This window comes from Corynebacterium lactis RW2-5, from assembly GCF_001274895.1.
In the GTDB taxonomy this organism is placed as follows: Bacteria; Actinomycetota; Actinomycetes; order Mycobacteriales; family Mycobacteriaceae; genus Corynebacterium; species Corynebacterium lactis.
On record NZ_CP006841.1, the window covers coordinates 2,015,046 to 2,071,664 of the forward strand.

Genomic DNA, 56,619 nt, shown 5'->3' on the forward strand with positions numbered 1-56,619 from the left:
CCGCGGCGAGTTCCTCATCGGATTCGAGGCGAGCCGACATCTCCTTCATCACACCGGTGGTCTCCAGCCGGGATGCCTCCGCGGTCAGGCGCGGGTCGGTGAGGTAGAACAGCGTCGGGAAAGGCGTGCCGTCGTCCAGGCGAGGCTTGGTCTTCACCACTGCCGGCACACCGTCCGGGCTGCGGTAGGAGATGTCAACGACACCGCGTGGCTCACGCCCTAGCTGCTGGGCCACAACTTCCAAATCCGAAGCGTCAAGAGACATCCGAGCCTTTCCCCTTTCCTCGCCCGGCCGCGAAAAACGTCCAGGTACTTCACCGCGCGAGCTTTTCAACCTATTTCAGCACCGCGCCGACTTCTCGGACGCGGTCAAAGAATTTTTCAAAATCCAAATGGAATTAACGACTAAAGAATACTAGTCAATCCTACTGCTGACCCTCTTGCGGCGCTTCGGGATCGGGGACAGTCGGCAGACTCTCCGGCTTCGTTGCCTGTTCCCTGCCCGGATTGGACACCGTGGTCTCCGGCTGCGGTGGGACCGAGATAGAGTCCCACAGTGCGGCGTACCAGGCCTTATCATTTTTCCGCTGCACCTGCTGATCGCTGTTTTCGTGCTGCTGCCCCAACGTCGGGTCCAAAATCCGGAACGGAGTCTCGCCGGGCTTAATCAGCCCGAGGCGAAGACGCGCCTGCTCCCGGATATATGCGGGATTGGAGTAGAGCTCCTTTTCCTTCTCCAGCTGCGCAATGCGCGCCTCCATGCGTGCGATGTTATCCCTGGTTTCGGCAAGGTCCGCCCTCTGCTGAGCGTAAGTGCGCAGTGGCATGGTCAAGGTCAGGACAAGAAACAGCAGCAGAAAACCAATCAGAATGGTCTGGCCGGTGCTGAGCGAACGCACCCCAGAGACTAACCCAGCCGACGACGGACGCCCCATGCGGAGTCTGCCGTTCGGGCGTTGTGTACCTGATGCGCTCATGGTGCACACATTACCCGACCCGGCCCCATACATAGCGAAACCCGCCCGAGCCCTTTTCGGCTCGAGCGGGGATATGCTATTGCTTCACGACGAATCGTGCGGCGCCTATTACTTCAGGCGCGGGAAGGCGCTACGGCCTGCGTAGACAGCGGCGTCGCCCAGGTACTCCTCGATGCGGAGCAGCTGGTTGTACTTGGCAACACGCTCGGAGCGAGCCGGCGCGCCGGTCTTGATCTGGCCACAGTTGAGGGCGACTGCCAGGTCGGCAATCGTGGTGTCCTCGGTCTCACCGGAGCGGTGCGACATCATGGACTTGTAGCCAGCGTTGTGTGCCATGGCAACGGCCTCGAAAGTCTCAGACAGGGAGCCAATCTGGTTGACCTTCACCAGCAGGGCGTTGGCGGCCTTCTTTTCGATGCCCTCAGCCAGGCGAGCCGGGTTGGTGACGAAGAAGTCATCGCCGACGATCTGGACCTTGTCACCAATCTGAGCGGTGAGCTTGGTATAGCCCTCCCAGTCGTCTTCCTGCAGCGGATCCTCGATGGAGACAATTGCGTAGTTGTCGACGAGATCAGCGTAGACAGCTGCCATCTCCTCAGCGGTGTGCTCGCCGCCCTCGAAGTGGTACTTTCCGTCCTTGTAGAATTCGGAGGATGCGACGTCCAGAGCCAGTGCGACTTCCTCGCCCAGCTTGTAGCCGGCTGCCTCGATTGCCTCGACGATGAGGTCCAGGGCTGCCTTGGTGGAATCGACCGACGGAGCGAAGCCGCCCTCGTCGCCGAGACCGGTCGACAGGCCCTTGTCCTTGATGACCTTCTTCAGGGCGTGGTAAACCTCAGCGCCGATGCGCAGCGCCTCCTTGAAGGTCGGGGCACCAATCGGGGCAATCATGAACTCCTGGACGTCAACGCCGGAATCAGCGTGAGCGCCACCGTTGAGGATGTTCATCATCGGAACCGGCAAGACGTGGCCGTTCGGGCCACCGACGTAGCGGAACAGGTCCAGGCCTGCGGACTCCGCAGCAGCCTTAGCGACGGCCATGGAAACACCCAGGATTGCGTTAGCGCCCAAGCGGGACTTGTTCTCGGTGCCGTCGAGCTCAATCATGGTCTTGTCGACGATACGCTGGTCCTCGGCCTCCAGGCCGATGATTGCGTCCTCAATCTCCTCGAGAACTCCGCGGACGGCCTTCTCAACGCCTTTGCCCAGGTAGCGCTCCCCGCCATCGCGAAGCTCATGAGCCTCGTGAACGCCGGTCGACGCTCCCGACGGAACCGCAGCGCGGCCGACGGAGCCATCCTCCAGCAAAACCTCAACCTCGACGGTCGGGTTACCGCGGGAGTCCAGAATCTCGCGTGCGTTCAACTCGATGATTGCAGCCATAGGTCACCTTTCCGCCGGAACCATTCCGGCACTCGTCTCCAATTGTGGCACGGTTTGGCGACCTTCGCCGTAAACGGCCTTTTCCCCTACGCCGGCTGATTCAGCGCGTAGTTAGCGGCAGCATCGCGAACGTCGCGAAGATACTGCTCAGACTGGTTGTATGAGCGCACTGCAGACGCCCACCCTTCAGGGGTGGACAGGTCGCGGCCGCCGCTGCACATCATGCGGGCGGTCGTCGCGGCCGCATCGTCGATGTTGTTGGGGTCTGCAACCCCATCCCCTGATGCGTCCGTCGCAAAGCGGGCCCACGTCTCTGGAATGAACTGCATCGGGCCGACAGCTCGGTCGTACTCACTATCCCCGTCGAGAGCCCCGCCATCGGTATCGCGCACTTCCGCAAAAGCGCCGGTCCCATTCAGAGAGGGGCCAATAATCGGTGGCCGAACGACGCCGTCCGGGTCAATCCTCGAGGGCTGCAGCCAGTTTCCGGAATAAGTACCATGCCTGGTCTCAATCTGACCGATGCCGGCCAGTGTGTTCCACTCGAGGTGACACTCCGGGTACGATTCCGCGGCGATGACGTAAGCATTGCCATATGCGCGCAACGCATCCTCCGAAACCTCAGTCTGCTGCGCGATGGGCTGCGCCCACTGATGAAGCTGATCGGAGGTCCGGCCCGGCGCGTGCACATCAATCATGGGTGGAGGCGCCGCTGCCGCCGGTGGTACGTGATCCGGAATCGGCTGCTTATTCAGCGAGGGCAGCACAGGCCCTGAAAACATGCTCAAAGCGCCGACAACGCCAATGATCACGATCACCGCAAGGGCGGTCACGCTGAGGCAACCGCAGCCGGTCGACTTGCGCTTTTTCCCACGCCGCAAAGCCCCGCGGGGAGCGGGGCGAGCGTATGGATCAAATGGCGCATTTGCAGGCATGGGGAAATACTCTACGGCCTCAACTTGTAAACCAAGGCGAGCTCGATTTAAGTGTTCGCTTAAAAATTATTCGCTTGCCGACGGCTGCCCCTGTTTCTCCAGGGCGTCGAGCTGAGCCAGGAAGGCGCGGGCCGCGACACGGGTGCGCTCCTCTGCTCCAGATGCGGTTTCCAAGCCCGGCGTGGGGACGAGAATCTCAACCGGAATCTCTGCGTCGCTCATGCCCAGGGCACGGGCACGAGCAATCGCCTTCTCTGCGAGAGCCAGGGCCGGCAGCTGCTCGGACGGCTGCGAGCGCGGGCGACCACGGCCGGAGTTCCACAACTTCTCCTGCTCCGCCTCGGAGACCATTTCGCCGGTCTTAACGGAGCCGTCGAACAGGTACGGCTGACGGGCGCGCATCTTCAGGATGAACCCGGCTGCGACACCGTCGAAGTCGAAGTCCTCCGCAATCTCTGCGTGAAAGAGAACCTGCAGGAGCAGGTCGGACAGCTCGCTGCGGATGTCACCGCCCTCGTTCACCGCATCTACGAACTCGTAGGTCTCCTCAATGAGGTACGGCAAAAGGCTCTCGTGTGTCTGCTTTGCCTCCCATTGGCCAGTGCGACGGGCCGCCGCCATGATATCGACAGCCTCCTCGACGTGCGGCAAGCGAGAGACCGTCTGCGCGACCGACGCCGGATCGGGCTCAGCGACCAGCTCGGGAATTGGCTCCGGGGACTCCTCGGCGGCAGCCGAGGCCGTGGCTGAGACCGCGGCGGCGGGGGCGGAGGCAGGCGGTGTCGGGGCGTCGTCAAGCCCGACCGAGTAGACCGTCTCACCGCGATCAAGGCGATCGAGGACCTCGTCGTTGTCCATGTCGGTGGTGACCAGAACCTCGGCAGAGGAGACCGAGTGCCCACCGGCGTCGGCGATTGCCCAGCGCACTCGGATGGGGACCTCTTCGGTGTAGCTGACTTCACCGGTCAGCAGGCTGGCTGCTTCCAGCGGAATTGCCGTTGGAAACCGGCCATCGAGCTTGATGACAGTCATACGTTCACTAGTCCTTTCCCGTGTGCGAGATATCCATACGCGGAATGCCCGCCATTGACGTCAAGAAATCTGCGACCCACTGCACCAGCGCGACGTCTCGCACTGGCTTAGCCCGAAGCCCCTTGCCCTCCTTCGGCATACCGACGGACACCGTGCGGGTGGCTGCCCTATACGTAGCCTGCGGGTAGAGGCGCTTCAGGCGTACTTGCTTGGAGTCAGCAAGTTCCATAGGGGCTATCTTAATGTGCGCACCCATCGCTTGAACCTCATGCACGCCGAATTCGCGGCAAATAATTCGAAGTCGCGATATTACAGCCAGTCGATCCACCTCAATGGGTGGGGTGCCGTAGCGATCGACGAGCTCTTCGACGACCACGTCGATTTCATCCAGCGCCTGGGCCGATGCGAACTTACGGTAGGCCTCCAGGCGCAGGCGTTCCGACGACACGTACTCGGCGGGAATATTTGCATCCACCGGCAGGTCAATCCGGACTTCCTTCGGTTCCTCCTCGGACGCGTCCGGCGTGGCACCGTCTGCCACGGCCTTGAGCGCGGCGACGGCTTCGCCGACGAGTCGGACGTACATGTCGAAGCCGACGCCCGCGATGTGACCGGACTGCTCGGCGCCGAGAACGTTGCCAGCACCGCGCATCTCCAGGTCCTTCATGGCCACGGCCATGCCCGCGCCGAGGTCGTTATTCTGCGCGATGGTCGCCAGACGGTCGTAGGAGGTTTCCGTCAGGGTCTGGTCGGACGGGTATAGGAAATAGGCGTAGGCCCTCTCGCGGGAGCGCCCGACGCGACCGCGCAGCTGGTGGAGCTGGGACAGGCCCATGTGGTGGGCATTTTCGACGATTAGGGTGTTCGCGTTGGCGATGTCCAGGCCAGTCTCCACGATGGTTGTGCAGACGAGTACGTCGTATTCGCGCTTCCAGAATCCGTCGACCGTGCGCTCCAGCTGCTCCTCCCCCATCTGCCCGTGGGCCACGACGACGCGCGCCTCCGGGACTAGGTTGCGCACATTCTGGGCGGCTTTGTCGATTGTTGCGACCTTATTGTGCAGGTAGAACACCTGGCCGTCGCGCAGCAACTCGCGTCGGATAGTGGCGGCAATCTGCTTGTCTGAGTGCGCGCCGACGTAGGTCAGCACCGGGTGGCGGTCCTGCGGTGGGGTGAGGATTTGGCTCATTTCGCGGATACCGGCGATCGACATCTCCAGTGTTCGCGGAATCGGGGTCGCGGACATGGTCAGCACGTCGACGTGGTGGCGCAGCGCCTTGATGTGCTCCTTGTGCTCGACGCCGAAGCGCTGCTCCTCGTCGACGATGACCAGGCCGAGTTCCTTCCACTGCACGCCGGTTTGCAGCAGACGGTGGGTGCCGATGACAATATCGACTTCGCCGGATTTGAGCCCCTCGAGGGTCTTCTTCGACTCCTTCGGGGAGGTAAAGCGCGACAGCCCGCGAATGGTGACCGGGAAGTCCTCCATGCGCTGGGTGAATGTCGCCAGGTGCTGCTGCGCCAGCAGCGTGGTCGGAACCAGCACGGCGACCTGTCGACCGTCCTGGACGGCCTTGAACGCGGCTCGAAGTGCGACTTCGGTCTTGCCGTAGCCAACGTCGCCAATAAGCACGCGGTCCATCGGCACTGGCTTTTCCATATCCGACTTAATCTCGTCGATTGCTTGGAGCTGGTCTTCGGTCTCGGTGAAGGGGAAGTTGTCCTCCATCTCGGACTGCCAGGGCGAGTCCGGCGCGAACGCGTGGCCTGGTGAGGCCTGACGCTCCGCATAGAGCTTGACCAGCTCTTCGGCGATTTCTCGCACCGCACCGCGCGCCTTGCGCTTGGTGGACTTCCAGTCCGAGCCGCCCATCTTGGACAGGTGCGGTTTTTCGCCGCCGACGTAGCGCGACAGCAGGTCCAGGCTCTCCATGGGCACGAAGAGCTGGTCCGCCGGGCCTCCCCTCTTGGAGGGCGCATACTCCAGCACCACGTACTCGCGGCGCGCCTGGTCCTCGCCCGCGCCTATCGTGCGTTCGGTCAGCTTCACAAACCGCCCGATGCCGTGGGTGTCGTGGACCACAAAATCGCCGGCCTTCAGCGCCAGAGGGTCGACGCGGCCTCGCCTCTTCGCCGGCTTGCGACGTCCGCCGAGCGCTCCCTCGGCCACGCGGTTGCCGGTGAGGTCTTCCTCCGTCACCAGCGTCAGCGCGCCGCCCGGGATGCGCGGAAACACGAGTCCGCCGTGCAGCACTCCCTGGTAGACAGTCACCCTCCCCGGCTCGGGCTGTTCCGGCCCTGTAGCGGTCCGGGTTGCGATTCCGGCCTCGCGGAACTTCTCCGCTTGCCGACGCGCCCCAGCAGGCGTCGCCGCAACGTAGGCCGCGCGCTCACCGCCGACGGTGGCCTCACGCAGGTGCTTCATCATCGCGCCAATTTCCTTCAGGTCACCGCGCGGAGCGGGCCCCGGCTCGAAGGTCAGCGGCAGCACATCGCCCTCGTCAACCCCGGCCTCCAGCATGCCGGGAGGCGAAATACTCCAGGACGGAGACATATTGATGCTGCCCAGGCTGCGGTATGCGCTTGGTTCCAGCCCATCTGTCGCAATCGGGGCTGACCCGCCCATTGCAGCGGTTTCCCAGGCCGCAGCCATGAATTCTTCTCCGGCACTGATGAGGTCGGCGGCCCTGGACCGAATGCGCTCCGGGCTGCACACGAGGGTGTGCGTGCCCTCCGGCATCAGCTCGGTCAGCATCTTCATCGGATGCTTCGAGATCAGGGGAATCAGCGCTTCCATGCCCTCGACCCACTGCCCGTCGGAGATGCGGGTGAGCATCTCCTGGACCTGCCCGGTGCGCGTCGCTGCCAATTCTTCCGCGGCGGCGCGGACATTGTCGTCGATAAGCAGAGCTCGGCAGGGGTAGATCTCGAGGGCCTCAATCTCGACCTCGGCGATGGTGCGCTGGTCTCCAACGGAGAATGCACGCACGTCGGTGACTTCGTCTCCCCAGAGCTCAATGCGCACGGGTAGCTCGCCGTTGGCCGGAAACACGTCAACAATGCCGCCGCGCACGGCGAACTGTCCACGCCTGCCCACCATGTCTACGTGCGAATAGCCGTGATGGACAAGGCGCTCGACGAGATTCTCGCAGTCGTGGTCGGCGCGGATCTCGATGGGAGCCGCGGCGGGGTCTGCGCTGTCGTCGACGATCGGCTGCACCAGCGAGCGCACCGCTGCGATCAGCACCCGAACCGAGCCGTCGCGCACTCCTTGTAGAGCCCTGCGGCGCCGGGACACGGTGTCCACTGCGGGAGAGAGCTTCTCGTGCGGCAAAGTTTCCCAGGAGGGGAACATGGCGACGCGATCGCCAATCATGGAGGAAACCTCGGCCGTGAGGTCCTCCGCCTCACGGCCGGTTGCGGTGACCACCAGAACCGGAACCTTCGACGACAGCGCATGAATCAGGTGCGAGCGCACCGCGTCGACGCCTGACAGGGCGAGTCCGTCCTCCCCTACTCTGCCGAGCACTCCGACGAACTGAGGATCCGTCGCAATCAGCCCCGCAAGTCCCGAAAGCGGATGGACTAACTGGGCGGACTGCGAAGGAGAGGTTGGCATAGCATCAATATAGCTAAGCGAAATTTAGCTACGCGCCTCGAAGCGGGTCCGCCTCGGCGCCTGCTCCGAAAGTGGCACCCTGCTCGGCAGTCTCGGCCTCGGCGACTTCGGCCTTACTGCGCAGACTCGGCGCGGATTCCATGCCGGCCAGGCCGTTCCAGCAGAGGTTGACGATGTGCGCGGCGACGGTCTCCTTATCCGGGCTGCGCTTCTCCAGCCACCAACGGGCCGTCTGCGATACCATCCCGACCAGGCAGTTTCCGTAGAGGACCGCCATGGACGGGTCGAATCCGGCGCGTACGAAGGCGTCGGCAAGAATCGGGGTGACCGACTCCGTGGCATTGTTCAGCAGAGTCTCGTACCCGCCGGCGATGCCGGGATCCCTAGAGATAATGGAAAAGCCCTCGGGATTTTCCTCCACATAGGTAAGCAGCGCGAGCACCGCCTGCTCGATGCGGTAGCGAGAACGCCCCAGCGACAGCGCCTGGCGAATCGTGCTGTCGAGAACTTCCATCTCATGCTGGACGACGGTCTCGTACAGGCGCTCCTTGGTGCCGAAATGCTCGTAGACAACAGGCTTTGAAACTCCGGCTGCGGCGGCGATTTCCTCCATCGATGCAGCGTCGGGCCCCTTCGTTGCGAAAATGCCGCGGCTGACCTCAATCAGCTGCGCTCTGCGCTGTGGCCCGGTCATGCGTCGTCTCGGAGAATTGGCTGCCATGCTTTTTAGATTAGTGGCTAAAGACTTGCTATCGTGTACCCAGGCGGACGGAACGCATATTCCGGCTCATCCCGCCAATCTCCTATGGTGTAATGGCAACACTCCGGTTTTTGGTACCGGCATTCTAGGTTCGAGTCCTGGTGGGAGAGCCAACGGGGGGCCTATCCCCGATTTTCGCCCCGCCGTGACCGTGACGCACCCGATCGAGGAGTAGCAAGTACATGTCAAACGGTTCGGCCACCGCTGTGGTCATTTTGGCCGCAGGCCAGGGCACCCGCATGAAGTCAGATACGCCGAAAATGCTTCACGCAATCGGCGGCCGCACCATGTTGGAGCACGCCCTCTACGCGGCCAAGGGCATCAATCCGGACCAAATCGCAGTAGTCGTGGGGCACCAGCGCGACAAAGTCATCCAGGCTATCGGAGCCTGGCAGAAAGCTACTGACTTCGGCTCGGTCGCTATCGCTCACCAAGAAGAGCAAAAGGGAACCGGACACGCCGTGCAGTGCGCACTCGATGACTCTGCTCTGAAGGACTTCGAGGGGACCGTCCTGGTCACCACCTCCGACGTGCCCCTTCTGGATTCGGTCGCGCTGGCCGCTCTCCTCGAGGAGCACAATCGCAAGCCCCGCGCCGCGGTCACGGTACTGACCTCCACCGCAGACAACCCGCACGGCTACGGCCGCATCGTCCGCAACGCCGACGGCGAGGTCTTGCGCATCGTCGAGGAAAAGGACGCCAGCGCCGCTGAACGCGCGATCACCGAGGTCAACTCCGGCGTGTACGCTTTCGACGCCCAGACTCTGGCCAGCGCGCTGTCGCAGCTGGACACAAATAACGCGCAGGGCGAGCTCTACCTCACCGATGTCATCGGCATCGCCCGCGAGGCCGACCGCTCGGTGCGCGGACACCGGCTTACCGATGCCACGGTCGTCGCCGGTGTCAACGACCGCGTGCAGCTTGCCACACTCGGCCGCGAAATGAACCGTCGCAACTGCGAGGCTGCGATGCGGGGCGGTGCAACAATCGTCGACCCGGCCACCACTTGGATCGACGTCGATGTCCAGATCGGTCGCGACGTCACCATTCTGCCGGGCACCCAGCTCCACGGAAAGACAATTATTGGCGACGGCGCCACTGTCGGACCGGATACGACGCTGACCAATATGACCGTCGGCAAGCGTGCAAACGTCGTGCGCACCCACGGTTCCGATTCGGAGATTGGCGAGGAGGCCAACGTCGGCCCCTTCACCTACATCCGACCGGGCACGAAGCTGGGCGTCGGCGCGAAGCTGGGCGGATTCGTTGAGGCGAAGAACGCGCAGATCGGCAACGGCTCCAAGGTCCCGCACCTGACCTACGTCGGCGACGCGGAGATTGGTGAGCACTCCAATATCGGAGCGTCGAGCGTATTCGTCAACTACGACGGGGTTAACAAGCACCGCACTGTCATCGGCAGCCATGTGCGCACCGGATCCGACACTATGTTCATCGCCCCGGTGACCGTGGGTGATGGGGCGTACTCGGGAGCGGGTACTGTTATTAAGGATGACGTTCCCCCGGGAGCACTGGCAGTCAGTGGTGGCCGCCAGCGCAACATCGACGGTTGGGTCGCGCGCAAGCGCCCCGGCACTGCAGCTGCCGAGGCCGCCCAAGCTGCAGAGGCTGCGGGAAACGCCAGCAAAATCAAGGAAGACCAGGAAGGCTAGACGGCAGATGACCGGCCAGTGGATCGATAACCAAAAGAACCTCATGCTCTTCTCCGGAAGGGCTCACCCGGAGCTGGGTGAGGCGGTCGCCAAGGAGTTGGGCATTGAGCTCACCCCGATGACCGCGCGCGACTTCGCAAACGGCGAGATCTTCGTTCGCTACGAGGAGTCCGTCCGCGGCTCCGACGCCTTCGTCCTGCAGGCGCACCCGGCACCGCTGAACAAGTGGCTTGTCGAGCAGCTCATCATGATCGACGCCCTCAAGCGTGGCTCCGCGAAGCGAATCACCGCTATCCTGCCGTTCTTCCCGTACGCACGCCAGGATAAGAAGCACCGCGGCCGCGAGCCGATTTCCGCTCGCCTCGTCGCTGACCTGCTCAAGACCGCGGGCGCTGACCGCATCGTCTCCGTCGACTTGCACACGGATCAGATTCAGGGATTCTTCGACGGACCGGTCGACCACATGCACGCAATGCCGATTCTGGCCGACTACATCAAGGAAAACTACTCCCTGGACAACCTGTGCGTGGTCTCCCCTGATGCCGGCCGCGTGAAGGTCTCCGAGAAGTGGGCCAACACCCTGGGCGATGCTCCGATGGCCTTCATCCACAAGACCCGCTCGGTCGATGTCGCCAACCAGGTCGTCGCCAACCGCGTCGTCGGCGAGGTTTCCGGCAAGACCTGCCTGCTGATCGACGACATGATTGACACCGGCGGAACCATCGCCGGCGCTGTGAACGTCCTGCGCCAGGCCGGAGCTACTGACGTCATCATCGCGACTACCCACGGCGTCTTCTCCGATCCGGCACGCGAGCGTCTGTCCAAGTGCGGCGCACGCGAGGTCATCACCACCGACACCCTGCCACAGTCCACCGAGGGCTGGGACAACCTCACCGTTCTCCCGATTGCCCCGCTGCTGGCCAAGACCATCCACGAGATCTTCGAAAACGGCTCCGTGACCACCCTCTTCGAGGGCCAGGCCTAAGCCGCTTTCGGCGCTTGACGACGTCTCCCCGCCCCTCTTGAAGCTCCCCGCGGGCTCGAGGGGGCGGGGTTTGTCTTTTCTCGCTGCTCTGAACTACAATTCCCCGAGTAAGTCTCGGCGAGGGTGGCCCTTAAATTTTCAGCGGCTGCCGTTATCGACGCGACGCTCGCGATTATTCACAGCACCTGTAGGTCTGAACGCGGCACGTGCTCGACTCGACGACTCATCACAAGAATCGTTTAGGAGTCCATTTCCATGGCAAAGCCCAGTATCACCAAGATTGAAGCTCGCAACCGCACCGAGTTCGGCAAGGGTGCCGCTCGTCGTGCTCGCGTTGCAGGCGACATCCCGGTTGTCATCTACGGTGCAGACCTCGAGTCCCCGAAGCACATCCTGGTTGATTCCCTGGAGTTCCACGCCGTCGTCCGTAACCACGGCATCAACGCTGTTCTGGATGTCGACATCGAGGGCGAGTCCCAGCTGTCCATGATCAAGGCTGTTGACCAGAACCCGCTGACCTTCAACATCGACCACGCTGACCTGCTCGCCATCCACCGCGGCGAGAAGGTCGAGGTCGAGGTTCCGGTTGTCGCCACCGGCGAGGTCGCACCGGGCGCCCTGCTCATGCAGGATGCGGAGACCATCCTGGTCGTCGCACCGGTTCTGTCCATTCCGGAAGAGATCGAGGTCTCTGTCGAGGGCGCCGAGGTCGGCACCCAGGTCCACGCTGGTGCAGTCGAGCTTCCGGAGGGCCTCGAGCTCGCCGACGACGCCGAGCTGCTCATCTTCAACATCGTTGAGCCGGAGGAGGATCCGGCCGGTGACGTTGACGCCGACATCGAGGGCATGGGCGAGGCTGAGACCCCGGATGCTCCGGCTGAGGAAGATGAGTCTGCTGAGTAATTTACTGCTCGCAGCTCTAGCTCATGGCTAAAAAGAAGGGGACGGATTTTTCCGTCCCCTTCTTTTTTATGCCCGTGCTGCTCAGCCGTGCCTCTTATTCAACACCATAAGCAATGGGCAGGTTTCGACCCGTCTTAGGATCTTCCACCATGAGAGTCGAGATTCCGAATGCGCGTCGAATCAGCTCCGAATCCAAAGTCTCCTGCGTCGGCCCCTGTTCGACGATGCGCCCATCGCGCAGCACAACCACATGGTCGGAATACTTCGCCGCGTGAGCCATGTCATGCACGACCATCACGATCGTCCGCCCCTTGCGGTTTAGCTCCTGCACCAAGTCCAGAATCGCCAGCTGATGAGCGGGGTCGAGGAAGGTCGTCGGCTCGTCGAGAAGCATAATGTCGGTGTCTTGAGCCAAGGTCATGGCAATCCACATCCGCTGCCGCTGCCCGCCGGACAGCGCCATAGCATCCACGTCGAGGAATTCCTCGACGCCGGTCTGCCGGGCCGCCTGCGCGATTGCCGCGTGGTCTTTTTCGCTTAACGACGCAAACGCGCCCGCGTATGGGTAACGGCCAAAAGCGATGAGCTCGCGGACCGTCATCCCCTCCGGAACCACAGGCTGCTGTGGCAGAAAGGACAGGCGCCGAGCGAATTGTCGGGCCCCAAAGTCGGAGATTCGGCGCCCGTCCAGATCTATCCCGCCGCTAACGGGGGTCAACTGCCTGCCAAGAACCTTCAGCAGTGTCGACTTTCCACTGCCGTTAGGGCCGATGAGAGCGGTAATCTTCCCGTCTGGGATTTCCAGCGTGACGTCTTTGACGATCAGCTCTGCGCCGTAGCCCGCCGACACTTCAGTGCAGGTAAGGGAGTTAGTCATGTGCTTTTACTTCCTCTTCACGCTTGTTACTCGATGGACCAGGTAGATGAAATAGGGCGCGCCTGCAATCGCGATTAGCGCACCGACGGGAATCTCCGTCGGGGCAAACGCCCAACGCCCCACGGCATCAGCCGCGACCACCAGGGCGGCGCCGGCCACGGCACCCACGGGAATCTGACGCGCAAGATTCTGGCCCACCAGTAGCTTCGCCGCGTGCGGGATAATCAGCCCGACGAAACCCAAAACGCCGGCTGCCGCCACCGCCGCCGAGCCACAGGCCACGGCGATGATCAACGCCAGGATTCGCAGCACGTTAGAACGCACCCCGATGCTGGCCATTGTTGAATCGTCCAGCACCAGGGTGTTGAAGTGGCGGGCTACCGCCATTGCCACAACGGCCCCGGCGACTACGACCGGTGCAACAGTTAGGGCATCCGACATGGTGCGCGCGTACAAAGATCCCTTCAGCCAGGTCATCGCTGCACCGGCCTCGGGCGCCACGCGTACGAGCAACAGCTGTGTTACCGCAGCGAGCCCTACGGACACGGCCACGCCAGTCAGCGCCAAACGCGCAGGATCGGCCACCGCCCGACCGGCTGTCGCGAAGACCGCCAACGCCCCCAGGAGGGAACCAACGAACGCGATTGGGGTCAGCGCCAGTGGCGGCAGCGATCCGAAACCGAGGAGCGCAACGACCGCAGCCAGGCCTCCTCCTGCCGTAATCCCCAGAGTGTCTGGGGCCGCCAGCGGGTTACGCAACGCAGTTTGCAGCAGGCTTCCCGCCACGGCCATCCCTACGCCCGCCAGTACGCCGACGACTATGCGCGGCATCCTGTAGCGCCAATAGAGGTTTTCCCCGGCTAGCAGCCCGGAGATGACGTCGGGAAGCGACTTCTGAACCGCTCCAATCCCCATTCCGAGGAGGCAGGCCAGCACCAGAAAAGCAGTACTCACGACAAGCACTAGGGCAAAGCGACTCTTAGTGACCACGCCTGTGACCTCCCTTCCGAGCAGCCCCCATCGAACGGATTCCCCATAGCAGCAGCGGAACGCCCGCGATACCGGTGAGAATGCCCACCGGGGTCTCCGCGGGCGCCCAAAGCCACTGCCCTAGACTGTCCGCCACAAGCAGCGTGGCCGCGCCCGTGGCAGCAGCCGCCACCAGGCTGTACCTGTGCGTGCGGCCAGCGATTCGCTGCGCGACGACGGCCGCAAGCAGCCCCAGGAAGCCAATCGGCCCGGCGGCCGCTACACATGTCGCGGTCAGCACGACGGCAGCAATGATTGCACTGACACGCACTCGCGCGGGATTCGCCCCGATCGCCCGGCTGACGGCGTCGCCAGTACCGAGGGCATCAAGGGCACGACCGCCCGCGGCGAGGACAGGAAAGATGAGCGCCAAAGCGATCATCGCCGGAACTAGGTCAGGCAGGCGAACTCCGGCGAGACGACCATTGAGCCAGGCCAGCACGGTGGTCAGCTGCGCTTCGTCCAAGACTAAGAAGATCGATGTCAGCGCGCTGAATACGGCCGATACAGCAATTCCCAGAAGGACCATCTTTTGCACCGCATTCGCGCAACCCGACTCTGGGCTGGACCCACGCATGCTCAGGGAAATGGTGAAGGCCGCGGCCGCACCACCGCCGATTAGAGCTCCGGGCAGGAGCAGCGCGCCGTTCGCAGATCCGGTGACGAACGACGCGGCAACGGCGCCGAATGCAGCGCCGGCATTGACACCGGTGATGTGCGGGTCGGCCAGCGGATTGGCAGTTGCGGTGCGCAGCACAACGCCGCCGACGCCGAGGCAGGCGCCGACGACCACAGCTGCTAGAAGTCGATCACGGGTGAGGCTGCGTAACTCCTGGTAGAGCTGCGGGGCATCGGCAGGCGCCGACACCCCGGATAGTCGGTAGAGGCTGATTGCCGCGACAGCTACTACGCAGATGATTACGCATGCCCAAAAGGCACGGAACTTCATTAGGAATTGATGATCTGATCCAGCATCGCCTCTGCGGCCAGCGGACCGCGGGAGCGCGACCAGGTGTCCTGCTCGACGTCGACAATGTTGCTAACAACATCTGCGTACGGGCTAGAGCGGAATCCCTCAGTATCGTTGTAGAGGTACATCACGTCGAGCTTCATGCCCGGGAGCTTGTCTCCGGTCAGCTCGGCGACATCGGTCTTGGACTCGATGGCGGACTTTTCTCCGTCATAGCCGTACTCGTAGCCTGCGGCGGTCAGCAGAGAGCCTGCGAAGGAATCCTTGACCCAGGTGTAGAGGGTGTTCTTGGACCAGCCGATAAGCGCTGCTCGTGTGCCCGGCTCGACCTTTTCCTTGGCCTTTGCAACCTTGTCCTCGATACGGGCGCGGACTTCCTTAGCCTTGTCCTCGGCACCAACCTTGGTCGCAATGTCGTCCATCGCATCGAGCACCTCAGTGTAGGAGGTGTCGCCGTAGGCCTCGGTCGGGGCGATCTCCTTCAGCTGGTCCATGATGGATGCCTGTCGGGTGGGACTCGCCAGAATCAGGTCCGGCTCGAGCGACTGGATAACCTCCAGGTTCGGCTGCTTCGCCTGCCCCACCGACGTAATGCCGTCGAGCTTGCCCTCGAGGGTCTTGGGAGCGGCGGACTTGCCAATCTCGACAATACCGACCGGCTTAACACCGAGCGCGTGGAGAATTTCTTCGTAACGCCAGTCGAGGGCGACAACACGGACGGAGGAAGGATCTTTCTTCTCCCCCTCCGCGGAGCCTCCTTCAGCCCCCTGCCCACTGGCGCATCCGGCTAGGACTAGCGCCAGGGCGAGGGTCATTGCAATAATGGCGGCGAGAGCTGGAGCGCGGCGAGAATCGGCCACGTCCACTCGGTTTAGGTAATTTTGCATAACCTAATATTGCAATTACCACCTAACCTGGCGCAACTATTTGATTCTGCTCTTAATCCGACGAGCCCCTCGCCCCTGCCCCGCAGTTGCCCGTTCTCCCCAATCCGGACACTGTGCCAATATTGAGGCTATGAATCCACTCCTGGTCGTCGGCCTCGGCAACCCTGGCCCAAATTATGAACTCACCCGCCACAATGTGGGCCAGCTGGTCCTCGATGAACTGGCATCCCGCACGTCGCCGATGCCCTCGTCGTTTAGCGCTCATAAGAAGTCCAACGCCATGATTGTGCAGACCAGGTGGAATACTGCCGACGGCGGCGAGCGCCAGGTCATCCTCGCCAAGCCTCGCAGCTACATGAACCTCTCCGGCGGACCTATCGCCGCGCTGGCGAAGTTCTTCAATGTTGCGCCTACTGATGTCGTCGTGGTCCACGACGAGCTCGACCTCGGCCCGGGGGTTATCCGACTAAAGCGCGGAGGCGGGGAAAACGGACATAACGGCCTTCGTTCCACCTCGAAGTCCCTGGGCACTAAAGATTATGTGCGGGTACGCGTAGGCATTGGCCGCCCGCCGGGGCGCCAGGATCCGGCTGACTTCGTGCTGCGTAACTTCAGCGCGAGGGAGCGCGAGGAGCTCGCGTTTACCGTTGCCACGGCAGCCGATGCCGTGGAGCTCATCGCAAGCCACGGCCTTGAGATCGCACAGAATCAGGTGCACGCGCGATGATTAACAAGTCGCACAAACCTCTCCGCGAGCGCCTCCAAGAGGACATCCCCTACCCCGTAATCGTCGCCGCAGCCTGGTCCGTGTGCCTTGTCTTTATCGCTGCTGGCCTGCTAGTCGTCGGCAAAATTGTGGGTCGAATCTCTATGGTTCTCATTCCGCTGGCCATCGCCTTGCTTATCTGCGCCATGCTGGATCCGCTAAATCGCGTACTTCACCGCCGCGCCCGCCTCAGCCGCGGGATGGCAGCACTGGTGGCAGAAGTATTTTTCTTCACCATCGTCACCGCTGCTTTTACTCTCGCGATCGAGCGACTGACTTCCGGATTCCGCGATCTTTTCCACGGCGCGCAAAAGGGCATCAACCAGATAATCGACTGGCTCGAAAATGGGCCCCTACATATTCGCGTGCCGCAGAACTCCCAGCTGGTCGCGCGCCTGGACTCGTTGACCTCAGGCGGCACGGAATCGCCGTTGTTTTCCGGGGCCGTGAAGGTCGGCACAACCACAGCCGACTTTGTCGCCGGGCTGCTCATCTGCCTGATTGCGACGTTCTTCTTCCTCTACCAGGGCGAGCGGATTTGGCGCTTCCTCCTGAACTTCCTCCCCTCCCACTCCCGCTTGCCGACGCACGAGGCGGCCCGGCGCGGCTGGGTCAGCCTGGGTTCCTATGCACGTGCACAGCTGGCGGTAGCGGGTATCAACGCTGTTGGAATCGGCCTCGGAGCCTGGGCGCTGGGGCTGCCGCTGGTCATCCCGATCACCGTCATCGTCTACCTAATGTCCTTCATCCCCATTGTTGGGGCGTTCCTATCCGGTTTCGTAGCCGTCCTGATTGCCTTCGTAGATAAGGGATTCTGGATGGCCATGGCGATGCTGGCGGTCGTACTAATCGTCCACTTCATCGAGGCCAATGTGCTGCACCCGTTCCTGATGGGCCACGCGGTCAGCGTGCACCCGCTGGCCGTAATTGTCGCGGTTGCCGCGGGCACGTATCTCTTCGGGCTGCCGGGCGCTCTGTTCGCCGTCCCGCTCGTCGCTACGCTGAATAGCTCGGTGCGCTACTTGGTAGGCAAAGACCCCTTCCCGGAGCTTTCGCGGGACCGGGAAGGGGCCGAGGTTCGGGAGGGCTGCAAGGCCTAGCCCTTACAGTTCGTCCAGGTGCTTGCGCTTCGGGTAGACGCGCGGGCGAGCGCCGAGAATTTCCTCAGCGATGCGGATGACCTGGTTGGAGTAACCGAACTCGTTGTCGTACCAGACGTAGAGGACCAGGTGCTTGCCCTTGGCGATGGTCGCCAGACCATCGACAACGCCGGCGTGAGTGGAGCCGACAAAGTCGGTGGAGACAACCTCCGGGGAATGAATGTAGTCAATCTGCTGGCGCAGGACCGACTTCAGGGAGACCTCGCGGAGGTAGTTGTTGACCTCGTCGCGCTCGACCTCGTTCTCCAGGGTCAGGTTCAGCACTGCCATGGAGACATCAGGGGTGGGGACGCGAATGGCGTTGCCGGTCAGCTTGCCCTCGAACTCGGGCAGGGCCTTCGAAACTGCCTTGGCGGCGCCGGTCTCGGTGAGAACCATGTTCAGGGTGGCGGCGCGGCCACGACGGGAGCCCTTGTGGAAGTTGTCGATTAGGTTCTGGTCATTGGTGAAGGAGTGGACGGTCTCAACGTGGCCGTGCTCGACGCCCCACTTGTCGTTGACTACCTTCAGCACCGGGGTGATTCCGTTGGTGGTGCAGGACGCTGCCGACAGAATCTGATCAGACTCTTCAATGTCGGTGTGGTTGATGCCGTAGACGATGTTCTTCAGATCACCCTTACCCGGGGCGGTCAGCAGAACTTTGGCAACGCCCTTGGACTTCAGGTGCTGGGACAGGCCCTCGCGATCGCGCCAGCGACCGGTGTTGTCAATGACCAGGGCGTTGTCGATACCGTACTCGGTGTAGTCGACGGTAGCCGGGTCATTCGAGTAGATGACCTGAATCGGGGTGCCATTAGCCCAGATGGTGTTGTTCTCGCGGTCGACGGAAATGGTGCCGTCAAACGCACCGTGAACGGAGTCACGGCGCAGCAGGGACGCACGCTTGACGATGTCATCCTCACCATTCTGGCGAACGACGATGGCACGCAGACGTGGGCCGTTGAACAGGGCTTCGCGGGAGAGCAGAATACGGGCCAGCAGGCGACCGATGCGACCGAAGCCGTAGAGGACAATGTCAGTCTTCGGGGTATTCGAGCCGGTACCGATGACATCAGCCAACTCGCGGTCCAGGAATGCACGCAGGTCACCGCCCTCTTCTTCGAACTGGGTAGCGAGGGCACCAAGATCAATGGAGGCGGTGCCGAGGTCCATCTTGACCAGTTCCTGCAGAATCGGCAGGGTCTGGTCCAACGGCAGCTCCTGGGAAGTGATGCGGCGGGCGTAGCGGTGCGACTTAATAATGTCGGTTTCGGTCGCATTCTCCAGGCGGCGGCCGAAAATCGAGGTCACAACGTTATTGTTACGGCGCAGCTGGCCCAGGAGGGGAATCATCTGCTCGGCGATGCCAATACGCTCGTTCCATTCATTGCTCTTAATTGGGGCCGATTCCGGCATGAATCCTCCTGGGCTGAAAAATATGAGAGAAAACTCTGAGTGAGAAATATGAGTTCACCCTCAAAATACCCGGATTTACCAGCAACGGTCAGGAGGGAACCTCGCCGTGCCGTTTTTGTGGCACGGCCATCACCTTAATGGGGGTAATAGCATTCACGGCGTCGGCGAGAAAAAGCACGGTTACAATTAAACCCATGCTGGAAAACGCCTCGCCGAGCTCGAACTCTACGCCTCAATCACAGAATCCCTACCGCCTCGTCGTCACCGATATGGACGGCACGCTGCTGAATGAGGACAAAGAGGTTCCCGATTCGTTCTGGCCGGTCGTCAATCAACTCCTGGAGCGCGGCATCCACTTCGCCCCGGCGTCGGGCCGACAGTACGCGACCCTGGCCCACCAGTTCTCCCCCATTGCGAATCACATCCCCATCATTGCCGAGAACGGAAACTACGTCGCATGTTCCGGCGAGACCGTTTCGGTGACCAGCATCGACCACGGCGTCGTAAAGCAGCTGGTCCACGAGATCCGCAGATTCAACGAGTCCCAAGTCGAGCAGGAGCGGACCCCACTTTCCGTCATCATCTGCGGCGCGACCAGCGCCTACGTCGAGTTCTTCCCCCCTCACTTCGGAATCGCCGAGAGCGTGCAGCGCAGCCAATTCGAAGAGGCCAGCAAGTACTACCTGAAGTTGCAGAAGGTAAATGATGTGATTGATGCGGCAGCGGAAGATGACATCGTCAAGGTCGCCATCTTCGACCCCTACGATGTCGAAGACGAAACGGCGCCTCGTCTGCGCGCAGTCAGCGACGAGCTACGCGCCGTCGTGTCCGGCGCCCACTGGCTGGACCTCATCGACTCCAGCACCAACAAGGGCACGGCACTCGGCGAGCTGCAGAAGGCGCTAGGAGTGGCCAAGGAGGAGACGCTGTGTTTCGTCGATTATCTCAACGATCTCGAGTTGATCGACTACTCCGGCCGCTCCTTCGCGATGGAAAACGGGCACCCCGAGATCAAACGCCGCGCCACCGATATCGCGCCGACGAACGCCGAAGAGGGCGTGATTGTGACGTTGAAGGCGCTGTTCGACCTGGATTAGTGCCACACGGTATTCTCGAAAGGTTGAAAGGTTGAACGCCGACTCGACCGAAAATCTCGACTGACTCAGGAAGCGAAATACCCCAGTGACCTCCCTCGCCGAAGAAGCAGCACGCCGCCGGACATTCGCCGTTATCGCGCACCCGGATGCCGGTAAGTCCACGCTGACCGAGGCCCTGGCCCTGCACGCACACGTCATCTCCGAGGCTGGTGCCGTCCACGGCAAGGCCGGCCGCAAGGCGACCGTGTCCGACTGGATGGAGATGGAAAAAGACCGAGGCATCTCGATCGCCTCGTCCGCGCTGCAGTTCGAGTACCAGCCGGAGGGCCACGACGGCGAGCCCTACATGATTAACCTCGTGGACACCCCCGGCCACGCGGACTTCTCCGAGGACACCTACCGCGTGCTCACCGCGGTCGATGCCGCAGTCATGCTTGTCGACGGTGCCAAGGGCCTCGAGCCGCAGACGCTGAAGCTGTTCCGTGTCTGCAAGACCAACGGAATCCCGATTGTCACCGTTATTAATAAGTGGGACCGACCGGGCAAGGCCCCTCTGGAACTGATGGATGAGATTGTCGCCGAAATCGGCTTGCAGCCTACCCCGCTGTACTGGCCGGTCGGCGAGGCCGGCGACTTCCGTGGCCTGCTCGAGCGCGGCGAAGACGGCGAAGCCAAACAGTTCATCGGCTTCGAACGCACGGCGGGTGGTGCGACGATTGCTAGCGAGCGTCACCTCTCCCCCGAGTCGGCCGCAGCCGAGCAGGGAGACGCCTGGGAGACCGCAGCCGAGGAGTCCGAGCTGCTCTCCGCAGACGGTGCTGACCACGATCAGGAGATGTACCTGGCCGGCGATACCTCCCCGGTTATCTTCGCCTCCGCCATGCTGAACTGGGGTGTCCACCAGATTTTGGACACCCTGTGTGAGCTGGCTCCTGCTCCCGCCGCACGCGAATCGGACCCGGCTGCGGTGGAGGCAGCGTCGGCAAGCGGGCAGGCGGCGATTGCCGAAAAGCGCGAGCCGACCGACGAGTTCTCCGGCGTGGTGTTCAAAGTGCAGGCCGGAATGGATGCGCACCACCGCGACAAGCTGGCGTTCATGCGCGTCGTCTCCGGCGAGTTCGACCGAGGCATGCAGGTCACGCACGCGCAGTCGGGGCGTTCCTTTTCCACGAAGTACGCGCTGACCGTGTTCGGTCGTACCCGCTCGACGGTGGAGACCGCTTTCCCTGGCGATATCGTCGGCCTGGTCAACGCGGGTTCACTAGCCCCCGGCGACACCATCTACTCGGGCCACAAGGTGCAGTTCAAGCCGATGCCGCAATTCGCGCCGGAGCACTTCCGCACGCTGCGCGCGAAGAGCCTGGGCAAGTACAAGCAGTTCCGCAAGGCCATCGACCAGCTCGATGCCGAGGGCGTGGTGCAGATTCTGCGCAATGACGCCCGCGGCGATGCGGCTCCGGTCATGGCGGCCGTCGGCCCGATGCAGTTCGAGGTCATGATGGCGCGGATGGAAAACGAGTACAACGTCGAAACCGTCGCCGAGCCAATCCCCTACTCCGTCGCGCGCCGCACCGACGAGGAGACCGCGCCGGAGCTAGCGAAGCAGCGTGGCGTGGAGATTTTCACGCGCTCCGACGGCGCGCTGATCGCCCTGTTCGGCGACAAGTGGAAGCTCTCCTTCATTGAAAAGGAGCACCCGGAGTTCACCCTGGAGACGCTGGTCGCCGACTAGTCCTCCGGCAGCGGCGGCTCTTTGCGCAGATCCCGGGCGGTAGCACGGCGCACCTCGCGCGGCGCGTCATCGTCGCGACCCCGGCCTTTGAACAGCCCCGTCAGATCCTTCAGCGGCGACGACAGCGGTGGCAGCTTCTCGAGCGCCTCGCGGCCGGCATCAATCGCATCGGCCGCAATATTCTCCGCTTTCCGACGCAGCTTACGCACCTTTTCCTCGCGCTGCCTGCGCTGCTCGGCGGCGTCATTCTGGCGGGCGCGTTCGCGCTCGAATGCGGCGGCGTCGCGGGCCTCGGCCTCGGACAGGCGCCGGGATGCTGCGGCTGCGGCGTCCCAGGACTCCTCCAGCGACTCGGCGAGGTGGAGCATCGCGTCGATGCGCTTTTCTACCTCGCGGAGCTTTTCGCGGTAGCCGGACTGGATGTCCCAGCGGCGCATGATGCGGCGGGCTCGGGTCGCTTCCTCGCGCCAGCTGGAAATCGCACCTTCGCTGATTGACTCGTCGACGATGAAGCGCATCGCCCACGGGTCGACCTCTGCGCTGGCCATGTTGTTTTGAACGCGCTCTTCGCGGTCGAGGACATCCTGGACGAGACGGCGTGCGCGCTCCTCTGCTTGGTGCGCGCGGGCGGATCGGGAATTATCTGGACGGAAGCTCACCTGGCCCATCCTAGCGAACGGCAGCGAACTCCGGTTCCGAGACTTCCTCGTCGGCCTTGTACCCCAGGCGCACCCAAGAGATGAATCCCCAGGTCACGAAGGCGCCGTAGAAGAGGTACAAAGCTGCGGACGGATAGTATCCGCCCTTGAGCAGCAGCGGGACGCCAACCGCGTCGACCGCGATCCAGATGAGCCAGAACTCATTCCAGCCTCGCGCCATTCCCCAGGTCGCGAGCATCGAGCCGACGAAAATCCAGGCATCCGCCCACGGGCCCCACGAACCGAGCGCCGAGAAAATGCTGGCGCAGGCGACCGTACCAAGGATGGCGACTGCAATGAGCGTGATTCGCTCGCCTGCGGTGGCCCAACGCGGCTCGATTGCCGCATCGCCTTCGGCGCTGTGGCGGGTGCGCAGCCAATGTCCCCAGCCGTAGAGGCTCACGACGATGAACATAACCTGCCGTCCGGCCTGCCCGTAAAGGTCGAGATTTTGCGGCGTATGGAAGACCCCGCCCAGAAAGACGGTGAACAGCAGCGCATTTCCGATGATTCCGACGGGCCAGGCCCAGACGTTTCGCTTCATGCCGAGAAAGGCGCAGGCTAGGCCGAAAAGATTTCCGACGATTTCCCGCACGAGAATCGGTACGCCGGCAATGGTGAGCTGAGCGGTGAGGAAGCCGGTCAGCGCGTCAGACAAATATTCCACGTTTTATTCAACTCCTTCTCTCCCTTCCGGACTATGACCGTCGGTTTCGGATTCCAACCGAATCTGCTGACCCTCGCGCGCCACCTCGCATGAGGCGCGCACAAAGCGCTCGCGGACTTGTCTGCTTTCGGCCTAGGCCACTGACCTAGTTCGTGCAGCTTCACCACCGGTGGGGAATTTCACCCCGCCCTGAGAATGCGATTTCCACGTTAGCACCATCACAAAATACTTTGTGCCGTTTTTATAAATACGCATTTAAAATGCGTATTATGAGCCAGAAGCGCAGCTCCGCCCGGAAGCAGTCACGCCGTTTACGCCACCGCCGCTCCGCCGGCTGGTTCCCCGACCAGCACGGCGCCTGGTTCATGGTGACAGTCCCACCTGCCACCGGCTTGCTGGCCAACCCAACCTGTACCGGAGTACTCCTCACCGCCACCTGGCTTTTCGGTTACTTCGCGTTCTTCGCGACCACCGTGTGGCTCCGCGCGCGCCGCCAGCGCCGCCACCTCGCGCCAGTCGTCGTTTACTGCTCGCTCACCGCCACCTTCGGCTTGCTCACCCTGCTTTACGACGTCTCTCTGGTGAAATGGGTACCGACGATTGCTCCCCTGGCAGCCATTGCTATCTGGGAGACCTACCGCCGCAGGCCACGATCTCTGCTATCCGGCGTCGCCACGGTGCTCGCGGCGAGCTTGATGGTCCCAGTCGTGGCGGGACCGTCCCCCAAGGCATGGGCCACCGCGGCAATCTACGCGGGTTTTTTCGTCGGGACCGTACCGTATGTGAAAACGCTCATTCGCGAGCGTGGTAGCCGCCTATGGTTTATGGTCTCGGCTATTTACCACACGGTCCTGCTCTGCGCTGCGATTAGCGCGTGGCTAGTACTTGACGACGAGCTCATCAGCGTCGGCGTGCCAATCGTGGGCGCAGCGCTCCTCGTTAGGGCCGTAGCGATGCCAATCACTGGCGCCCGCCGCGCCAGGCCCTGGACCCCAAAACAGGTCGGAATGCTGGATGCGACCCTTACCGTCGCCGTTGTGCTAGCCGCCCTCTAGGACACGGCTTAAGAGACGCTCTAAGTCAAAAGTGCCTACGACAGCGTCGCGCGAATCGCCTCGACGTCGACGTCTTCCGTCCGCTCGGGGACGAACTTCGCGTTGCGGTCCTTATCGATTAGGACGGCCCGGACTCCCTCCGCGAAGTTGGGGCGATGACGCAGGTATTTACCCAGAGAGAGCTCATTGTCCAGCGCCTTTCGAAGGTCCACGTCAGCGCCCGCATTCGCCGCATACAGCTCCACTGCCGCCACCAGGCTCTCTGGGGACGCAGCCGCAATGAGCCCCCGGAACTTCTCGATTACCTCATCTGCACACGTCCCCGACGAGGCTGCCTCATCCAGCGCCCGCGCAATTTCCTCCCACGTGTCGGCGCCGAAGCACGCCGTAATGCAGTCATTCCATTCCGCCAGCTGCGAGCGCCCAATAAGCTCCCGCGCCTGCGCGGAATCGGCATCCAGGCTGTAGCGCTCCAACGCCGATTCGAGCCCTTCCCTATCCGCCACCTCAAGGAAGTCCGGCAGGCTTTCCGATGGCACGAAGTCGGTAGCCCACCCTGCCCACAGCATGTCCGATGCTGTGAGTCGGTAGCCAGTAAGCCCGGCGAAACGTGCAATTGCTACAGACGGGCCGCCCAAGGCGGTAGACACGTGCTGGGAGAAATGCGTGATTCCGACATCCGGGACAAAGCCAATGGCCATTTCCGGCATAGAGGCGCTCGCACGCTCGGTGACAATGCGATGCGAGCCATGCAGAGAAACTCCGAGCCCGCCGCCCATAGCAATGCCGTCAATAACCGCTACATACGGCTTAGCCTCGGCGAATTTCGCGATGAGTGCGTTCATGACGTACTCGTCTTCGAAGAAACGCTCACCGTCCGAGGAGTCCCCGCTGAGCACCGAGTCACGGACCGAGCGAACGTCTCCGCCGGCACAGAAGGCCTTCGGGTGGTCCGAAGTTATCAGGACGTGGTCAACCGATTCGTCGGCAAGCCATGCGTTGAGCGCGTTGGTGATCTCGACAACCATTTCATGGTCGAGCGAATTCAGGGCCTTCGGACGATTAAGCCGAAGGTGCCCGGACCGCCCTGTGAGAGAGCGCAGCACCTTCGGCTCATTGTTAGCGGCGTTAGCAGTCATGCCAACAAGTGTGACACAGATTACTTCACAATGTGAAGCGCTTTCGCCAAATGACTCTTACTTCTTCGACTTCTTGGTGCCCTTAGCGGACTTGGAGGACTTGGAGGACTTGGAGGATTTAGTAGCCTTGGATTTCTTTTCTTCAAGCTTCGCAGCAACATCCGGGACGTAGCGGAACTCGGTGCGCGGCGGACGCTCGTAGGTGCCCTCGGACTCTGGACGAGCCGGAATCTCCGGAACCTCACGCTCGATGCGCTCGTAGGGAATGGTGGTCAGCAAGTGGTTGATGACGTTGATACGAGAACGCTTCTTGTCCTCAGACTCGACCGTGAACCACGGAGCCGACGGAATGTCGGTGTGGATGAACATCTCATCCTTTGCACGGGAGTAGTCCTCCCAGCGGGTAATGGATTCGAGATCCATCGGCGAGAGCTTCCAGCGACGTAGCGGATCTTCACGGCGAGAGGTGAAGCGCGCCACCTGCTCCTCATCCGAGACGGAGAACCAGTACTTGCGCAGGATAATGCCGTCTTCGACCAGGAGGCGCTCGAAAATTGGGGCCTGGTGCAGGAATCGGCGGTACTCCTGTGAGGTGCAGAAGCCCATTACGCGCTCAACACCGGCACGGTTGTACCAAGAGCGATCGAAAATGACGATTTCGCCAGCGGTGGGAAGCTTCTCGACGTAGCGCTGGAAGTACCACTGCCCCTTCTCACGGCTGGTCGGCGCCGGCAGCGCCTCGACGCGGCAGGTGCGTGGGTTCAGGTACTGTGTAATGCGCTTAATGGCCGATCCCTTACCGGCCGCATCGCGCCCCTCCATGATGATGACAACGCGGGCGCCAGTCTCAACAACCCACTGCTGCATCTCGACGAGTTCTGCCTGGAGTTTCTTCAACTCCTTTTCGTAGGCCTTCTTGTTGAGTTTCGGTGGGCGCTGGACATCATCATTCTTCATGCTTTCAATCCTAACTTTTTGGTCCACCCAGTTCGAAACACAAAACCTGTGACTTACCCCTTCCCCGGGCCACGTTAGTTCTTGGAGTAGAACCGAAGAGTAATTTGTGCGACCAATCCGGCGAAGACCATGCCAATTAGAATCACAATTGGTGCTACGACCGCAATGTCGCCACTGGTCACCGGAGCAATCAGCTGAGCCTTGTACAGCCCCTCGAGCGCAGGGTCGACGACCGTCGCCTTGCCTGCGAACAGCGCGCCTACCGCCAGCAGTCCGCCGACCAGGGACGCGATGACAGCCTCAAGTACGAAAGGCGCCTGGGTAAACCAGCGACTAGCGCCGACCATACGCATAATCTCGACTTCTTTGCGCCTAGAAAATGCCGCGATCTGCACCATATTCGCGATCAGGAATACCGCGGCGAGAGCCTGGACCGCCGCGATCAGGAAAGTGGCGTTTCGCACCGCGTCCAGGTTGCGCGCGGTGTTTCCGACGTCTTCCTTCTGATCAGTGACATGGTCAACCTGCGGAAGGTCCCGAACCACATCGAGCGGACTAACATCCGTCGGGTCGCTCAGGCGCACCATCACGACGGCCGGCAGCGACTCCGGCGTGGCGTTCTGCACTAGCGCCGGGTCAGTGTCCTTGAACATCGCGACGAAGTGATCGAAGTTTTGCTGTCGGTTTCGGTAAGTGACCGACTCCACTCCACTTTCCTGCTCCAACTTGTCGACAATTTCTGCACAACCCGGAGAAGTACAAGCCGCATCACTCGCGGAAATTTCTTCACTAAGTTCAATCTGCACCTCAACCCGGTCGAGATACATGTCCTTTGTACGATTGGTCAGTTCTGTGACCAAAATTCCGGAAGCTAGTAGTGCCAGAGAAATCGCGGTGGTGATAATCATCGCGATTGTCATAGTCACGTTTCGCCCCAAAGAGGAAAACGCCTCACCAACCACAAAGCGAGTCTTCATTTTCTACAGTGCCTTTCGCAAAGTCTCAATTGTTCTCGATTAGTCTTCGATGAGGATTCTTAACGGCCCAGGCCGTAGATGCCCGTCGCGTCATCTCGCACTAAGCGCCCCAGCTCCAGCACCAGGACTCGCCTGCGCATCGCGTCGACAGCATCATTGTCGTGCGTCGACATAACTACGGTCGTTCCCATTCGATTGATGCGGTCCAGCAGCAACATGATGTCGCTAGAGGTTTCCGGATCGAGATTGCCCGTGGGCTCGTCGGCAAGCAGAATCAGCGGGCGGTTGACGAAGGCACGTGCGATAGCGACACGCTGCTGCTCACCGCCCGAGAGCTCGTGCGGATAGCGATTCGCCTTACCCTCGAGCCCGACCATTTCCAGCGTCTCCGGCACGGCCTTATCGATTTTTGCCTTGCTCTTACCGATAACCTGCAGCGCGAAAGCGACATTCTCATAGACGGTCTTCTTCGGCAGTAGGCGGAAGTCCTGGAACACGTAGCCAATTTTCTGCCTGAGCTTCGGAATGCTCCGTTGCGGAATCTTCGTGAGGTCCTGTCCCGCAACGATCAGTTTTCCGGAGTCCGCCTTTTCCTCACGAACCATCAGCCGCAGGAATGTCGACTTACCTGAGCCCGAAGGTCCGATAAGGAACACGAACTCGCCCTTGTCGATTTGGACCGAGACGTCATTGAGCGCCGGGCGAGTAGATGTCGAATAAGACTTGGTTACACCGTCGAATGTGATCACAGTAAGACACTGTATCCACAGCCATCACTTAAGTCACACCGGTTTGCACTTCTCTCATATTTTATACAAAGCCCTACCAGCCCCTTGCTTTATCGAATATCCATTCCTCTTTGGCCGGCGCAAACCTCACCCCAACAACACTCCGGAGCACCAGATTTCCCAGTATTAACACACTAAAGCATGAAGCTACGCCCTGGAGAAAACCTCTCACCCCACCCCCTTGAATCGAATTTCTTTTCGACTATAATAAAAAGCGGAAGTCAGATCAACGAGAGATTTGGGAATTTTCGGACACCAAGGCCAACAGCCACCGGGGGGAGCCGATGAGGCACAAAACCATTACCTACGAGGACACGCTGGCGGACTCGGCGCCACGTTTTCATCACGAGCTATCGGAGGAAGCTCCAGCAAAACTAGGGATACAGCGCAATCGTGTCGAGCTTGAACTTGCACTAGCATGCGCTCCGTCCTCACCCACGGAAGATGTCGAGGATCATGTTTCCCATGTCTCTGCCGCGCTGGGAATGTCTCGGGCACGCGCGATGCAATACGTCGATATCGGCATCCAGTTGAACCGGATGCCGAAACTGTGCCAGCTGCTTACGCAACGTGCCCACCTCCCTTTCCTCCATATGAGGACTATCGCGGACGCGGTTTTACCACTTCAGAACGCGGATACTGTGGCGGAGATTGAGCAGCGGCTCCTCGAATTCGTATCTCCCAGAAGGAACAATGAGGTCCTTCGCGGCGTGCGCAGTCTGCACCATTTCTTGCAAAACGTTATCGAGGAGTTCGCCCCCTTGCTGCGCCCTCGCGATATCCCGGGCGACTCCGTACCGGCCATTACCACAGCCGCCACCGAAAAAATTGGCGAGCACATCGGTTTCAGCAGTGGAGATGCGCTAACGGAGGTCTACATGGAACTAGCGCCAGAGCGCGCTCACGAGTTCGAGCTCATCCTCGACGAAATCGCGGCTGACCAGGATTGCACCAAAGTTGAAGCGCTGACCCATCTGATGCACGGCACTGTGGAGGTCACTGCCACGTTAAATCTCTACTGCCCTCTCACAGAAGAGAAGCCGCAGAAAGCGTGGATCGGCGGTCTCGGATGGATCAACCGCATCGCAACAGCCTCATGGCTCGACAGGGTCTCCAGCGTGCGTCTGATGGCGGACGAGACCGTGGAAGGATACACGCCCTCCGAGCGGCAGCGGACCTTCGTGCAAGGTCGCGACGGGACGTGCAGGTTTCCTGGCTGCGAGGTTGAGGCCACAAAATGCGACCTCGACCATATCGAACCCTACAACCACGAAGACCCCGAAAGTGGCGGCGCTTCCAGCACCCACAACCTTCACTGTTTATGCAGGAAGCACCACAACCTGAAAACTTCGGGACTCTGGAATGTCGCTCGCGAGATAGACGGCACGGAGTACTGGACATCGACAAAATCCGGAACCACCCTGGTAAGTCAGGAAAGCGGACCAATGGCCGGACACGGAAGATATTCCTACGAGATACGCAGAGTTAGAAAGGGGCAGACCCTCCGCGAATACAACCAACGCCGTCATGAACTACTACATGAGTCCAGAGTTCTAGTAGAACAGGCGAGAGCAGAATGCGGTTTCTAGCTCTCAGCCTGCTGCTCTGCCATTCGCCAACGAATGCCCGCTTCGAGGAAGCCGTCAATGTCGCCGTCCAAAACCGCTTGCGGGTTGTTGACCTCGAACTCGGTGCGAAGATCCTTGACCATCTGGTAGGGGTGCAGCACGTAGGAACGCATCTGGTTACCCCACGAAGCATTACCTCCGGCGCCCAGCGCATCGAGCTCGGCGCGCTCTTCCTGGCGCTTGCGCTCCAACAGCTTCGCCTGCAACACCCGCATGGCCGAAGCCTTGTTCTGATGCTGCGACTTCTCATTCTGACAGGTCACCACAATTCCCGTCGGGATATGCGTCAGGCGCACGGCGGAGTCCGTGGTGTTCACAGACTGTCCGCCAGGCCCCGAGGAACGGTACACATCGACGCGGATGTCCGTCTCCGGGATATCGATATGGTCGGTCTCCTCGACCACCGGCAGCACCTCAACCTCAGCAAACGACGTCTGGCGGCGACCCTGGTTGTCGAAGGGACTGATACGGACAAGCCTATGGGCTCCCTGCTCGACGGAGAGCGTGCCGTACATATATTCGCCATGCACGACGAAGGTCGCCGACTTAATACCAGCTTCCTCAGCGTAGGAAGTGTCGTAGACCTCGACCTTATTGCCGTTCTTATCGGCCCAGCGGAGGTACATGCGCATCAGCATCTCGGCCCAGTCAGCTGCATCCACACCACCAGCGCCGGAACGGATGTTAATCACTGCTTCACGCTCGTCGTAAGGCCCCGAAAGCATGGTCGTGACCTCGAGGGATTCGATGTCCCCGCGCAGTTCGGAACGTTCTGCATCCGCCAGCTCAACGGCGTCTGGGTCCTGTTCCTCCTCGGCGAGTTCGTACATGACCGCGACGTCGTCAAGCCGAGCGCGAATCGAAGCAATCTTCTTCATCTTTGCCTGCGCCTGCGACAGCGCGCTGGTTACCTGCTGAGCATGGTCGGGATCATCCCACAAAGAGGGGTCTGCCGCCTGTGCTTCGAGTTCCCTGGTACGGTCCGAGAGCTCCTCAACGTCGACCACCTTCTCAATGGTAGTCAGAGTTGCGTCGAGTTCTTTGAGGTCAGCAGTCACTTCCGGATTCACGGATACCACCTTAGCTTCCATGCAAGCTTTAGAGCGAGAAACGGTGCACAATGGTACCTATGCCTGAACCGACCGCCGACGCCACCGCCGCATCCCACGAACTCGACGCCTTCATCGGACAGCTGTCCGAATCCATCGCGGCGTCCGATACCGCCATCGCCGTGGCGATTGTTAAGAGAGCTGCCTCGATCGCCTCCGAGATGCGGGCGGAGGGCCTGGTCAAGCAATTTAAAACCTCAATCTCTGATGTTGTCACGGCCGCTGACCGAGCGGCGGAGAAGTTCGTCGTCGACGCGCTGGCCCGACTCCGCCCGAACGATGGCATCCTCGGAGAGGAGGGCTCCGCCAAGGAGTCTCAGTCCGGGCGCACTTGGGTAATCGACCCGGTCGACGGCACCTACAACTTCACCTCTGGCTCGGACTATTGGTGCAGCGCGTTGGCCCTCGTAATCGGCGATGTCAACGACCCCGAGGACCTTATCCTCGGCGCGGTCCACCGCCCCGCCAGTGGAGAAACCTGGATCGGAGGACCCGAACTCCCGACCACCCGCATCAACCTCAACGGCACGGTCGACGACGTCCAGGTGGAGAACCTTCCGCTGGGCGAGGTCTGCGCTGCAACGTACCTGCACACCACCGTGGTCGGCTCCGCGGACGAGCAGGAAGCCACCGCCACTCGTTCCTGGCTCGACGCCGTTTCTCGCTGCGCGACCTGGCGCATGCTCGGCTCTGCATCCGTGGACATGGCGGGCGTTGTCGACGGCCGCCTGGGCGTGTGGTTCCAGCGGGACGTCGCTCCGTGGGACTGGCTGCCCGGTCGCGCGCTCATCGAGGGGGCGGGCGGCGACTGCGCAGCCGTCGGCCGCTGGAAGATTGTCGGCTCTCTGGGACAAGTCGCCGAGCTGCGCGAAGTGCTGAAGTAGGATTACCGCATGGCCTCCGACTCCACCGCGCCCACCGCATCCACCGACTCCACCGCATACTCCGCAGACCTCGAACTCGCCCTCCAGCTTGCCGACGCCGCCGACGCCCTGACCATGCAGCGCTTCGAGGCGGAAAACCTCGTCGTCGAATCTAAGCCGGACCTCACTCCGGTGTCCGACGCGGATATTGCGTGCGAGAAGCTACTGCGCGAGCGGCTCGACGAGGTTCGCCCGGATGACGAAGTCCTCGGCGAGGAATTCGGCGGTGAAGCGACCTTTGAGGGGCGCCAGTGGGTGATCGACCCCATCGATGGCACGAAGAACTTCGTCCGAAACGTACCGGTCTGGGCTACCCTAATTGCGCTCCTGGAAGATGGAAAGCCAGTGGTCGGCGTCGTCTCAGCGCCGGCGCTGGGCCGTCGCTGGTGGGCGGCGAAAGGCGCTGGTGCGCACAAGCGCGTGCAGGTCGGCACGCTCGACACCACCCGCCCCATCGAGGTCTCGAAGGTCGCAAACATCTCCGACTGCTCTATCTCCAACTCCTCGCTCACCGGTTGGGCTGAGCGCGGCCTGCGGGAAAACTTCATCGCACTGACCGACGATGCGTGGCGCCTGCGCAGCTTCGGTGATTTCTTTTCGTACTGCCTGGTCGCGGAGGGCGCTGTCGATGTCGCGGCGGAGCCGGAGGTCTCTCTGTGGGACCTCGCGGCGCTGGCGATTCTCGTCGAGGAGGCCGGCGGCCGCTTCACATCCCTGAACGGCGTCGACGGCCCGCACGGTGGCAACGCTGTCGCAACGAATGGGCTCCTCCACGACTCCGTCGTAAAGCGAATTGGCGCGGGGCAGGGATAAATAGCTACCAGCCGAGCTAACTGCCGGCCGAGCGCTTCAGCGCGTGCCCCATCGGCACCATCTCGATGTCGACAATGCCGCACTCCCCTAGGTCGTCGATGAAGGTAATCGCATCGGAGGCGCTGGGCAGAACTACATTCGCCACAATCTGATGTTGCCCACTGATGGCGGCGACGAAGCGGGTCTCCGGCATGTCGCGCAGGCGGCGCCCAAGTTCTTCGATATGGCCGGGCCGCACCCGCATCCAGATGTTCAGATCGCCGGACTCGCTCAGGGCATCTGGGTGGACATCAGCCTCGAAGTAGAGGATGCCGGAATCGACGAGTCTCCGGCGATGTCGCGACACCGTAGCGGGGTCGAGGCCGAGCGAGGCCGCAATCTTCGTCGCGCTTGCTCGGCCATCTTTCGCGTACGTCTCGAGGAGCAATTGGTCGATATCGTCGATGGTTTCGGCACCGGAGGTGACGCTGCCCGGCTGGCCCCACACTTGAAGGAGCTGATGGATCTGAATATCGCGGGCCGGGACGGAGGAATGAAGGCGGAAGAGCAGGTCGTCGTAGATTGACGGCACGGTAACGACACCGCAGATTAACTCGCCACAATCCCGGGACAACCGCACCCAGCGGGTTGTCTCCAACGTAGCCAACTCCGAGGCGATGGGACCGAGCCTGCCCGGCGCGCCGTGAATGCGGGCTAGCCAGGCGATGCGCCCGCCGAAACCCGGCAGCGTGCGGCCAAATACGCGAACGATGCCCTGCCTGCGCAGCTGCTCATAGCGCCGCCTGACAGTGCGCGCCGAAACCCCAACTTCCTCGGCCCACTTGGAGTAGGCAGCGTCGGGGTTGCGAATGATGGAGGCGAGCAGCGCGCGGTCAAGTCCGTCTAGAGCATCAAGTTTCGGATGCTCAACTTTTGCCGGTTCCCTGGCAGATTTTGGCACCTTTTCGCCTCATTTCACGCTTGTGTGCATAAATATTGCCGTTTTCTTGCATTCTACTATTCGCTCCCGGCTATGCGCCTTAGTGTTACCCGGCAGTGTTCCTCGGCGTAGTCGTACTCGCACGCCGAGGACTCAATGCTCAAGGACTGAAAAAAGACCAAGAGCCTAAAAGCAAAAGGGGTTCACATTGAAAGTTGCCGAGCAAACTAACCGCACCGAAGCCGCGCCGGGGACGAAAGCCGCGCAGGGAGCGCAGAAGCAGGCCGAAGACCAGAAGAGCGCCAACGCATCGAAGCTGATTGCCGTCGCCGCTTTTTCCTGCCTGGTAGTTACCCTGCTGCAGTCGCTGGTCGTTCCGGCCGTCCCAAAGTTCCCGGCAGCCCTTGGCGCTAGCGCGACCACCGTGTCCTGGCTGGTCACCTCCACGCTGCTGACCGGCGCAATCGCCACCCCAGTTATTGGCCGCCTGGGCGACCTGCTGCCGCGCCGCCGAATGATGATTATCACCATGGTGCTGGTTTTCGTCGGCTCGATTATTGCCCCGCTCGGCGGAATCGTCACCGTTATTATCGGCCGTGCACTGCAGGGCATGGGCACCGCGCTTATCCCGGTCGCCATGGCCGAGATGCGCTACAGCCTACCACCGCACCGCATCGGCGGCGCCCTGGCCCTGCTCAGCGCGATGCTCGGCATCGGCGGCGGCCTGGGCATCCCGCTGGGTGGTGTAATCCTGTCCTTCGTCGGCTGGAAGGCCATGTTCTGGTTCGCCGCAATCATGTCCGCGATCTCCATCGCCCTGATTGCCTCGTTCATCCCGGCGGACACCTCGGATAACAAGGGCAGCTTCGACTACGTCGGCGCCGTCCTGCTCTCGCTGGGCCTGTCCGCAGTGCTAAGCGCCATCTCCCAGGGCGGATCCTGGGGTTGGGGCAGTGCCCTGACCATCGGCCTGTTCATCGCCGGCATCGTCGTCTTTGTCGCGTGGGGTTACTACGAGCTGCGTCAGGACTCCCCGCTGGTCAACCTGCGCACCACCGCTGACCGCCCGATCCTGCTGACGAACATCGCCTCGATCCTGCTGGGTGTCCTGATGTTCACCAACCTGCTGCTGACCACTCTGGAGCTGCAGAACCCGATCGCGCAGGGCGGCTTCGAGTGGCCGGCCTCCGCCGCAGGTCTCGCTATGCTGCCGTCGGCGCTGTCGATGTTCGCCGTCGCCCCGATTAGCGCCCGCCTGGCCGCTAAGTTCGGCGCCCGTATCGTCGTGACCACCGGCTCCGCCATCACCGCTATCGGCTACATCGCCCGACTCTTCCTGGAGCCCAACGGCGGCTTCGTCGTGGTGTGGGCAACCGTCGTCGCCATCGGCGTCGGCATCGGCTACGCAGGTCTGCCGATGATGATTGTCAAGTACTCTCCGGCCCACGAGGCCGGCTCCGCCAACGCTGTCAACGCACTGATGCGCTCAATCGGTATGTCCGCGTCCTCCGCGATGGTCGCCGCAATCACCGCGACGCTCGCCGTAGCACACGGCTCCGGCACCGTGCCGTCTTCCGGCGCCCTGGATACGCTGGCGATTATCAGCATCGCAATGGGCGTCATCGCAACGCTGCTGTCTCTGGCCGCTCGCCGCAAGGGTGAGGCCGAGATCGAGCACACCGAGCTCAAGGAACAATAGGAGGCTCCGATGACCCACTCTTTCGGGCCCGAGAACGCAATCGATACCCACGCGCACGTCTTCCCTGCCAGCTACCTGGATTTCCTCCAGGAGCACGGCCGCCCCGAGCGCGAAATAGCCATCGCCCGCGGACTCAACGCCGACTCCTCGGACGCCGAGCTCCGCTCCCGCGTGGAGTGGATGGATCGCGCCGGCATCGCCACGCAAATTATCGCGGTCACCCCGCAGGTTCCCTCGCTTCCCGACGCCGCGGACTCGCTGACGGCAGCGCGCCTTGTCAACGATGAGTACGCACGGATCGTAAACGACTACCCGGGACGATTCTTCGCCTACGGTGCGCTCCCGCTGCCACATATCGAGCAGACGCTAGCCGAAATTCCTCGCATCTTCGACGAGCTGGGATTCCTGGGAGTGTCGATCTCTACGGTGACCATGGGCGACTTCTTCCTCAACGACCCGTCCCTGGATCCGGTATGGGAGGCGCTAAACGAGCGCAACGCTATCGTCAATATCCACCCGACCGGCACCGGCGCATGCTCAAAGATGATCAACGGCGCTGACCTGGAGTGGGTCAACGGCGCACCCGTCGAGGACGCGACCGCCACGCTACAGCTAATGAAGGCCGACGTGCCGCGGCGCTTCCCGAACATCGCGTTCCACATCGCGCACCTCGGCGGCGACCTGCCGTTCATCGCCCGCCGCATCGAGGACAACTACGAGGACTGGGACGCATTCGCGGCCTCCCCCATGCAGCAAATGCGCCAGATGTACTTTGATGCCGCGAACTTCCACGAACCGTCCCTACGGCTGGCCGCAGAGACTTTCGGCATTCGCCAGATTCTGGGCGGGTCGGACTTCCCCTACTTCCAGGAGGAAAAGTACGTCCGCGCATTCTCCTACATCCGCGAGGCGAACCTAACGCAGGAGGAAATCGACGCCGCGCTTTTCGCTAACGCGCAGCGCCTGTACGGAATCTAGTTAGTCAGAAACCGGAGAAACCGGGTGCGCAATCGCGTCGTACTGCCGGCCTTTGAACTCAAAAGTCGCGACCGATTGCCACCCGGTTTTCTCATGCGCTGCCATGGAGGCCGCGTTTGAGTGCTCGACGAAGCCGACCGCCCACTTGTACTTGCCGTGCTCCGCGGCAATCCGGATTGACTCGTCCTTCATCGCGCGCAAGACTCCCTTGCCCCGATGCCCCTCGTCGACAACGCCGGGGCCGTAGAGGTAGAAGTCGCTAAGCCCAGCGGCTCGCACGGCCTCCACCGCAAGACCGGGAGGCCCCTGCTTGTACTCATCCGCGCCGGCGGTGAGCACGACGCCGATGCCCACGCCGTCGGAAAGCGCGACGACCGACGCGGGGCCATCGACGCGGGCCGCAATCATGGCGGCGTCGATTTTGCCCTGGACGAAACCGCCGCGCTCGCGCTGGGCCGGGGTGAGGTTTTCGCGGGCGTTGGCGTGGAAGATTTCGGCGGCCCAGAAGACATCGCCTTGGGCCAGAGGGCGGATTTCGAGTGTCATTCTGGCAACCCTACGCCAGCAATCTAAGCCAGAGACAGGAAGAGCTTCTCAAGTTCCTTCTTGTCCAGGTCTTCCGTCTCGCTGCTGAGGCACCGCTCCATACCATTTGCGATGATCACAAAGCCCGCGCGGTCGAGCGCCTTGGACACCGCCGACAGCTGCGTGACGACGTCCTTACATTCCGAGCCCTCTTCGAGCATCCGGACAACCGCACTGAGCTGTCCCTGTGCACGCTTGAGACGGTTGATGACCGGTTTCATTTCTTCAGTGTCAAGTTCCATTGTCCAACCTCCAATCCAACCACCATATTGACATACCCAAAATACCCCAAAGGGTATAACGCAATCCTGCAGCCCTGTTTCTTTAGTGAAGCTTTTCGCAATCATCATAGGCTCGGCTAACCTATTGAATGTGGGAAAGTCAAAGGTGAAAAAGTCCAAAAAGGACAAGAAGGATAAGAAGGCGCAGAAGCTGCACAAGCTCGCGAACGCCAAGCCAAAGGCAAAGTGCTGCCGCTCGAAGACCCGATGCCTGAAGTGCCCTGTCGTCATTCACAAGCTACAGCGCGAAATCAACGCCGGGAACGTAGACCGCGACCACCTGCTCAAGGTCATCGCCCAGGCCAGGAAGCGCTAGGAAGCACTAAGCCAAGCCCGAAGTCCCGCGGCCAGGCCCGCCACCGCACCAAGCCCTGCCGTGAGCCCCATAACAAGGAACATCAAACCGGCAGCCCACAGCCCGGTGCTATCCTTCACCCCTGAGATTACGCTCCATCCCAGCGCGTAGCCCGCCACTGCAGCCCACCACACCAGCAGGAAATTCGGGTAGATATCGCGCAGGCGCAAAACCCTGACGGCAACCAAAATCACCATTGCGAGTCCGCTGCAGAGAATCTGCCACGGCGAGTAGTTGAATTGACCTTCGGGCATCCAGGACAACGTCGCAAAGCTTATTACCAGGGCGAGGACGAATACCTCCATCGCAACCCAGGGGCCCACGCGCTGGTCGTATTTCCTGGCAAACCAGGCGGCCCCTCCCCAGGCCAGCGCGGTGTGGAGGGCAAGCACCAGGGCGTAAACGAGTAGGACATTGCCGAGACTCGCCAAGGAAAAGTCAGGGAGCAGGAACCTCATGACTCCAGGTTACCCACAATGACCGCATCCCCAGAACGCCACGGAGACTGCACGGCGGCCTCTGAGACAGCGCGCGATTCGACACGCTCCAGACCGAGCCCATTGGCGAAAGAAATCGACGAAAACGCCTGATCGCCGAAGCGCACTACTTCCTCGCGGCCTTCGTGCCCGACTGGAATTGCCGCCGCCTCCCACAAAGGCACGAGATCGTCACCGTAAGTTGACTGCGTGCGCTCCACGATGAGACCCGCAGTGTCGGCGATAGCGCCCACAATGCGCAGATACTCGCCGTAATTGTCCGGCCCTGCCCCGGAATCCGCCACAGCCAGGGCGAGGTCGACGCTGAGATGCGCGTTATCGCCCGCCATCGTCGCTCCGGAATCGAAATAGCGCGCCCAATGCTGCGGCACCTCGCCGCCTGAAAACTCCGCGTGAACAGCAGACAGGTAGCGGAAGATCAGATTCGCACTCAGCGCCTGAGCCCACTGCGAGGAGTTCTCCTCGAACGGAATCACCGCCCGCTCCTCCACCACATCTAGACCAACGCCAAAGACCCCTCGCCTATCGCCTGCCGACGATAACAAGGCCGTCACCTGGCGCGAGACCTCTGCGGCGGCGCGAACATCGGAGAGCGTAGCCGAAGGGCCAGGCGGCGTCGGTGAGGAGTAAGGCGCGGTGAGCGCCGCGATGCGCGCGGCAAGATCCGCGCTAGCTCGCGTCGATGTAGCTGACACCGGAGCCGCTTGCACTGGTGACACCGGAGCAGCGCCAGCAAGAACACATCCAGCAGCAACTACAGCTACGAACCGACGGGACATGCGGGCAAAGCGTATCGGAGTTTTAATGGGCACCCATCGAGGATGTCACACTTATGACGCAAATTACACAAAACAAACCCCTTCGGCCCGGAAAAATTCCGGAAGCCGAAGGGGCTTTCTTAGTGGCGGGGGCAGGATTCGAACCTACGACCTCTGGGTCTTTATCCAGCATCAATGACTCTCAAGAATCGCTTTGGCAGTTCATTGGCGGACGCTGGCAGCATCGCCGTATTTCTTTTCCTACTGACCGCAATACCGCGCGCCCGCATTACCGCAGGAGGGCCTGCCCGCACTACCACACGACCGCATTCCCGCACGCGGGCCCGAGTCCGACGACTGCAGAAAGCGGCCAGCAGGTATGAACAGCCGGTGCTGTTGCAAAGTTGGGCGGAGAGCAGCTAAAACTCAGTTTCTCATTCCCTGATGGCCGCTGCGTGTGGGCGTTCTCAGGCCGTCTCGAAGACCCGGTTGACGATCACCGCGTCCGGGTTCGGTTGCCCGTAGGCAAACATCGTGCCTTGCCCTTTCCGCAATGAGTGCATCGCCTCCATCCCTTTCAACGTCCGATATGCAGATGTCCGGTTCTTAAACGCGCCTTTCGGCCCGAGGATCCGCTTCAGCCGACCATGGTCGCCTTCCAGGATGCTGTTGAGGTATTTCACCTGCCGGTGTTCCACTGTTGGCGGGCAGATTCCCTCTGACTTCAACTCAGCGATTGCCCTGGCTAGGGAGGGTGATTTATCGGTGTTGATCACTCTGGGATACCCGGCTGACGCATTGGATCTGAGGACCTTGGCCAGGAAACGCTTCGCTGCGGCCACGTTCCGCTTCGGAGAGAGGTAAAAGTCCAGGGTCTGGCCACCGGCGGTGATCGCCCGATAGAGATAGCACCACCTGCCAGGAACTGGCCTGCCAGTCAGGTACCTGCCGGTACCACCGTGTTTGCTTGTCCAGATCAGGGGCGTATTTCTGGACCCAGCGGTAGATCGTGGTGTGATCGACCGGCACGCCCCGCTCGGTCATCATTTCCTCCAGATCGCGGTAGCTCACCCCGTAGCGGCAGTACCACCGCACTGCCCACAGAATGATGTCACGGGGGAAATGACGACCGGAGAAGATACCCATGGCTGTGATTATTTCACGTCGCTCTTCCTACTGCCCCAACTTTGCAACAGCACCTTTGTCTTTCGGGGAAAGGCACGGAGCCTGCTAATAGGCAGTTTTCACCCCGAGGATGTGACCGATCTCCCCGGGGCATCAACCTATGCGTGGGAGTTAATCCAATCAAGGGCAAAATTGGCTTGCATGATTGAAGTGCGGGCGTAGCTTGGAATGGCGGTGGTCGGTGCTGCTGCTTCCCCCGCAAATAGAACTCTGTTACCGGCCTGCGCAGTGCCCCAACTATTATTTAAAGGGGCGCCGACCCAGCGAGAAGCGTTTGGTTTTATTTGACCAGGGAAAATTCCTTTGTTGTGTTTGATCCATCCGGGGTCCTCATAGCCACAGGCGCAAACTACCGCTTCGACTCGGTGAGAATTACCCAAAGCATCTTTTAGGTCCACAGCGTTTCGAGCTTGTTCCCCTGATCCCTGGCCGCGAGCTAGGACAAGGCTCCCTGCTTGAAAACCTTCTCGTAGGTTTTTCGCGCCTTGCACAGGCATGGCGGTCACGTAACGATGTATCCAATCTGATATCCCATTGAGGAGAGTCTGCCTTAGGGAGACTTTTAGAGGTGACCAGATCTGATTGGCTAGGTCCACCATGCGACCGATCATTTTTTCCCATACAGAATAACCATTTTCAGCTAATTCATAGTCCAGCAGAAAACGATCAGTGCCATTCCTGGGGAGGGGCTCCCTAAGACGTCCCGGATACCAACCGAGGGAGGTGGCGTGCTGAGTGGCGTATTGTCTAAAATCCTCTACGCTGCGGGAGTGTGCACGGAACTCCTCTGCTGGCATTTCCTTTGGGGCGTTTAACTGAAGCGAAGTACGTACCCCGGGAAGCTGGCCGCTGGGGCTAAGCATAACTACCTCCACCCCCTCAAATAACGCTAATCGTGCGGCGTCCACGGCAGAGAGGCCAGTACCTAAAATACCGATGCGGGAAGTGGGATGGTTTTCTAGCCAGTGTGAAAAACTGGGGTCATAGGGGCTGGGGAAAACTGGGACCGTATCACGGTATGACTGGCAAGATGAAGGGACCCGTGCTGTTTTTCGGCCACCTGTGATGATGACGAAATCGGCTTTAAAGAGCCCGTGACGCGCAGTATGAATGAGGACAGGGGCTGCAGAATCTTCTACACAAATGACCGAATCGAGTACGTACTGAAGACGGTCATCGCGGCTGCCGCTCTCAGAGGGTAGAGCCTGTTGCAGGTAAGATCCGTACTTTTTTCTTGAAGAGAATACAGAACTGGACTCTTGTTTATTGTATCCCAGGAACTCCGCAAAATCATGTGGTTCCTCGACATCCAGCGACATTACTGAAGTACTTGTGTTACATAGCAAGCGTTTATCAACATGGCCAAAAGCAAGGTGCTTCTGAGGAGGTGTCGCGTCAAAAATAGTGAGTTCAATATGCGGGAAAGTAGAAGATACCCGTCGTGCGACCGCTGCAGCAGCGACCCCTGCGCCGATAACAGCAATTCGGGTCGTCATCACGCATCCTTTCCGGGGGCAACAGTAAACAGATCACCATGGGCGTCGAAAGACTCAAGAGATTGAAGATCGGTCTCAACAGCAGCACGGTCAGAAGAGCCAAGAAAAACCATGCCAAACGCACCAGTTGTTACGCGATTCGAGTTATCGATATAAGTGCCGATCTTTGGTCGCCGCGAGATTCTCTGAACGGTCGGGCGAGTTTGGACAAGATCCCAGTGGCACTGTTGAAGCACACCGTTTGACTGCGGGGTAGGCATGAGCCAGGCGACACACCCGTCAAGATTTCCGGCGAGTACTTCCTGTTCGGCAGCTTGTAAACCATCCACTAGCATCGTGGCGAGAACGCTGATCTGGCTGAAACCGCGAGTCGGGAAATAGACCTCGTCGGGTACTTCGGGGCCCATACAGCGACCGTTGTATTCAATAAGTACCCACTGCCCCTTAGACCACCTCAGTTCCACGTGGGAGGCTCCGAAGTCTACTTCCAGAGCGTCAAGGAGCGATAAGGTATATTCCACGGCACCAGAATAGTGGTTGTCCTCCGGTCCTACTGTGATAGCTGAATATATGTGGGGAGCTCCAGATTCCTCCGTAAGTCCGTATCGGAAAACTTCGGTCACAATATGCCGCCCTTCGGCTGTCACCGTGTTCACAAAATATTGAGGTCCGTCTACGTACTCCTGAAGAACCACGGAGGGTGATTTTTCTCCTAGCAAAGTCGTAGAATTTTGAATGGTAGTAATCGCTTGAAGAGTCTCGGGTTCTGTTTTGCAGAAATAGACATGGTCACTGCCCCCGCTTCCCACAGGCTTGACAACACAATCCTTGACCAGGGACGGGTCTAGATCAAGGCTGTCTTGTGCAGAAGCGGAGGATAGGGTAACAGACCTTGGGGCACGCAGTCCATATTGGTGAGCAACTTCAATCATTCCTTGCTTATGGCGACGGTGCCAGATCTTCTCTCTACCGTTATGCGGTAGTCCTAACTCAGCTGAAACCCACTCAGCTATGGATACTCCTGATTCGCTTCCCGGCACAACAAGGTCAAATTTTTCTTGGCTACATTCCCGAAGTAGGGCCAGAGCCCATGGATCGGAAATGCTCCCGTCTTCGTTAGCTGAGATGGCATACGGCGGGTTAGCAGTAGCAACCTCTACGTCCCTTTTTTGGCGCAGGATTGCCACCAGATCGGCACCACTTGAAGAATCATCAACTACTAATATTTTCATTTTTCCGTGTTCCCCACATTGCTTGGCTTATGGTTATTGCCACAATGAGCATCAACAAAGTTAACTGAATTGGTTCGACTTGAGAGCCCAATGCCACCTCGGTAGCCATCACCACGGCCGGAAGGGCCGCGATGATCAGTGCCGAGGTGAAAGGCGGCGCTAAGGTAATTCCCCACTGCAAGAGCAGGATAGGAAAAGTAATGCACATCACCGATAGCAGGACGATTGACAGGGTAGAGCCTCGAAGCATCTCCGCTTCCACGGAAAAGAAAGCCACGAGACCGCTAATAATCCAAGCTAAGTGAAACCTCACTGCTGCAATCGTGAGAACGCTGCTCCCTTGTTCAGTGGCCCAGCGCGAGGAGTAAAGCACTCCTACCGCAGAAATTCCTGCGCCTACAGCTAGAGCGAAACCCAGATAAGACTGGAGTGAACTGCTTCCCGTTCCTAGGAAGAAAAAACATAGAGCCAGCACCACTACTGCAGTTGTTGACACCAATGAACTGCTGAGCCTTCTGGCCGACCAAGTCATTATTACTGCGACAATAAAAGGGCCGACTCCTGTTTCGATGACACTTGATGCAGTGGGCTGCATCAAAGTAGTGGAAACATAGAATAAGCAGAAAGCGCCCGCAGTAAACAGATTGAGGCTTGCTGCAGTTGTCATTTTCATGGGGGGATGCGGTGTTTCCGTAGCTCGGTATTTTCTACGATAAAACGCTAAATAGACCACTGTGGAGATAATCGCCGCGATAAGAAACGCTGAAAACGTAGTAAAAGTAGATAGCTCTGGGTCTACTTGGGCTCCGACTATCGCAGTGCCGATTCCTTGCCATAGGACAGCTAGGGCTACGATAACCGCCCCTACGCCTGCTTTATTGGACTGGATCATAAAACCTTACCCTCAAAATCCGTAAAGTTAACTTAATAGGTGCTGTTGCAAAGTTGGGCGGAGAGCAGCTAAAACTCAGTTTCTCATTCCCTGATGGCCGCTGCGTGTGGGCGTTCTCAGGCCGTCTCGAAGACCCGGTTGACGATCACCGCGTCCGGGTTCGGTTGCCCGTAGGCAAACATCGTGCCTTGCCCTTTCCGCAATGAGTGCATCGCCTCCATCCCTTTCAACGTCCGATATGCAGATGTCCGGTTCTTAAACGCGCCTTTCGGCCCGAGGATCCGCTTCAGCCGACCATGGTCGCCTTCCAGGATGCTGTTGAGGTATTTCACCTGCCGGTGTTCCACTGTTGGCGGGCAGATTCCCTCTGACTTCAACTCAGCGATTGCCCTGGCTAGGGAGGGTGATTTATCGGTGTTGATCACTCTGGGATACCCGGCTGACGCATTGGATCTGAGGACCTTGGCCAGGAAACGCTTCGCTGCGGCCACGTTCCGCTTCGGAGAGAGGTAAAAGTCCAGGGTCTGGCCACCGGCGGTGATCGCCCGATAGAGGTAGCACCACCTGCCAGGAACTGGCCTGCCAGTCAGGTACCTGCCGGTACCACCGTGTTTGCTTGTCCAGATCAGGGGCGTATTTCTGGACCCAGCGGTAGATCGTGGTGTGATCGACCGGCACGCCCCGCTCGGTCATCATTTCCTCCAGATCGCGGTAGCTCACCCCGTAGCGGCAGTACCACCGCACTGCCCACAGAATGATGTCACGGGGGAAATGACGACCGGAGAAGATACCCATGGCTGTGATTATTTCACGTCGCTCTTCCTACTGCCCCAACTTTGCAACAGCACCCGCAAAAATCCCTTGATGAGGCGAACTCCCTAACCTGGGAAGAAAAACAACAGAAGCAAAAAGAGGCCCAAGACCTTTGGTACAAGTGCCAGACCGGGCGATAGCGTTAGCCCCGTTACCTTGTGACTATCCCCGATAATGGGGATAGTCACAAGGTAACGGGCGGCCAGGCATGATGTCGCATTGATATGGGAAGACACCATCGTTGCTCCGCACTAGGCCTCCGTGGAATCAATGTCCGGAGATAGACTCCCTACCAGCCATTCCATCGTCTGTATCAAGATATCTGTGAACGAGCGACATTCGACGAAGCGGCTGAACAGTCAGTTTTTGACTTTCTTGACTCAACCGAACGCGTAAAGCCAATAGCCCCTCTAGCGTTCGCGGATGAAGTGCTCACTGTCGGTACTACACCTCAGTCTAGACCGAAAAACACTACTCGATAGGAACGTAAATCCCTACAACGCTCCGATCTACCGCAGCTATTAATTCCTGACGGCTAATCACGTATTTGCGGCCCAGTTTTCCCCCTCCAATGTAGAACTCATCGCCCTTGATAGCATTCAGATCCGCCACAACAGGAAGACATTCAGGTACGCCAATCGGGCCAATACTATCTCTTTCCATACCAGTTAGTGCTAACGCCTCATTCATCGGCAGGAACGACGTCTTACCACCCAAGGCTCGCTTGAGACCTTTGTTATCTAAACGATGAGTGGCAGGAACCAGAACGAGAGCGTTATGCCGCACTCCTGACATCTTGGTAGAAACCACAATCGAATTCAGACTTTGCTCCGCAGTAGCACCAGTCTCCCTCAAGAAAGCCGCAGTGTCTGAAATATCTGGATCAACATGAAGAACACGCACAGTTTTTGCCTTTCATTGTTTAGACAAGTTCAGTGAAATAGAAGACACCAATACAAATGAAGATAACGCCTGGAAGGAAACGTACAGCGGGAATTCTCGCCAGAGGTGAATGCGCCACAGCTTTCAACAGGACCGACATCACGACAAATACTATGAGCGTGACCACAAGCAATAGGCCGAGAACCAGGGATTTCTGGCTGGAGCCAGTGTAGTGGCTCATCATCTGGGTAAAAAAGGAGGTAAAGAAAACCAATGCCTTTGGATTCGAAATGTTGGTGACAAAGCCCAATCGAAGCGACTTAGCCCAGGTATTGGTCTCTGGCGATCGCGCCGAGGGGGTCGATTCTGTCATGACTTGGTCGCCGTGATTGCGCGCTGGCCTTACTGCGCCGCGGAGAGCCAGAACACCCAATATCACCAGAACCACGCAGCCGACTATCGGTAGCACGACTCGCAGAGTAGGAATAGCAACCAGCAACGCCTCAATACCAACCAGCGAGAGCACTGACCACACCGCCACTCCCAGCGCAGCGCCGAGAGCCGTCCAGACCCCCGCACGCAATCCATACCGCGAGGTTTGCAGCCCGATAGAGATAATATCGGGACCCGGCATCGCCATAACGAGGGCCCAGCTAAGAAAATCAGCTACCACTCACATACTCCATCTAATAAAGCCAACACTCGAAATTAAGACCAGATTTCGAGCATGCCATCAGCAGTGAGTCCGATAAAGAACGATAGGGTCACTCGCCTCCCTCGGCTTTTGTTGGGCTCCACGCGGTGGTAATTGCGAGGGTCGAAGATTACTGCATCTCCTACTTCTGCTCGCACTGACACGTAGGGCTGGTCTTTTACAAGATCATAAGAATAGCCGTAACCGTCACGGTTGTCCTCATCATGAGGCATCCAACGTCGACGAAAAACGGTTGCTTCTCCACCCTTTTCTGGCATTTCCAAGTGGCAGTTAAATGCAAGTTGTACAACGGGGGTGTCATCGAGCCCATTGGGAAGTTCACGCTCGATTTCATCAAAGTGAATACGAGCTCCTTCATTAATCTCCCGGATCATTCCCGAGAAGAGGGGCCTTCCATCCATCGAGGCTTTCTTGACATCAGCACCCCAGCAGTCACTTATTTTTTCCATTGCCAAAACTAGAGGATCGATTTCTTTAGCCAACGCAGATCGGACCTCGTTAGATTGATCTCGATGGTCCCAGTACTCTTCTCCGATTCCTCCGTCGATATAGTAGTCGAAGGCAGCAGGCCCCAACTTAGCAATTCGCGGCGAGACCACCTGCTGGTCATACTCACCCAATTCCACTGTCTGCAAATTCTCCATTATCTCAGTACAGAGTTTCTTGGAAAAGAAGCCTTTAACTCTAATGGCCGATAAAGTTCCCGCTGCCAGATCAACGAGATCCTGTTTGACCAGTTCCTCAGAGCATCTCTCTCCAAACTTCGTAAAAACAGGTGTGGGACTCCCCTTAGACTCGTTCAATATTTTCCCTCCAGCGGTTCTTGCTCGATCATCAAATCACTTCCCTTACCTAAAGTGACGATAATCACAAGTTAAAGCCGTAAAGAACCAGTGTCAAGCGAAATAGACGCCCCGTTGACTATCATCAGCGCAGTGAACTTCATCAGTCTTTCGGAAGTGAACGGATTCCACGGCATCCAAAACCTCACTGATCTGTCAGATAGCCACTGAGAAACCAGCTGTGAGCCTTTTCTTTCTCCCTCCTTATCAAGCAGCCCTAACACAACGAAAGCATCAGTCCCCGCTGTATGCGTTCGTCCGAGACGCTCGGCCGTCTTCCTCTGTAAGGGCTAGAGCCCCGGCCCTAGCAGGATTAAGAGTCCGACAGATGCAACGCCAAGCAGCAGAATAATTCCGGCCACGACCGCAAAAACTAACACCGAGAAACTGTCTCTCATCGTCTCCATCTCGACCTCCCGAAGGAAGGTAAACACAAAAAGCGACAAACTAGCGATAGCTAGGAGGACTACCATTTCAATCACGGCTCCCTCTTCCTTGAGACGTTCCTAGGGGTATCAAACAGGCTGGGCTGACCCAGTGGATTGACTGGCCGCTGAGCGGCCAGTCGGTACGCAGTCTCGTCCCAACCATCAGCCACGGCAGCACGCACGTCGCGAGAGCGCTGTACTCGCGAGCGAGTCTGCGTATCAAGGCCAGGCCTTGTACCGCGGGCGCGACCAGTGCGGGAAGCGTAGCCCATATTGGCCGCGCGAGTCGAGGCAATCACATGCGTGCAACCGACACGGACGCACAGCGGTTCATTGCAACGATGATCCGCAACCACCTCAGCATCTGCAATATCAACACCCGACAACATCAACGCGAAACGATGCGCAGACACCGAATACTGCTTTCCATCAACACGAAAGTTGATTCGCCCGTAACCATCGGGAGACGAAATCGCACCGGTGAAAATCCAACACCCATCCGGCGACGAGGCTTGGACAACCTTCGCCCAGAACGCCTCAACAACACGGTCAGGAACCGTCGGCGGCAGGGTGACCATCACTATTATCCTCAGCCTCGACAACAGATTCGCCTTCGATTACGGTCTCCGTGTCTTCCTCTGCAGCATTCTGACTGTCATCAGCATCGTGACCCGCATCAGTCTTTCGGAAGTGAGCGGACCCAACCAGACCCAATGCGTCATTGATCTGCCGGGTAGGCATCGAGAAATCAGCAGCGAGCTTTTTCTTGCTTTCCCCTTCATCAAGCAGCCGGTCGAGCGCATACCCCAGAGCCTCATTCGCCTCATCTATCGCTTCCAAGGCGATGAACGCATCGGTGCGGGCCGACTGCATTCGCGCCAGACGCCCGGACTCTTCCTTCTGGAGCTCTCGCGCGCGACGTCGCGCCTCTACTCTCCTGTCTTTTGCAACCATGCATCGCAGAAAACCAGGGGCAGACAAAAAAGTTAAGACCTACCCCCCCACAGCAATTGACTTCGATCAGCCAACAGCTTTCAACCAACAAAAGTGAATCAACAGCTCTTCCACGGCCATGGATACACTGGCTAAAAGCTGATGCGTAGCCTCCGCCCACCAATTGAAAGGCTATTCGCAGTCAAAGAGGATAGTCATCATCGCTGAAACTCGCTCCTGGCCAGTCTTCAACGCTCGAACTGCTGCTATCTCCTGATCTAATGCCGTCGAATCGAATTCTTGACCCCCCCATCCTCGACATACTTTCCCACTCTCAAGCCAGCCCCCTGACACAACGAACCGACGATGCCATCAACTTGACTATTAGTAGCATCGAAAGGATTGATGCCTGCCAAGCCTAATACCCCAGCAAGGGAAACCCAATCTGCGGTCGCAAGAATCTCTTCTCGAACTTTTAAAGGCAAGCTACGCACGATGAACCTTTAAGGGCTTCGTGTGATTTGGGGGGGGGTATTGAAATCAATAACGAAACCACCAGATTTACTTTTTATGAAAATGAAGCTAATCCCCTCGCGGGCACTAACACTCACTAGCCCAGCAACCACGCGAAGGCAGCCCATCCTTTTCAGCACCTAGCTGACGCAGGTAAAACTTAGGCTGCGTTGTCGCCTGACAGATACATGCTTACGGCAGAAGAGATGAGCGCAAGCTCACTAACGCCTTCTTCTTTAGCACGGGCAGCCAGCTTCTCACTGAGCGTATGCGGAAGAAAATCCGTGATACCTACGCCCCAATTGAACTCGGCATTATCCAGCCGGTCCTTCGACCATCCCGCCTCAAAGTCTTCGGCAACAGCTAGCTCTTCGGGCGTCATATTTTCATTCATCGCCATCCAATCCTTTCTGTGTACACGCGGCGAGCGACCATAGCGTGAAAAATCTTCTGCTGACCATCTGAATAGATCTCACCGCCAACCTCGAGTAATCGGGCATGAGAGTCGAACCCCAATCGGATAACCTTCAGCGGATCATCTCGTTCCGTGAAACTCGCAATCGGACGATTCCATGCCTGAAGAATATCCGACTTCTCAATCCCATGCCGCAGCGCAGACGGCAACAACCTGATCATGCACCCCATCATCACGCTGAAACGCTCTACATCACCAAACAACAGCTTAGCTGCCCTGTTGCCATCTCATGGTTCCTTCATCACCAACACACCAACACGTTCCGCCCCTTAATCCTCACCAACATCGTCACCATTCGTTGCCTGTTGACTTCGCCACATTCGACCTAAAGGTCGACACACCTCTGGCAGATATACATCTGCGACTTCTTGTGGGTGACCTGCGTGAACATAGGCGGGTGCCGAAACGCCCAAGGTCGTCATCGTTCGGAAGGCAAAAGTAGGTCTTAACTTTTCGCCGCATCATTCCTAACCTCTGGCCCATGATGTCGATTCGAGTGGTCAATGCAGGCGATGGGTACGCCTATCTGCTGCGCAATGTGGCAACCTCCGACGTCGACACCTCCGTCGGAACTCGACTCGGTGACTACTACCAGGAAACCGGAACCCCACCCGGGCGGTGGTTCGGCCGAGGAATCGCCGGACTGCATTCAACGGTCGTCACTGACGGCTCTGTCGTGGACAAGGAGCACATGGCGGCCCTCTACGGTGAGGGGCTACACCCGGAGGCAGATGCGAAAATCGCTGCCGGTGCCGCCATTGCTGATGTCCAGTTGGGCCGAGCGTATCCGATTTACAATGGCGGCGACGAGGTCCTGGCTGAGATCGCCAAGCGCGAAAAGCAGTTCCGCTATGAGCACGGTCGGCGCCCTGACACCGACGAGCGCAACACCATCGCCGTTGACGCCGCCAGGGCTCAGTACGCGGCAGCAACCGGATTTGATCACGCGTCGCCACGGGAGATTTTGGCGTGGGTCAATGAGAAAAAGAACTCAGTGCGGCAGGCAACCGCTGGCTTTGACCTGACATTTTCCCCAGCAAAATCCATCAGCGTGCTGTGGGCACTTGGCGATGAGGACACCCGGAAAACGATTGAATCGGTCCATGCCAAGTGCGTCAACGACACATTGGACTGGGTTGATAAGACGGCTCTTCGCACTCGGTGTGAGCTAACCCGGGATGACGCTGACGTCTTTTTTACAAGTTCCAGCTCCTTTTCCAAAACAGCCTTGTCAACAAGCAGTTGAGCCATTTGCTTTTTCAATTCTGCAGGATCATCGGCTAATGATTTCTCGAATGCTGCTCGGGTGGGCATGCGAGTGTGCTCTTTGCGTTCTCTGTTCGACATCAAACCCCATTTTCCCTCTTCACGGTGGCGTTGTGCCCAAGAATAGACACTCATCTTTGAGCGCAGCCCGCATTCCACAGCAATGTCAGCTGGCCTCCAACCAGCGTTGAAGAGCTCAACAGCACGAAGCTTGACCTCAAACGGGTAGCGGGTCAATGTATTTGACTGTTTGCGGGGTCGACCAGGTTTGGCGGGTTCACGCAACCATTTGTACAGCGTCCATCGCCCTGGATAACCAAGTTCACGGACGGCCTTGGTCACCGATTGAGTGCGCTTGTAAACCTGCAGAGCTCTGCGTCGCTGCTCCTTGGTGTATGAGCGGTTCATGATGGAATCCTCCAAGATTCCGTCCGCATCCCCTTTTGTCCTTTAACCCTCCCCCGTCGCGTTCCTCAGACGCAAGAAACCCCCGATTCGCTTTCGCGAACCGAGGGTTCCAACTTAGTGGCGGGGGCAGGATTCGAACCTACGACCTCTGGGTCAGTAGCCAAGATTAACGCCTGGCATGGTTCGCTTTGGCGCTACAAAAATGGCTCGTGGCAGGCACAACATATTTTTTTAACCCCCAAGACCGCACACCCGCATACCCAATTGCGGTCATGCCCGCAGGCGGGCTTGACCGCATTGCTGGACTTGCGAGCGGCAAACAGGGTATCGCGCTTAAACAAGCAATCACGCTCGATACAGCACCAGCAAGACGACCGCATATAGGCATGACCGCGCGACCACATGCGGTAACGCAAACATACCCGCACGACCACAAGGTAGCCCCTAGCTGAACGCTAGATTTCCTAAAGATTACTGTTATATAACGCTAAAGTGAACAAAAGAATTCAATGAACTCATGCTTATCAGTGATCGCGCGAACCTTGCACCTATTCCCGCTGGGTGGGAATTACCTCTCCGAAACTGGGAAATCCACTTACGAGCGCAAGGAATGCGACCGGCCACAATCGATACCCGTATCCGCCATGTTCGACGTTTGGCCCGTGAACTTCACGCGCCAACACCAAGCACAGTTACTGAATCAGCCCTCACTGCCTGGAGCGGTGAGAAAAACTGGCATCCGGAAACCAGGCACGCATATCACGCGAGCGTACGGACGTTTCTGCGCTGGTTTGCAACGGACTCCCACTGCCCGGAGTTGCCAACGCTGCCAAGTGTTAAACGCCCAGTTCCCCCTCCACGTCCGATCCCCGAGGAAATCCTCGCCGAAATACTTGCTGAGGTTACTGACCGCACCGAACTTATCCTGCGGCTGGCTGCTGAGCTTGGACTTCGAGCAGGAGAAATCGCACGACTACGCACAGACCGCTTTGCCGCCTCCCCTCGGGCATTTGGAACCTCACCGTCGAGGGCAAAGGTGGCAGAGAGCGAATCCTTCCTGTTCCCGCCAAGCTGGCTGCAATGCTGCGCCGAAGATCCCACCAAGTCAACTCACACTGGTTTTTCCCAGGCCGAATCGATGGGCACTTATCTTCCCGGTACGTCAGCAAACTCGCCTCACGAGCGCTTCCCGGCACCTGGACGCTTCACCCACTGCGGCACAGGTTCGCCACCGTCGGATATCAGGCCTCCCATGACCTGCTCTCCATTCGACAGGCGCTAGGCCACACCAGCGTGCAAACCACCACACGCTACACCGCGTCAGACACAACTGGACTGATCTCAATCACACGCGCAACGCAATTGACACCATCCGACGAAAGGAATCACACAATGACGACAATCGCAATCTGTAACAACAAAGGTGGTACGGGGAAAACCACGTCTACAATCATGCTGGCAACCTACTTCTCAACGCTGGGCAAAAACGTCGCTGTCCTTGACGCTGACCCCCAAGGATCTGCGACGGATTGGTCGCTGCTGGCTGCCGAAGCCAATAATCCGTTGCCCTTCCCAGTCACTCCCGTCAACAAACGCTCTATCAGCATCTCCCCTACCGGCGCAGACATCGTGCTGATTGACTGTCCTCCCGGCGACCCTGCACTCATCGACGCGGCACTACGCACCGCCGACGCTGTCATCGTGCCAACCTCGCCATCTGGAATTGAAGTAGCTCGCATGTGGGAGACACTCGAAATCATCACCGACAAGCCCGCTGCAGTACTCATCACCTCAGCACAGCTAAACACCACGACCCTTGAAGACTTACTCAACGCACTCGACGAGGCTGGCGTTCCAACTTTTTCCAACATCATTCTCGCACGTCAAGCAATCAAACGAGCATGGGGCACCACCCCCCTCCCAATGGCACGGATACGACGGCGTTGCTGATGAGATCCTCACAGAATTCCTACCGCAAAATCGCTAGCCCGCATACGGGCATGACCGCATTAATCACGAGAAGAAGGAAAACAATCAAATGAGAAAACCCACCAATGCTATGCACAAGCCAGCTACCACGCCAAAGCGCGCACGCGATACTTTCACGCAAGCCACCCAAACTGACAATCGCGTCCATCTCACCGTTCGCATTAGCCCGGAACTTCGACACCGGCTCAACATTTACGCCGCAGAAAACCAGCGCACGGTCACCGATATCGTGACACAAGCCGTCACCGACCTACTCGACTCCTAAACCACTACCGAAAGAATGTTCTGCAATTCAGACCGCCAAATCCGAGCACCGTGCAATCATGCCCGCATGACCACACGCCCGCCTGACCGCACGCCCACACTTCACGGAAAAGAGGACTCATGACCTACCCATCTACTAACTATGAGCATCACCCCCAGGACAACCAGCAACTTCCTAAATACGACATTCAAAAGCTGGCTATCAACCTCGGTGCGCTCACCGTACTCGGAGGTGTCGTCGCATTCGCCGTCATCTTCCTTGTATCAGCCACCATCAACGCATTCAGCAACCAACCAGTGCCCGAACTATCTGAATCACTGTTTCTCGCAGTGTGCTCCGCACTAATCGGCCTGTGCTTCGGTTTGATCTACCTTCCTATAGACGGCACTGGAAACGAAGGACTGTACAAGGTAGCGGTCGGCGCACTAACTGCCGTGGTCTCAGTCGTTTACGTCCTCTACGGCGGACTGCTCGGCGGTGACTGGTCAACGCTCAAGATCCTTGCCGTTTTCCTCTGTGCAGCAGCAATCGCAATCATGGCACCTGCCCGCATTGCACCAGCAGTCAACTACGCCTAATCCAAAAGCACTCAATCGAGCAACACAAACTTGCTCGATTGAACAGCTTCATACTTCTTCATCTCGCAACTACCCAGACTTCCAACATGCCCGTCTCACCGCACGCGGTACTGACCGCATAGAGAAGGGATATTCCCATGATGCCTTACTACATTTTCATGTTCTTCGTAGCCGTCTTTTTGTGGCGCAAATTCCGCAACCTGACCGATTTTCTAATTCGCTTCGTTCCGCTCGGCATCATTTGCGCAATTCTCTATGTTGTCGTCGCCACCCCGTTTGTCCTCTTCGGTGAAGTCTTGCATAAGCGCGAAGACGGTAAGAACTGGCGGGAACAGCAAATTGAACAGACAGGCATTGACCCTTGCGCTGAACAACCTGACCAAGGCGATGACGTCCTGCCAGGAGTATCACAGCAATCCTTGGAAGACGCCAACACTCTGTCATGGGAAGAAAGAGATCAAAGACTTAAGGACAGCTACGACTTGATGATTAAGTGCAAGCACGGCGAATAGCGGACATGCGGGCATGACCGCAGTCCTGCACGCCGGCATGCGGGCAGCGCATTACGAAAAATTGTGATGGACTATACACTCACCCTATGGATCGAATTGAACGTAAAGTCCGCAATGCCGTTGCCTCCACACAAGCCGAGGGAGTCCACCTCGACGAAGAGGATATTAAAGCGGCCCACCGCCTAGCCCGAGGTCAATCCACAGCTGCTGACGAGATTCGCAAACTGGGCTTCATTCCGAACGAAGACTCAAACCAGTGACGCAACAGGAACGCTGGGACAATCTCCTTTTCCCCGGCACGAATACGCTACGAAATAAACAAGGCATCACAGACGAACAGGCGTGGCAACAGGCCGAGGGACAATTATCTCTCAGGCGCAGCTTGACCCTGCCTGCGCTCGGATTTGATGGGACACTTTCCGATCAGCTCACTCAAACGCACGAACACCTCTTCCAGGATTGCTACGACTGGGCCGGACAGTTCCGTGATCTCGACATGACGATCCCCAGCGCCAGCCACCCCGACGGCTACGCCACTTTTGCGAGCCATACCACCATTGAAGCGCGGATTGCTGAACTCGACGAAGTCGTTGACGCACTGGACTCAGCTAACTACGACGACAAAATCGAAGCTCTGGCTTATCTTCATTGCGAGCTGAACGAAATCAACGCCTTCCGAGAGGGAAACGGACGCACAACACGCGCGCTCATGGAAACCCTAGCTACCAGATACGACATCGAGCTGTCCTGGGAAGGACACATCAGTCAGCTACATGATGTCTCTGCGGCTTCCATGGCTGGCACCACGCTAAATTCGGCACCATTCCACAACTTCGACAAGCAAATATGTCAACCAGCCTCACACGATGACGCTGACCTAACCATCGACGAACTGTTTGCTCAACAGCATGAAACCGATGCAACAAAGAACCGGCTCGACCAACACTTCGACCGCTATACACACGCACACGACTACGAAAGGAAAACACCCACGATGGCTCAGCAAAACTGGGATGTTCCACTGGACTTCTATGGACGACACTTCGACCTCAAGGTCACGGTCGACCGCTACGTTAATGGCGGACGACCCGGCATTACTCTCACCCATGAAGAAGACGGCAACGAAGAAATCTTCACAACGCTGACCGAAAATGCACCCCACATCGACCTCGACGACGACCGCCGCCAAATCATCATCAACCACGATGTCACACGCGAAACCCTCAACGCCGTATTTGACTCTGGTCTACTAAACCGTGAGCCTGACGACACCGTCTATCTTGGTATGGCCGCGTGCAACGTCCATTCTTTTACAGATGAGGCCCAAACGTGGATTAACGACCAGCTGGAAAACATTGAAATTGACCAATCACAAGTCGATGCGTTCGCCTTCGCACAATCGGCTTACCCCAATGGCATTCAGCTCAATGACAGCCACGCGGAGCAAGGTAATAGCCAGCCCCAGCCCGAAACGCAGGAATACAGCACAGTTGATAGTGAAGCGACAGAAGCATAAGACCGCAACGCCCGCATGCGGGCAGGTGGTCATGCGGGCATGACCACATACGGAACCCCATGCGCAGCATGGGGATTTTTCTTTTAAGGATCGACACCGATCCTTAAATCTCGTTTTTCCATGAGAAGCCTGCGGCGATTATACGGTCGACCCGCTCCACGCAAGTCCAGCGACGGCGTCGTCCGATTCCTTCAAAAAACTTTTCTACGCGCTCCAGTCGCGTACCGCTCCTTGCGCTTATTCCGCAGAAAACTTTTCCTCCTTCCTCGGATGCCTGCACTTGCATTCCACTTAGCTCGACCTAATCGGCACTCCGTGCCTTCTCAGGCAAAAAACGAGGACGGGCACCACACCAAAAATGGTCACCGCAATCACGCAAGGAGAGAAAATGCCACGCTACATTACGATTCCAATCGGTTTCGCTGCCACCGGGACACTCTTCCGACTCGCAGAACTTGTTGCCAACGAACTTACCGACGACCACGACCTGAACATCGAACCAGACACTGTCTCGCTTGCGCTCGACGAGTGGTCAGAACAAGCACTTCTCCACATCGACGACATGCCTGCACCATGGATCGCCAATGCGCTAGCTATCCAGACCCACGCATACAACGCTGTGGATACAGCAGCGGAAAACTGGCTCGAAATCGCCGTAACAGATGCAGTCGAGAAG

Annotated in this window: 56 protein-coding genes, 1 tRNA gene, 4 pseudogenes and 1 riboswitch (2 of these 62 running past the window's edge); of the genes and pseudogenes, 24 read left to right on the forward strand and 37 right to left on the reverse strand. The window is 59.2% G+C overall.

What is annotated here, in order from left to right; translation table 11 throughout:
* The 7 genes from CLAC_RS08795 to CLAC_RS08825 all read right to left on the reverse strand — a co-directional run.
* Window positions 1–265 carry the start of a DUF501 domain-containing protein gene (locus tag CLAC_RS08795; protein ID WP_053412596.1) on the reverse strand. The gene continues 275 nt to the left of window position 1, outside the view, so 265 of the gene's 540 nt are visible here — the first part of the coding sequence; it begins with the start codon at window positions 263–265; its stop codon lies off the left edge, out of view.
* A 160-nt stretch (window positions 266–425) separates the two neighbouring features.
* Window positions 426–977, reverse strand: coding sequence for an FtsB family cell division protein (locus CLAC_RS08800; protein WP_082313553.1), 552 nt, complete (start codon window positions 975–977; stop codon window positions 426–428).
* Window positions 978–1,085: 108 nt separating this feature from the next.
* On the reverse strand, window positions 1,086–2,360 hold the full coding sequence (eno, locus tag CLAC_RS08805) for a phosphopyruvate hydratase (protein WP_053412598.1): 1,275 nt from the start codon (window positions 2,358–2,360) through the stop codon (window positions 1,086–1,088).
* A gap of 86 nt (window positions 2,361–2,446) precedes the next feature.
* Complete coding sequence (locus CLAC_RS08810) at window positions 2,447–3,295, reverse strand: lytic transglycosylase domain-containing protein (RefSeq protein ID WP_053412599.1); 849 nt, start codon at window positions 3,293–3,295, stop codon at window positions 2,447–2,449.
* A 66-nt stretch (window positions 3,296–3,361) separates the two neighbouring features.
* Window positions 3,362–4,327 (reverse strand): MazG nucleotide pyrophosphohydrolase domain-containing protein, encoded by a 966-nt coding sequence (locus CLAC_RS08815; RefSeq protein WP_082313285.1) that lies wholly within the window; start codon window positions 4,325–4,327, stop codon window positions 3,362–3,364.
* A gap of 7 nt (window positions 4,328–4,334) precedes the next feature.
* Window positions 4,335–7,946 (reverse strand): transcription-repair coupling factor, encoded by a 3,612-nt coding sequence (gene mfd / locus CLAC_RS08820; RefSeq protein WP_053412600.1) that lies wholly within the window; start codon window positions 7,944–7,946, stop codon window positions 4,335–4,337.
* Between the two features lie 28 nt (window positions 7,947–7,974).
* Entirely contained in the window at window positions 7,975–8,667 is a 693-nt protein-coding gene (locus tag CLAC_RS08825; protein WP_425388795.1) for a TetR/AcrR family transcriptional regulator, read from the reverse strand.
* Between the two features lie 78 nt (window positions 8,668–8,745).
* On the opposite strand from CLAC_RS08825, the gene CLAC_RS08830 reads away from it, so the two are divergent.
* The 4 genes from CLAC_RS08830 to CLAC_RS08845 all read left to right on the forward strand — a co-directional run bounded on the left by CLAC_RS08830 (window position 8,746) and on the right by CLAC_RS08845 (window position 12,264).
* Window positions 8,746–8,819, forward strand: a tRNA-Gln gene (locus CLAC_RS08830).
* A 69-nt stretch (window positions 8,820–8,888) separates the two neighbouring features.
* Entirely contained in the window at window positions 8,889–10,376 is a 1,488-nt protein-coding gene (gene glmU, locus CLAC_RS08835) for a bifunctional UDP-N-acetylglucosamine diphosphorylase/glucosamine-1-phosphate N-acetyltransferase GlmU (protein WP_053412602.1), read from the forward strand.
* Window positions 10,377–10,383: 7 nt separating this feature from the next.
* A complete protein-coding gene (locus CLAC_RS08840) occupies window positions 10,384–11,361 on the forward strand; it encodes a ribose-phosphate diphosphokinase (protein ID WP_053412603.1) in 978 nt (325 codons plus the stop codon).
* Window positions 11,362–11,616: 255 nt separating this feature from the next.
* Window positions 11,617–12,264, forward strand: coding sequence for a 50S ribosomal protein L25/general stress protein Ctc (locus CLAC_RS08845; RefSeq protein ID WP_053412604.1), 648 nt, complete (start codon window positions 11,617–11,619; stop codon window positions 12,262–12,264).
* A gap of 94 nt (window positions 12,265–12,358) precedes the next feature.
* Here the strand turns inward: CLAC_RS08845 and CLAC_RS08850 are convergent, their stop codons facing one another.
* From CLAC_RS08850 to CLAC_RS08865, 4 genes are all read right to left on the reverse strand, one after another.
* Window positions 12,359–13,141 (reverse strand): ABC transporter ATP-binding protein, encoded by a 783-nt coding sequence (locus tag CLAC_RS08850; RefSeq protein WP_053412605.1) that lies wholly within the window; start codon window positions 13,139–13,141, stop codon window positions 12,359–12,361.
* A 6-nt stretch (window positions 13,142–13,147) separates the two neighbouring features.
* Window positions 13,148–14,056, reverse strand: coding sequence for a FecCD family ABC transporter permease (locus CLAC_RS08855; protein ID WP_425388821.1), 909 nt, complete (start codon window positions 14,054–14,056; stop codon window positions 13,148–13,150).
* Between the two features lie 64 nt (window positions 14,057–14,120).
* A complete protein-coding gene (locus CLAC_RS08860) occupies window positions 14,121–15,119 on the reverse strand; it encodes a FecCD family ABC transporter permease (RefSeq protein WP_053412607.1) in 999 nt (332 codons plus the stop codon).
* The gene (locus CLAC_RS08865) at window positions 15,119–16,027 is read right to left on the reverse strand and encodes an ABC transporter substrate-binding protein (RefSeq protein ID WP_053412608.1); all 909 of its coding nucleotides are present in this window, start codon (window positions 16,025–16,027) and stop codon (window positions 15,119–15,121) included. Before CLAC_RS08865 ends, CLAC_RS08860 begins: the two co-directional genes overlap by 1 nt.
* 130 nt (window positions 16,028–16,157) lie before the next feature.
* On the opposite strand from CLAC_RS08865, the gene pth reads away from it, so the two are divergent.
* Both pth and CLAC_RS08875 read left to right on the forward strand, forming a co-directional pair.
* On the forward strand, window positions 16,158–16,754 hold the full coding sequence (pth, locus tag CLAC_RS08870; RefSeq protein WP_053412609.1) for an aminoacyl-tRNA hydrolase: 597 nt from the start codon (window positions 16,158–16,160) through the stop codon (window positions 16,752–16,754).
* Window positions 16,751–17,893 (forward strand): AI-2E family transporter, encoded by a 1,143-nt coding sequence (locus tag CLAC_RS08875; RefSeq protein ID WP_053412610.1) that lies wholly within the window; start codon window positions 16,751–16,753, stop codon window positions 17,891–17,893. Before pth ends, CLAC_RS08875 begins: the two co-directional genes overlap by 4 nt.
* Window positions 17,894–17,896: 3 nt before the next feature.
* On the opposite strand, the gene CLAC_RS08880 is transcribed toward CLAC_RS08875, so the two are convergent.
* Window positions 17,897–19,348, reverse strand: a complete 1,452-nt coding sequence (locus CLAC_RS08880; RefSeq protein WP_053412611.1) for a glyceraldehyde-3-phosphate dehydrogenase — start codon at window positions 19,346–19,348, stop codon at window positions 17,897–17,899.
* A 194-nt stretch (window positions 19,349–19,542) separates the two neighbouring features.
* On the opposite strand from CLAC_RS08880, the gene CLAC_RS08885 reads away from it, so the two are divergent.
* Both CLAC_RS08885 and CLAC_RS08890 read left to right on the forward strand, forming a co-directional pair.
* Entirely contained in the window at window positions 19,543–20,445 is a 903-nt protein-coding gene (locus CLAC_RS08885; RefSeq protein WP_053412612.1) for a Cof-type HAD-IIB family hydrolase, read from the forward strand.
* Between the two features lie 85 nt (window positions 20,446–20,530).
* Entirely contained in the window at window positions 20,531–22,177 is a 1,647-nt protein-coding gene (locus CLAC_RS08890; RefSeq protein WP_053412613.1) for a peptide chain release factor 3, read from the forward strand.
* On the opposite strand, the gene CLAC_RS08895 is transcribed toward CLAC_RS08890, so the two are convergent.
* Both CLAC_RS08895 and pnuC read right to left on the reverse strand, forming a co-directional pair.
* Entirely contained in the window at window positions 22,174–22,836 is a 663-nt protein-coding gene (locus CLAC_RS08895; protein WP_053413374.1) for a hypothetical protein, read from the reverse strand. The genes CLAC_RS08890 and CLAC_RS08895 overlap by 4 nt on opposite strands.
* A gap of 10 nt (window positions 22,837–22,846) precedes the next feature.
* The gene (pnuC, locus tag CLAC_RS08900; RefSeq protein WP_053412614.1) at window positions 22,847–23,542 is read right to left on the reverse strand and encodes a nicotinamide riboside transporter PnuC; all 696 of its coding nucleotides are present in this window, start codon (window positions 23,540–23,542) and stop codon (window positions 22,847–22,849) included.
* A 10-nt stretch (window positions 23,543–23,552) separates the two neighbouring features.
* Window positions 23,553–23,743, reverse strand: a riboswitch (FMN riboswitch).
* A 59-nt stretch (window positions 23,744–23,802) separates the two neighbouring features.
* Between pnuC and CLAC_RS08905 the strand changes: the two genes are divergently transcribed.
* Window positions 23,803–24,597, forward strand: coding sequence for a YwiC-like family protein (locus CLAC_RS08905; protein WP_053412615.1), 795 nt, complete (start codon window positions 23,803–23,805; stop codon window positions 24,595–24,597).
* 35 nt (window positions 24,598–24,632) lie between these two features.
* Here CLAC_RS08905 and CLAC_RS08910 read toward each other — a convergent pair whose 3' ends face one another.
* From CLAC_RS08910 to ftsE, 4 genes are all read right to left on the reverse strand, one after another.
* Window positions 24,633–25,736 (reverse strand): 3-hydroxyisobutyryl-CoA hydrolase, encoded by a 1,104-nt coding sequence (locus CLAC_RS08910; protein ID WP_053412616.1) that lies wholly within the window; start codon window positions 25,734–25,736, stop codon window positions 24,633–24,635.
* A gap of 57 nt (window positions 25,737–25,793) precedes the next feature.
* Window positions 25,794–26,693, reverse strand: a complete 900-nt coding sequence (ppk2, locus tag CLAC_RS08915) for a polyphosphate kinase 2 (RefSeq protein ID WP_053412617.1) — start codon at window positions 26,691–26,693, stop codon at window positions 25,794–25,796.
* Between the two features lie 74 nt (window positions 26,694–26,767).
* Complete coding sequence (ftsX, locus tag CLAC_RS08920) at window positions 26,768–27,670, reverse strand: permease-like cell division protein FtsX (protein WP_053412618.1); 903 nt, start codon at window positions 27,668–27,670, stop codon at window positions 26,768–26,770.
* 59 nt (window positions 27,671–27,729) lie between these two features.
* Window positions 27,730–28,419 carry a cell division ATP-binding protein FtsE gene (gene ftsE / locus CLAC_RS08925; RefSeq protein ID WP_053412619.1) on the reverse strand — a complete coding sequence of 230 codons (690 nt, stop codon included), beginning with the start codon at window positions 28,417–28,419 and terminating at the stop codon, window positions 27,730–27,732.
* Window positions 28,420–28,742: 323 nt separating this feature from the next.
* On the opposite strand from ftsE, the gene CLAC_RS08930 reads away from it, so the two are divergent.
* Window positions 28,743–30,047, forward strand: a complete 1,305-nt coding sequence (locus CLAC_RS08930; RefSeq protein ID WP_053412620.1) for an HNH endonuclease signature motif containing protein — start codon at window positions 28,743–28,745, stop codon at window positions 30,045–30,047.
* On the opposite strand, the gene prfB is transcribed toward CLAC_RS08930, so the two are convergent.
* A complete protein-coding gene (gene prfB, locus CLAC_RS08935) occupies window positions 30,044–31,156 on the reverse strand; it encodes a peptide chain release factor 2 (RefSeq protein WP_053413375.1) in 1,113 nt (370 codons plus the stop codon). The two genes, CLAC_RS08930 and prfB, sit on opposite strands and share 4 nt — an antisense overlap.
* Window positions 31,157–31,215: 59 nt before the next feature.
* On the opposite strand from prfB, the gene CLAC_RS08940 reads away from it, so the two are divergent.
* Complete coding sequence (locus CLAC_RS08940) at window positions 31,216–32,079, forward strand: inositol monophosphatase family protein (protein ID WP_053412621.1); 864 nt, start codon at window positions 31,216–31,218, stop codon at window positions 32,077–32,079.
* Between the two features lie 9 nt (window positions 32,080–32,088).
* Entirely contained in the window at window positions 32,089–32,931 is an 843-nt protein-coding gene (hisN, locus tag CLAC_RS08945) for a histidinol-phosphatase (protein ID WP_053412622.1), read from the forward strand.
* A gap of 16 nt (window positions 32,932–32,947) precedes the next feature.
* Here the strand turns inward: hisN and CLAC_RS08950 are convergent, their stop codons facing one another.
* Window positions 32,948–33,871 (reverse strand): Lrp/AsnC family transcriptional regulator, encoded by a 924-nt coding sequence (locus CLAC_RS08950; RefSeq protein ID WP_053412623.1) that lies wholly within the window; start codon window positions 33,869–33,871, stop codon window positions 32,948–32,950.
* A 187-nt stretch (window positions 33,872–34,058) separates the two neighbouring features.
* On the opposite strand from CLAC_RS08950, the gene CLAC_RS08955 reads away from it, so the two are divergent.
* Together CLAC_RS08955 and CLAC_RS08960 are read left to right on the forward strand one after the other, a co-directional pair.
* Window positions 34,059–35,549, forward strand: a complete 1,491-nt coding sequence (locus CLAC_RS08955) for an MFS transporter (RefSeq protein WP_053412624.1) — start codon at window positions 34,059–34,061, stop codon at window positions 35,547–35,549.
* A gap of 9 nt (window positions 35,550–35,558) precedes the next feature.
* Window positions 35,559–36,527: an amidohydrolase family protein gene (locus CLAC_RS08960; RefSeq protein ID WP_053412625.1), complete on the forward strand. Its 969-nt coding sequence runs from the start codon at window positions 35,559–35,561 to the stop codon at window positions 36,525–36,527.
* On the opposite strand, the gene CLAC_RS08965 is transcribed toward CLAC_RS08960, so the two are convergent.
* The gene (locus CLAC_RS08965) at window positions 36,528–37,073 is read right to left on the reverse strand and encodes a GNAT family N-acetyltransferase (RefSeq protein WP_053412626.1); all 546 of its coding nucleotides are present in this window, start codon (window positions 37,071–37,073) and stop codon (window positions 36,528–36,530) included.
* 23 nt (window positions 37,074–37,096) lie between these two features.
* Window positions 37,097–37,354 carry a metal-sensitive transcriptional regulator gene (locus CLAC_RS08970; protein ID WP_053412627.1) on the reverse strand — a complete coding sequence of 86 codons (258 nt, stop codon included), beginning with the start codon at window positions 37,352–37,354 and terminating at the stop codon, window positions 37,097–37,099.
* Window positions 37,355–37,499: 145 nt separating this feature from the next.
* Here CLAC_RS08970 and CLAC_RS08975 point away from each other — a divergent pair, with 145 nt between their 5' ends.
* A complete protein-coding gene (locus CLAC_RS08975; protein WP_156324811.1) occupies window positions 37,500–37,709 on the forward strand; it encodes a hypothetical protein in 210 nt (69 codons plus the stop codon).
* On the opposite strand, the gene CLAC_RS08980 is transcribed toward CLAC_RS08975, so the two are convergent.
* From CLAC_RS08980 to CLAC_RS09050, 14 genes and pseudogenes are all read right to left on the reverse strand, one after another.
* Complete coding sequence (locus CLAC_RS08980) at window positions 37,706–38,206, reverse strand: hypothetical protein (RefSeq protein WP_053412629.1); 501 nt, start codon at window positions 38,204–38,206, stop codon at window positions 37,706–37,708. The two genes, CLAC_RS08975 and CLAC_RS08980, sit on opposite strands and share 4 nt — an antisense overlap.
* The gene (locus CLAC_RS12670; RefSeq protein ID WP_156324812.1) at window positions 38,203–39,024 is read right to left on the reverse strand and encodes a hypothetical protein; all 822 of its coding nucleotides are present in this window, start codon (window positions 39,022–39,024) and stop codon (window positions 38,203–38,205) included. The genes CLAC_RS08980 and CLAC_RS12670 overlap by 4 nt, the downstream gene beginning before the upstream one ends.
* 446 nt (window positions 39,025–39,470) lie before the next feature.
* A pseudogene (locus CLAC_RS12390) lies at window positions 39,471–40,149 on the reverse strand (IS6 family transposase).
* A 137-nt stretch (window positions 40,150–40,286) separates the two neighbouring features.
* Complete coding sequence (locus tag CLAC_RS12400; RefSeq protein WP_082313289.1) at window positions 40,287–41,684, reverse strand: FAD/NAD(P)-binding protein; 1,398 nt, start codon at window positions 41,682–41,684, stop codon at window positions 40,287–40,289.
* Window positions 41,684–42,916: an ATP-grasp domain-containing protein gene (locus tag CLAC_RS12405; protein ID WP_082313291.1), complete on the reverse strand. Its 1,233-nt coding sequence runs from the start codon at window positions 42,914–42,916 to the stop codon at window positions 41,684–41,686. The genes CLAC_RS12400 and CLAC_RS12405 overlap by 1 nt, the downstream gene beginning before the upstream one ends.
* A complete protein-coding gene (locus CLAC_RS12990) occupies window positions 42,897–43,808 on the reverse strand; it encodes a hypothetical protein (protein ID WP_245621850.1) in 912 nt (303 codons plus the stop codon). Before CLAC_RS12990 ends, CLAC_RS12405 begins: the two co-directional genes overlap by 20 nt.
* A 116-nt stretch (window positions 43,809–43,924) precedes the next feature.
* Window positions 43,925–44,603: pseudogene (locus tag CLAC_RS12410) on the reverse strand (IS6 family transposase).
* 489 nt (window positions 44,604–45,092) lie between these two features.
* Window positions 45,093–45,524 carry an aminoacyl-tRNA deacylase gene (locus CLAC_RS09020; protein WP_053412633.1) on the reverse strand — a complete coding sequence of 144 codons (432 nt, stop codon included), beginning with the start codon at window positions 45,522–45,524 and terminating at the stop codon, window positions 45,093–45,095.
* A 19-nt stretch (window positions 45,525–45,543) separates the two neighbouring features.
* A complete protein-coding gene (locus CLAC_RS09025) occupies window positions 45,544–46,176 on the reverse strand; it encodes a LysE family translocator (protein ID WP_053412634.1) in 633 nt (210 codons plus the stop codon).
* Window positions 46,177–46,211: 35 nt separating this feature from the next.
* Window positions 46,212–47,021, reverse strand: a complete 810-nt coding sequence (locus CLAC_RS09030) for a 2OG-Fe(II)-dependent halogenase WelO5 family protein (RefSeq protein ID WP_053412635.1) — start codon at window positions 47,019–47,021, stop codon at window positions 46,212–46,214.
* A gap of 329 nt (window positions 47,022–47,350) precedes the next feature.
* Window positions 47,351–47,542 carry a hypothetical protein gene (locus CLAC_RS09035; RefSeq protein ID WP_053412636.1) on the reverse strand — a complete coding sequence of 64 codons (192 nt, stop codon included), beginning with the start codon at window positions 47,540–47,542 and terminating at the stop codon, window positions 47,351–47,353.
* Window positions 47,539–48,066 (reverse strand): hypothetical protein, encoded by a 528-nt coding sequence (locus tag CLAC_RS09040; RefSeq protein ID WP_211255353.1) that lies wholly within the window; start codon window positions 48,064–48,066, stop codon window positions 47,539–47,541. The genes CLAC_RS09035 and CLAC_RS09040 overlap by 4 nt, the downstream gene beginning before the upstream one ends.
* Window positions 48,038–48,442 carry a hypothetical protein gene (locus tag CLAC_RS09045; RefSeq protein ID WP_156324813.1) on the reverse strand — a complete coding sequence of 135 codons (405 nt, stop codon included), beginning with the start codon at window positions 48,440–48,442 and terminating at the stop codon, window positions 48,038–48,040. The genes CLAC_RS09040 and CLAC_RS09045 overlap by 29 nt, the downstream gene beginning before the upstream one ends.
* A 652-nt stretch (window positions 48,443–49,094) precedes the next feature.
* Window positions 49,095–49,328 (reverse strand): hypothetical protein, encoded by a 234-nt coding sequence (locus CLAC_RS09050; protein WP_156324814.1) that lies wholly within the window; start codon window positions 49,326–49,328, stop codon window positions 49,095–49,097.
* 562 nt (window positions 49,329–49,890) lie between these two features.
* On the opposite strand from CLAC_RS09050, the gene CLAC_RS09060 reads away from it, so the two are divergent.
* Window positions 49,891–50,655 (forward strand): relaxase domain-containing protein, encoded by a 765-nt coding sequence (locus CLAC_RS09060; RefSeq protein WP_053412640.1) that lies wholly within the window; start codon window positions 49,891–49,893, stop codon window positions 50,653–50,655.
* A gap of 119 nt (window positions 50,656–50,774) precedes the next feature.
* Here the strand turns inward: CLAC_RS09060 and CLAC_RS13170 are convergent.
* Window positions 50,775–51,083: pseudogene (locus tag CLAC_RS13170) on the reverse strand (terminase gpP N-terminus-related DNA-binding protein); the annotation flags it as partial.
* A gap of 1,008 nt (window positions 51,084–52,091) precedes the next feature.
* On the opposite strand from CLAC_RS13170, the pseudogene CLAC_RS13175 reads away from it, so the two are divergent.
* The 8 genes and pseudogenes from CLAC_RS13175 to CLAC_RS09090 form a co-directional block, all read left to right on the forward strand.
* Window positions 52,092–52,397 (forward strand): annotated as a pseudogene (locus CLAC_RS13175) (tyrosine-type recombinase/integrase); the annotation flags it as partial.
* A gap of 78 nt (window positions 52,398–52,475) precedes the next feature.
* The gene (locus tag CLAC_RS09065) at window positions 52,476–53,033 is read left to right on the forward strand and encodes a ParA family protein (RefSeq protein WP_053412641.1); all 558 of its coding nucleotides are present in this window, start codon (window positions 52,476–52,478) and stop codon (window positions 53,031–53,033) included.
* Window positions 53,034–53,121: 88 nt separating this feature from the next.
* On the forward strand, window positions 53,122–53,337 hold the full coding sequence (locus CLAC_RS09070) for a ribbon-helix-helix protein (protein ID WP_141764566.1): 216 nt from the start codon (window positions 53,122–53,124) through the stop codon (window positions 53,335–53,337).
* Between the two features lie 119 nt (window positions 53,338–53,456).
* Window positions 53,457–53,915 carry a hypothetical protein gene (locus tag CLAC_RS09075; protein ID WP_053412643.1) on the forward strand — a complete coding sequence of 153 codons (459 nt, stop codon included), beginning with the start codon at window positions 53,457–53,459 and terminating at the stop codon, window positions 53,913–53,915.
* Window positions 53,916–54,052: 137 nt separating this feature from the next.
* The gene (locus CLAC_RS09080; protein ID WP_053412644.1) at window positions 54,053–54,427 is read left to right on the forward strand and encodes a hypothetical protein; all 375 of its coding nucleotides are present in this window, start codon (window positions 54,053–54,055) and stop codon (window positions 54,425–54,427) included.
* An 86-nt stretch (window positions 54,428–54,513) separates the two neighbouring features.
* A complete protein-coding gene (locus CLAC_RS12675; RefSeq protein WP_156324815.1) occupies window positions 54,514–54,687 on the forward strand; it encodes an antitoxin VbhA family protein in 174 nt (57 codons plus the stop codon).
* On the forward strand, window positions 54,684–55,943 hold the full coding sequence (locus CLAC_RS09085) for a Fic/DOC family protein (RefSeq protein WP_053412645.1): 1,260 nt from the start codon (window positions 54,684–54,686) through the stop codon (window positions 55,941–55,943). The genes CLAC_RS12675 and CLAC_RS09085 overlap by 4 nt, the downstream gene beginning before the upstream one ends.
* Before the next feature lie 388 nt (window positions 55,944–56,331).
* Window positions 56,332–56,619 carry the 5' portion of a hypothetical protein gene (locus tag CLAC_RS09090; protein ID WP_053412646.1) on the forward strand. Its footprint extends 24 nt past the window's final position, so only the first 288 of its 312 coding nucleotides appear in the window; the start codon lies at window positions 56,332–56,334; its stop codon lies beyond the right edge, outside the window.

Excerpts from the sequence above, each read along its gene's own strand:
- ftsX (WP_053412618.1), bottom strand. The coding sequence starts at position 27,670 with ATGAAGACTCGCTTTGTGGTTGGTGAGGCGTTTTCCTCTTTGGGGCGA.
- CLAC_RS08845 (WP_053412604.1), top strand. The coding sequence starts at position 11,617 with ATGGCAAAGCCCAGTATCACCAAGATTGAAGCTCGCAACCGCACCGAG.
- CLAC_RS08860 (WP_053412607.1), bottom strand. The coding sequence starts at position 15,119 with ATGAAGTTCCGTGCCTTTTGGGCATGCGTAATCATCTGCGTAGTAGCT.
- CLAC_RS08910 (WP_053412616.1), bottom strand. The coding sequence starts at position 25,736 with ATGACTGCTAACGCCGCTAACAATGAGCCGAAGGTGCTGCGCTCTCTC.
- glmU (WP_053412602.1), top strand. The coding sequence starts at position 8,889 with ATGTCAAACGGTTCGGCCACCGCTGTGGTCATTTTGGCCGCAGGCCAG.
- CLAC_RS09070 (WP_141764566.1), top strand. The coding sequence starts at position 53,122 with ATGAGAAAACCCACCAATGCTATGCACAAGCCAGCTACCACGCCAAAG.
- CLAC_RS12990 (WP_245621850.1), bottom strand. The coding sequence starts at position 43,808 with ATGATCCAGTCCAATAAAGCAGGCGTAGGGGCGGTTATCGTAGCCCTA.
- CLAC_RS08960 (WP_053412625.1), top strand. The coding sequence starts at position 35,559 with ATGACCCACTCTTTCGGGCCCGAGAACGCAATCGATACCCACGCGCAC.
- CLAC_RS08855 (WP_425388821.1), bottom strand. The coding sequence starts at position 14,056 with ATGGGGATTGGAGCGGTTCAGAAGTCGCTTCCCGACGTCATCTCCGGG.
- CLAC_RS09080 (WP_053412644.1), top strand. The coding sequence starts at position 54,053 with ATGATGCCTTACTACATTTTCATGTTCTTCGTAGCCGTCTTTTTGTGG.
- CLAC_RS09075 (WP_053412643.1), top strand. The coding sequence starts at position 53,457 with ATGACCTACCCATCTACTAACTATGAGCATCACCCCCAGGACAACCAG.
- CLAC_RS08880 (WP_053412611.1), bottom strand. The coding sequence starts at position 19,348 with ATGCCGGAATCGGCCCCAATTAAGAGCAATGAATGGAACGAGCGTATT.
- CLAC_RS09040 (WP_211255353.1), bottom strand. The coding sequence starts at position 48,066 with ATGGTCACCCTGCCGCCGACGGTTCCTGACCGTGTTGTTGAGGCGTTC.
- CLAC_RS08970 (WP_053412627.1), bottom strand. The coding sequence starts at position 37,354 with ATGGAACTTGACACTGAAGAAATGAAACCGGTCATCAACCGTCTCAAG.
- CLAC_RS09045 (WP_156324813.1), bottom strand. The coding sequence starts at position 48,442 with ATGGTTGCAAAAGACAGGAGAGTAGAGGCGCGACGTCGCGCGCGAGAG.
- CLAC_RS09050 (WP_156324814.1), bottom strand. The coding sequence starts at position 49,328 with ATGAATGAAAATATGACGCCCGAAGAGCTAGCTGTTGCCGAAGACTTT.
- CLAC_RS08815 (WP_082313285.1), bottom strand. The coding sequence starts at position 4,327 with ATGACTGTCATCAAGCTCGATGGCCGGTTTCCAACGGCAATTCCGCTG.
- CLAC_RS08810 (WP_053412599.1), bottom strand. The coding sequence starts at position 3,295 with ATGCCTGCAAATGCGCCATTTGATCCATACGCTCGCCCCGCTCCCCGC.
- CLAC_RS08825 (WP_425388795.1), bottom strand. The coding sequence starts at position 8,667 with ATGGCAGCCAATTCTCCGAGACGACGCATGACCGGGCCACAGCGCAGA.
- CLAC_RS09060 (WP_053412640.1), top strand. The coding sequence starts at position 49,891 with ATGATGTCGATTCGAGTGGTCAATGCAGGCGATGGGTACGCCTATCTG.
- pth (WP_053412609.1), top strand. The coding sequence starts at position 16,158 with ATGAATCCACTCCTGGTCGTCGGCCTCGGCAACCCTGGCCCAAATTAT.
- hisN (WP_053412622.1), top strand. The coding sequence starts at position 32,089 with ATGGCCTCCGACTCCACCGCGCCCACCGCATCCACCGACTCCACCGCA.
- CLAC_RS12675 (WP_156324815.1), top strand. The coding sequence starts at position 54,514 with ATGGATCGAATTGAACGTAAAGTCCGCAATGCCGTTGCCTCCACACAA.
- CLAC_RS08865 (WP_053412608.1), bottom strand. The coding sequence starts at position 16,027 with ATGCAAAATTACCTAAACCGAGTGGACGTGGCCGATTCTCGCCGCGCT.
- CLAC_RS08840 (WP_053412603.1), top strand. The coding sequence starts at position 10,384 with ATGACCGGCCAGTGGATCGATAACCAAAAGAACCTCATGCTCTTCTCC.
- CLAC_RS08885 (WP_053412612.1), top strand. The coding sequence starts at position 19,543 with ATGCTGGAAAACGCCTCGCCGAGCTCGAACTCTACGCCTCAATCACAG.
- CLAC_RS08965 (WP_053412626.1), bottom strand. The coding sequence starts at position 37,073 with ATGACACTCGAAATCCGCCCTCTGGCCCAAGGCGATGTCTTCTGGGCC.
- CLAC_RS08930 (WP_053412620.1), top strand. The coding sequence starts at position 28,743 with ATGAGGCACAAAACCATTACCTACGAGGACACGCTGGCGGACTCGGCG.
- CLAC_RS08850 (WP_053412605.1), bottom strand. The coding sequence starts at position 13,141 with ATGACTAACTCCCTTACCTGCACTGAAGTGTCGGCGGGCTACGGCGCA.
- eno (WP_053412598.1), bottom strand. The coding sequence starts at position 2,360 with ATGGCTGCAATCATCGAGTTGAACGCACGCGAGATTCTGGACTCCCGC.
- CLAC_RS12670 (WP_156324812.1), bottom strand. The coding sequence starts at position 39,024 with ATGTCCCGTCGGTTCGTAGCTGTAGTTGCTGCTGGATGTGTTCTTGCT.
- CLAC_RS12405 (WP_082313291.1), bottom strand. The coding sequence starts at position 42,916 with ATGAAAATATTAGTAGTTGATGATTCTTCAAGTGGTGCCGATCTGGTG.
- mfd (WP_053412600.1), bottom strand. The coding sequence starts at position 7,946 with ATGCCAACCTCTCCTTCGCAGTCCGCCCAGTTAGTCCATCCGCTTTCG.
- CLAC_RS12400 (WP_082313289.1), bottom strand. The coding sequence starts at position 41,684 with ATGACGACCCGAATTGCTGTTATCGGCGCAGGGGTCGCTGCTGCAGCG.
- ppk2 (WP_053412617.1), bottom strand. The coding sequence starts at position 26,693 with ATGAAGAATGATGATGTCCAGCGCCCACCGAAACTCAACAAGAAGGCC.
- CLAC_RS08905 (WP_053412615.1), top strand. The coding sequence starts at position 23,803 with ATGCGTATTATGAGCCAGAAGCGCAGCTCCGCCCGGAAGCAGTCACGC.
- CLAC_RS08875 (WP_053412610.1), top strand. The coding sequence starts at position 16,751 with ATGATTAACAAGTCGCACAAACCTCTCCGCGAGCGCCTCCAAGAGGAC.
- CLAC_RS08940 (WP_053412621.1), top strand. The coding sequence starts at position 31,216 with ATGCCTGAACCGACCGCCGACGCCACCGCCGCATCCCACGAACTCGAC.
- CLAC_RS08980 (WP_053412629.1), bottom strand. The coding sequence starts at position 38,206 with ATGAGGTTCCTGCTCCCTGACTTTTCCTTGGCGAGTCTCGGCAATGTC.
- CLAC_RS09065 (WP_053412641.1), top strand. The coding sequence starts at position 52,476 with ATGACGACAATCGCAATCTGTAACAACAAAGGTGGTACGGGGAAAACC.
- CLAC_RS08800 (WP_082313553.1), bottom strand. The coding sequence starts at position 977 with ATGAGCGCATCAGGTACACAACGCCCGAACGGCAGACTCCGCATGGGG.